Below are 57,671 nucleotides of genomic sequence, written 5' to 3' on the forward strand. Positions count from 1 at the left end.
AATTCGACTATTATTGAAATATGGAAAACCTAAACACATTCAATATGCCGGTCTTGCCCTTGAGTAGCACGGCTGCCATTGCGGCGCTGGCCGCGCTGGCCCAGGAATCGCGGCTGGCCGTTTTCCGCCTGCTGGTGCAGACGGGACCGGAGGGCATGGCGGCCACCAAAATCGCCGAGGCGCTGGGAATTGCGCCCTCGTCGCTGTCGTTTCACCTGAAGGAACTGGCGCATGCGGACCTGGTGACGGCGAGCAAGGCCGGACGCTCCATCATTTACGCCGCCAATTACGCGGGCATGAATGGCTTGCTGGCCTTTTTGACGGAAAACTGCTGCGCAGGCGCGCCGTGCTGCGTCACTGCGCCCACTGAACAATCTTTATCGAAGGAGAATATTTGATGAGCATCACGATTTACCATAATACCGCTTGCGGCACGTCGCGCAACACCCTGGCCCTGATCCGCAACACCGGGGTGGAACCCGTCATCATCGATTACGTCAAGCACCCACCTTCACGCGAAGAACTGGTGGACTTGATTCACCGTGCCGGCCTGACCGTGCGCGCCGTCATGCGCGACAAGGGCAATCTGTACGAAGAACTGGGCCTGGCCAATCCGGATTTGCCTGACTCGGCCCTGCTGGACGCCATGCAAGCCCATCCGATCCTGATCAACCGCCCCATCGTCGTCACGGAACTGGGCGTGCGCCTGTGCCGCCCGTCGGAAAAGGTGCTGGAAATCCTGCCGCTGCCGCAGCAGGGCGCGTTTAACAAGGAAGACGGCCAGGCCGTGGTGGGCGCCGACGGCAAGCCGGTGGCCTGAGATGGACGACTTGGCCAATGAGTTGCCCAATATCAGTGCCGCCCACCTGGACCTGCCCAGCCTGGACAAGCTGGCGCCGGTAACGCACTCCACGCACGCGCCGCGCATTTTGCTCTTGTACGGTTCCCTGCGCGAGCGCTCCTACAGCAAGCTGCTGACCTTGGAAGCGGAACGCATCCTGCGCCATTTCGGTGCCGACACGCGCGTATTCGATCCGGCTGGCTTGCCGATGGTCGACAGCGTGCCGCCCGAGCATCCGAAGGTGCAGGAATTGCGCGAACTGTCGCTGTGGTCGGAAGGGCAGGTATGGTGCAGTCCTGAACGCCATGGCGCGGTGACGGGGGTGTTCAAGTCGCAGATCGACTGGTTACCGCTGGAAACGGGCAGCGTGCGGCCCACGCAGGGACGTACCCTTGCCGTGATGCAAGTATCGGGTGGTTCGCAATCGTTTAACGCCGTCAATGGCTTGCGCGTACTGGGTCGCTGGATGCGCATGGTGACCATTCCGAACCAGTCATCGGTCGCCAAGGCGTACCAAGAATTCGACGATGCGGGCCGCATGAAGCCGTCGCCGTATTATGAGCGGCTGGTGGACGTGATGGAGGAATTGTATAAATTCACCTTACTGGTGCGCGACCGCCGCGAGTATCTGGGCAGCCGCTACAGCGAACGGCTGGAAGCGGAGCCGGCTATCGTGCGTGAGTTGGCGGGCGCGGCCATGGCGCACGAGCGGTCATAAGTCCGCCATAAAAAACGGCGCCATCGGCGCCGTTCTGCTGTGCATGCGGTACGACGCGATCAGTGATTGCGGTCCACGGCAAAGGTGCACAGTTGCAGCAGGGATTGCTTGTAGATGCTGTCAGGCCAGCCGGCGATGGCGTCGGCCGCGCGCTGGGCGGCGATTTCCGCTTCCTTGCGCGTGTAGTCCAGGGCGCCGCTGCTGGTGACGGCCGACAGGATGGCGTCGAAATGCTGCTCGTCGCCTTGCTCGATGCAGCTGCGTACCAGTTCGCGCTGTTCCGGCGTGCCGTTTTCCATCAGCCAGATCAGCGGCAGGGTCGGTTTGCCTTCGCGCAAGTCGTCGCCCACGTTCTTGCCGATCTCGGCGGCGTCGCCTGCATAGTCGAGCACGTCGTCGATCAGCTGGAAGGCGGTGCCCAGCGAGCGGCCGTATTCGGCTGCCGCTTCGATATCGGCTTCGCTGACGCCGGCAATCAGGGCGCCCAGCTGTGCCGATGCTTCAAACAGCTTGGCCGTTTTCGAGCGGATGACTTTCAGGTAACTTTCCTGCGTCACGTCCGGATCGTGCATATTCAGCAATTGCAGCACTTCGCCTTCGGCGATCACGTTGGTCGCGTCCGACAGGATTTGCATGACGCGCATATTGTCCAGCGCCACCATCAGCTGGAACGAGCGCGAATGCAGGAAGTCGCCCACCAGCACCGAGGCGGCGTTGCCGAACAGGGCGTTGGCTGTCTGGCGGCCGCGGCGCATCGACGATTCATCGACCACGTCATCGTGCAGCAGGGTCGCAGTGTGGATGAATTCGACCACGGCAGCCAGTTCGTGGTGCGCCGTGCCGCGATAGGCGTGGGCGTTGGCCACCAACAAGATCAGCACCGGACGGATGCGTTTGCCACCTGCGCTGATGATGTACTCGGCGATCTGATTGATCAGGATCACCTCGGAGTGCAGTTTTTGGCGGATCACCGTGTTGACTGCGTCCATATCGGCGGCAATCGTTTGCACGATGGTGTTTTGGTTAACGTGGTTGTTAGCGTCAGACAAGGCGAACCTGCAATAGATTGTGGGTGCCGCGATTATACGACATGGCTTGCGCCTGCGTGGCGTTTGCCGATAGTTTGGCTATGAGTGTTGAATAATTGATTGTATTGCCCATCACGGTCAGTAATAAGCGGGGAAAAGCAGGCCTGACATCGTGTCCAGGTTGTCGACATACCACGATCATCCGCATTTGTGAATAGTTTTTGACGCAATTTCACAGGCCATGTATAATTGCAGGTTCCCCCTGTTGTGTACGGCTTGCTGAACATCGTAGCGGGACAAATTCTTTCAACATTTGATGAGGTTTCAAATCATGTACGCGGTCATAAAAACCGGTGGCAAACAATACAAAGTTGTCGCTGGCGAAAAACTTAAAGTAGAACAGATACCGGCAGACATTGGTTCCGAAATCACCATCGATCAAGTTCTCGCCGTCGGCGCGGGCGACAGCATCAAATTTGGTGCTCCATTGGTCGAAGGTGCAACGGTACTGGTTACGGTTGTGGCGCATGGTCGCCATGATAAGGTCAAAATTTTCAAGATGCGTCGTCGTAAGCACTACCAAAAGCATCAAGGCCATCGCCAGAATTTTACCGAAATCCAAATCGTTTCGATCAACGGCTAATCGCCGCTGTTTGAATTAAATCAGCTATCAAGGAGTTTTAAATGGCACATAAAAAAGGCGGCGGCACAACGCGAAACGGCCGTGATTCAGAATCAAAACGTCTGGGCGTTAAAGTCTACGGCGGTCAATCGATCAATGCAGGCGGCATCATCATTCGTCAACGCGGCACCCCAGTGCGCGCCGGCGAAGGTGTAGGCACGGGCAAGGACCACACTCTGTTCGCGTTGATCGCTGGCAAAGTGAAGTTCGTTGTCAAAGGTGCTGGCTCGAAGCAATTCGTGACCGTTGTACCAAACGAAGCAGTACCAGCGTAATTCATCGCGGGGCGTTTGCCCTGCCGTGATCGCATGATGTAAGGCGCAAGCCTTCAATCGAAAGGCTCTGCCCAAGGTAGAGCCTTTTTAGTTTTATGGCGGCAAAATTATGAAGTTTATCGACGAAGCAAAAATCGAAGTCATCGCGGGCGATGGCGGCAACGGCTGTGCATCTTTCTGCCGTGAAAAATTCCGGCCTTTCGGCGGTCCCGATGGCGGCGATGGCGGTAAGGGCGGGTCCATCTGGGCCGTGGCCGACCGCAATATCAACACGCTCGTCGACTTCCGTTTTTCCAAAATGCACAAGGCCAAGAATGGCGAGCCTGGCCGCGGCGCTGACTGCTACGGCAAGGGCGCTGACGATATTCACCTGCGCATGCCTGTCGGCACCTTGATCGTCGACAATGCCAGCGGTGAAATCCTGGCCGACCTGACCGAGCACGGCCAGATCGAATTGCTGGCCAAGGGCGGTGAAGGCGGCTGGGGCAATATCCACTTCAAGTCTTCGACCAACCGCGCACCACGCCAAAAAGGCGAGGGCAAGGAAGGCGAACGCCGCGAACTGCGCCTGGAATTGAAAGTGCTGGCCGACGTTGGCCTGCTGGGCATGCCGAATGCCGGCAAGTCCACCTTCATTTCGGCCGTATCGAACGCGCGTCCGAAGATCGCCGACTATCCATTTACCACCCTGCACCCGAACCTGGGTGTGGTGCGCGTGTCGCACGAGAAAAGCTTTGTGATCGCCGATATTCCCGGCTTGATCGAAGGCGCTTCCGAAGGCGCGGGCCTGGGCCATCAATTCCTGCGCCACTTGCAGCGTACCGGTCTGCTGTTGCACATCGTCGACCTGGCGCCGTTTGAAACCAATGTCGATCCGGTCAAGGAAGCCAAGGCGCTGGTCAAGGAACTGAAAAAGTACGACGAGTCGCTGGTCGACAAGCCGCGCTGGCTGGTGTTGAACAAGCTCGACATGGTGCCGGACGAGACCCGCGTGAAAATCGTCAAGGATTTCATCAAGCGTTTCGCCTGGAAAGGTCCTGTATTCGAGATTTCCGCACTGAACCATAACGGTTGCCAGGAACTGGTCAACGCGATTTACCAGCATCTGGAAGAGAAGAAGCACAGCGAAAGCCGTGCCGAAGAAACGCAGATGACCGAAGAAGCACGCGGTATCTCGTCGATCGACCCGGATGACCCGCGTTTCAAAATCCTGGACTAAGCCTGACTGACTGCGGCGGCCTGTGGGCCGTGCGCGGTCCGCCTGCTGCGCATCGCTACGGTAGCAGCAGGCATATATATCTCCTCATTGGCGTCAGCGGCTACCGCCGTTTCGACGCCATCCCCCGGTGTCAGGTAGCGCTATCGCGCTGCCGGCGCTGTTCGCAACACGACTGGGCAAACCGCCCGTCCTTGGCGATATCACTGCAAATTGGTCCTGGCGCAGCCAGCCGGCCGCATACTGGCGGCCGCGAGTTTCGGCTTGCCCCAGGGTTTTGTGTGGTTCATGTGTGCAATCGCGTGGTTGGCAGGCATAATCTTGCTACTACTGTGTACTGCATGCTGACAGATAAAGAGCCCCCATGGATTCCGTGATTCAAAACGCTACCCGTATCATCATCAAAGTCGGCTCCTCGCTGGTCACCAACGATGGCCGCGGCCTCGACCATGCCGCGATTGCGCGCTGGGCGGCGCAAATCGCCGGTTTGCGCGCGCTGGGCAAGCAAGTCGTGCTGGTCAGTTCCGGCGCGATCGCCGAGGGCATGCTGCGCCTCGGTTTCGAGCAGCGCCCTACCGATATCCACGAATTGCAGGCTTGCGCCGCCGTCGGCCAGATGGGGCTGGCGCAAATCTATGAAAGCAGTTTCCGTGCCCACCAGCTGGGGACGGCGCAAGTGCTGCTGACGCACGCCGACCTGGCCGACCGTGAACGCTACCTGAACGCCCGCTCCACCCTGACCACCTTGCTGCGCCTGGGCGTGGTGCCGATCATCAATGAAAACGATACGGTCGTTACCGATGAAATCAAGTTCGGCGACAACGATACCCTGGGTGCGCTGGTGGCCAATTTGATCGAAGCCGATGCGCTGGTGATCCTGACGGACCAGCACGGCCTGTTTTCGGCCGACCCGCGCAAGGACCCGAACGCCTACCTGATTACGCAAGGCATTGCCGGCGACCCGGCGCTCGAAGCGATGGCCGGCGGCGCCGGCAGCAGCCTGGGCCGTGGCGGCATGCTGACCAAGATCCTGGCCGCCAAGCGCGCCGCCAAGTCGGGCGCGCATACGATTATTGCATGGGGCCGCGACAGCGACGTACTGAGCCGCCTGGCCCAGGGCGAAGCGATCGGCACGGAACTGCGTGCGCAAACGGGACAATTGACGGCGCGCAAGCAATGGATGGCCGATCATCTGCATACGGCAGGCGCGGTGGTGCTCGATGCGGGCGCCGTGCAAAAGCTGCGCCAGGAAGGCAAGTCTTTATTGCCGATTGGTGTGACTGCGGTGCAGGGCGAGTTTGGCCGTGGCGCCATCATCACCTGCGTCGATGGTGACGGTACGCCAGTCGCGCGTGGCTTGTGCAACTACACCAGCGGCGAAGCGCGCCGCATCATGCGCAAGCCTTCCGCCGAGATCGAAGCCATCCTCGGCTATATGGAAGGCCACGAGCTGATACACCGCGATAATATGGTCTTGCTGTGATGGCCGCTTGTTATATCTGGCCGTAGCGGAAACCGACGCCCAGGGCGTCGGGTAGCTTTAGCCACAGCATCATCAGCAAGCCGCCATACCACAAGGCCATGATCAGATTGGCCAGTGGTACCGGCAGCCAGCGCAGCAGGAATGTGTACATGTCATTGCCTTTCTTTAAAAGTGCAGGCCGCTCAGGATGGCCAGTTTGCTCATCGCTTCGGCGATGGTCGGACTGGAAGTCAGCGCAAAACTGAGGATCACGAATTGCAGCGTCAAAAACCAGCTGGCCACGCGCCATGCCTTGTATGTGCGCAGCTTTTCCGCCCAGGGCGCGTGTTTCGACCACAAGTGCACCACGCCCAGGCCAGCGCCATGGAACAGGCCCCAGGCCAGGTAGCGCGGTGACAGTTCATGCCACAGGCCCAGCACCATCATGCCGCACAGGCTGGCCGCCAGGTAATTGTGGCTGCGCGCAAACATGGGCCGGAATACAAAATCGCGGCACCATTCCGAGACGGTGATATGCCAGCGGCGCCAAAAGTCCGGCAAGCTGCGGGCCGAAAACGGGAAGTTGAAATTTTCCGGTATCCGCATGCCCAGTAGCAATGCGAAACCGATAGCAATATCGCAATAACCTGAAAATTGCCAATACAAGTCCAGGCCATAGGCCAGCAAGCCCAGGTAAGTATCGAGCCAGATATGGCCTGTCAGGCCGCTCAGGCCTTGCAGTTTATGGGCCAGTAGATAGTTCGCCAGCAAGACGATCTTGCAATAGCCGTACAGGATACGCTCCAGCGCACGCGATGTCGCCAGGCTATCCCAACGCGCGCGCAGCGCCTCCATGCGAAAGGCGTCATAACGCTGTACCGGCCCTACCAGCAAGGTAGGTGGAAACAGCAGATACGACAGCGAACCGGCCATGCGGCCCTGCCGGTAGGCGCCCGTGCCGTGTTCGGCGATCAAATGCCAGGCTTTCAAGATGGCGAAGGCAAAGCCCAGGTAGGGAAGTACCCCCTGCCACGCCTTGGCGTATTGATATGTGGCAAATGCAATCAGCAAGCCAGTCAAACCGATCTTTTGCACCAGTGCATGGCGGCGCCAGCTGGGGCCGCAAATCAAGGCCAGCCAGGCAATTAAGCCAGCCCAGACCAGCACGCTGGCCCAACTATCGTGCGCCACGAGCAGGCATCCGCCAGCCGTCAGCAGCCATGGCCGCCACACTTGCGGTAGCAGCCAGTACAGCACGCACGTGACGACAATGAACAGCATGCCGAAATTTGCCAGCCATACCATGTCAGTGCATCGCTTTCTGAAGTTGCAGCAATTCTGGCGTCCACCATGCCATGAAGCGGCGGCTGCCGGCGGGGCTCAAATGGCTGCCGTCACAATATAGTGTGCCGCTGTCATAAGAGGGGGAAGTCAGATAAGTGAGCCTGGCGCCAGGCGGCAGCAGTTGCCGTAGTTGCGCAAACCAGGCTTGCTTGGCTGCAGCGGTCTGGCGTTCGACCGGTATCGAGCGTTGGATATCGAGAATCACGATGGAGACGCCGCGCTTCGATAGCCGTTGCAAGGCTGAGGATAAGGTGGGATCTACTTGCAAGCTGTTGTAGATGATGTTTAAAAAATGTATATAGTTTTTAAAATCAATGGCATTATTTTGTTTTGGAAGTTGCTCACAGAAAATTTTTTCATCTTGCCGTTGCAATACTTCAAGCATGGGCTCGCTCTGGATCAACGAGGGGATGGCGATAGCGGCGATTTTTTTGAGACCCAGCGCAACATTGCTGCGCAGTCGGCCCATCATCTGATGCTGGGGATCGACCAGCAGTAGATTTTTTTCAATCACCAGGATATCCGGTGGATGTTGCTCGACCTCTGGCAGACTGGGACCAAGGAAATCCATGCCCAGGCCAGGATTGCTCAGGCGGTTCCAGCGCAGATGGGATGCCGTTTGATATGCAGGTGGCGGTGTCGCTGCCACCAATAAGGATGATCCCATGCCTAATACACGTATGTTGCCCGGCACGCGTGGCAGGTCCAGGACTTGCCGGGCATAGGCGGCGGCGCGGCCGGATGGTTCTATTGCTGGTCGCGTGGCGTGATTTACCCATAACAGCATTAGCAAGGCGACGCCGGCCGCCAGCCCGGTACCCAGTGGCCAGACCCATAATGGTGGTACGGGGCGCATCACTGCACCAGGCGTTTAATCAATTGCACCGTCGCATCCATGTTTTCCATGCGCACCACATCGGATGGTTTTAAGCGGATATCGAACATGGTTTCCAGGCCGATTACGAAATTGATGTGCGCCAGCGAATCCCAGCCCGGGGTATTGGCGGGGCCCGAATCGTCCTTCAACTGAGCTGGCGGCAAATTGAATAGCTGTGCTGCCAGCGTGTAGATTTGTTCTTGCAAATTGCCGGTGGCATGGCCGGTCTTGCTGCCCTGCGCCAGTGCGTGCTGCAATTGCGCCGTGATCACCTTGCCCGATGGCGTGCGTGGCAATTGACTGCTGAAGTGTATTTTTTTCGGTAATTCGTGGGTGCCCAGATACTGGCCGCAATGCGCCAGCAATTGCGATACATCGGTGTCCTGATCGGGACGCAACACCACGCAGGCGACGGGAATTTCACCCCAGATATCGTCGGGCATGCTGACCGTGGCTGCTTCCAGCACGGCAGGGTGCTGCATCAGCACGCCATTGATGGCTTCCGGCGACAGATTGTAGCCGCCGCAAATGATCAAGTCCTTGATACGGCCCGTTATCCAGTACACGCCATCGCTGTCGCAGATGGCCTGGTCGCCCGTATGCAGCCAGCCGTCGCGTAGCGCCCTGGCCGTGGCGGCAGGATCGTCCAGGTAGCCGGACATCAGGTTGATGCCTTGCACACACAGTTCGCCTGCTTCGTCATTGCCGGCCAGGCTGCCGTCTTCACGCAGGATTTTCGCGATCATGTCGCGCGGCATGCCAATACTGCCGATTTTGTGGCTGGCCGCGTCGGGGCCGGCATAAAAGCCGCAGGTACCGGTTTCGCTCAAACCATAGGTATTGACGACGGGCACGCCAAAACGGGTGCTGAAGCCGCTCCAGACGGCGCTGCTCAAGGGCGCGCTGCAGGAAATTGCAAAGCGGAAGTTGTCGCTGGCAAAATTTTCCGCCAGGTGGGCGCCGTATTGCTGGATCAGCGCCAGGGTGGTCGGCGCCACGATCAGGTGGCTGACCCGCTCACGGTACAGCGCGATCAGGATGTTTTCGATGGCGACGATGCTGAACGGTGCGGGACGCACCAGGGTCAGGCCGCGCCGGTAGCAGAGCAGCAAACCTTGCACCAGGCCATCCGCATGCGACAGCGGCATCAGATTCATCAGGCGCGCATCGTCTTGCAACTGATATTGCGTGGCGATCGTATCGAGGTGGCTCAGCAGCGCCGGCCAGCTCATCTGTACGCCTTTCGGCCGCGCCGTGCTGCCGGACGTAAACACCACGTAGGCGATGCCCTCCTGCTTGAATGGCGGCAGCGGCGGCGCTTTTGGCCCCGACAGCAAGCCTGGCCAGTTGTCCAGGTCGACCGGCGTGCGGCGTCCCAGCAGCTTGTTCAGCAGCATGCCTTTGGCGGCGGCTGGCTGGACCCGCAATTGCTGCGCCGGCAGGCTCACGCCCTGCGCCAGCCAGTGGTCTAGCGTATCGCCATCGGCGATCACGCCGTCGGCACCGCTGTGCGCCAGGATGTCACGCACCTGCTGCGCCGGCGTGCCCGGATCGAGCAGCATCGGTAGGGCGCCGGCGCGCATGCAGCCCAACAGCAGCGGAGCGTAAGGATGGTCGTCGCGCACCATGAACAGGATGCGCTTGCCGGCCAGCTGGCGCTGTATCAACTGGGCGGCAACTTGCAGTATGGCTTCTTCCAGTTCGGCATAGGACAGGTTTTTAGGGCCAACCAGGAATTGGGCGGCGCTGGCACGAGCTTGAAACATGATGACTCTCTATTGTTCTGGTTTTATTGTGGAATCGACTGCGCCAGCGCCTGGCGATTCAGTTTTCCTGCGGGGGTATACGGCAGTGCGCTCAGTTGACGTAGTTCGCGCGGCACATACTGCCCGGCCAGCTGGCTGCGGCAGAAAGCCACAAAGTCACTGGCAAAATCAGGCAAGTCGCAGCCGTCTTGCGTCACCAGCAAGGCGACCAGGCCTTGCGGCCCTTGCGCGATGGCAGCCTCGCGCACTTGCGGATGGCTGGCCATGACGCGCTCCAGGTGCGATGGATGGACGATCTCGCCGAATTCATTCTTCAACTGATCGTCGCGCCGGCCCAGCAGCTTGATGCGGCCCTCGCCGTCGTGGCTGGCAATGTCGCCTGTGTACAGCCAGCCGCCGCGCTTGACGGTTGCGCTATGCACGGGATTGTTCCAGTAACCGGACATCAGCTGGTTGCTGTGCACGCGCAATTCGCCGGCCACGCCCGCTGCGACGGGCGTCCCGTGTTCATCGCAGATTTGCAACACGGCTCCCACTGGCCGGCCTGGCGCTGGCAGGGCGCCGGCCTGATGCTCGAACACCAGGCACAGGCCCCCGGTTTCGGTCAATCCGTAATAATCGATGATGGCCACTTGCATGCGCGTGGCCAGCGCCGCGTACAGCGCCGATTGCAACGGTGCGCCGGTCGACAGGATTTGCCGCAAGCTGGCCGGGTGCCGGGTCAGGTGCGGCGGCAGCAGCTCCAGCATGGATAGCCAGGCCGGGCCGGTCGCGAGCACGGTGACGCCATGTTCGGCCACCGCCTGCAAGGTCTTGCCGACATTCAGGCGTTCGGCATCGTCGGGAATATAGACCGTGGCGCCGGCGAACAGCGCCGCCACGGCAGGGTTGCGCAAGCCGCTCATGGTGTGGTTGTCGCCCAGCGACAACAAGACATCCTGGCCGTGCCAGCCGAATTCGGTGGCCGCCAGCTGGCCGCTCTGCAAGAGCGCGCGCTGGTCCAGCACCACGCCCTTGGGCTGGCCCGTGCTGCCAGAAGTAAACAGGATCACTGCTGCGTCGTCTGGCGCCACGCTAGTTGTCGCGGCGGCCGGCAAGTCCAGCCATGTGCCCAGCAAGTCGCCCAGCACCGGCCAGCCATCGTCAGCCGGTGCCGCTTCGTCGCCAGCGTCGTCGAGCATGATCACCGGACAGGCCGCCACGCTGGCGGCAGGCGCACGCGGCCGGTCCAGCACCAGCAGCGTGGGCGAAATATGCTGCAGCAGGGTTTCCAGGCTGGCGCCGGCGTCGGCCAGTTCCTTGCGCAGCGGCACCAGTACGCTGCCGTTGCGCCACACTGCCCAGCTCAGCAACATGGCTTCCGGATGGGGGCCGCACAACATCGCGACCCGGTCGCCGGGCTTGACGCCGCTGGCGGTCAAGCCGCGCTGCAAGGCGCCGACCAGCAGTTCCACCTCGTTCCAGCCGAAGGCGCTGCCATCGGTGCCGGACAAGAGCAGAGGCCGTTCGCCGTACAGTGCCGGCAGCAATTGCCACAGGTACTCGAAAGTTTCCTCGCTGGCCAGCGGGCGCACGATCTGGTCGGCATAATACGATTGCAGCCTGACCATGGCGTCGCTGAGCGGCGCCAGTTGCAGCAACTCCTTGTCCACCAGTTGCGCCGCCTCATGTGCCACCGTATCGAATGGCAGCTCCAGTTGCCTTGCCGTTTCCTGCAGGGTGCGTAATTGCCCCAATTGGAAGAGCAACTGTAATTGCAAGGGATTCAAGGTGACCGGTCCCAGCTGCGCCAGCCGCCCGGCATAACAGGGGTGGCGTAGCAGTAATTCTTCCATCAGGCCGCCCAGTGCCGAGGCATCCGGCGCAGCGCTGCCAGCCAGGCTGTCGATGCGCAGCAAGGCATTGGTGGCGGCGCGCGATTGCGGCAGGCAAATGTCCAGGTTGGCGCTGCGCAGCGGCGCGCCTTGCCATTGCGGCGGCAGCAGCGCCACCACGCCGTTGTAATGGGGCGTGTCCGGATCGGTATCCAGGGTTCCCTCGGCATTGAATAGTTGCACTTCGGCCATCACCATCACCGTGCGCTCGCGGCGCGCCTGCGCCCGTTCGAAACGCTGCTGATAGGCGCTGCCATGTACGATGGCGCCGCCGCGCTCGAAAAACGGCTGCGGCTGGCTATTCGACATATGCACATGGGGAAAGACGATCACCGCATCGCCGCGCGCGACGCGCAATACGTCGCCGGCAAAGCTCAGCGGCGCGTAGCGGTGCAGGGAATCGAGGCCATGTATCAGATGAAACTGCTGATCCAGGAAAGGCAGGCCGGCGCCCGCTGCGGCAAACACGATGTCGTGATTGGCAGCGCGCCGCGCGGCCGGCAGCCAATACGCATAACCGGCATACGCGAGTACATCGAAGTTACCTTCCCAGATGGAAATGACATGTTGCTCGGGAAACGCTGCCGCCAGCATTTCGCCGCTCCAGCCAGTGCGTCCCCAGGTATCGAGGATCACGTCCCCCGCTTGCAGCTGGCCGCGTATCAGGTCGAGTAGCGCATAAAAAGCGCGGGTCGATTCATTGAATGGCTGAAATGCGGCATAGCGGTCGGGAATGCGACGGATATGGCGGTGATGCACAAAGGAAATGTAATCGTGCGATGGACTTAATTGCCGGTCCAGCGCGGCCAGTTTTTGCGTCGGGCCGGCATTCTCGGCCGGCGCCGCTTCAGTGAACATCGCAAAACCCTGCACTACCGGCACTTGCACCGCGCATTGGGGGCATTCGAGCCAGCCATGCATGAAATGGTTGTCGTTGTCAGAAGCCCCGTGCGGCTGTAGGCGAATACGACAGGTGGGACAGCCCAGCAGATCCAGTGTTTTTTTCAGCATATTAATTAAAACTTGTTTTGTCGGATCGGCATTGCAGCATTCAATTGGCTGCGCAGGGTTTGATATCGCTTCGTGCGAAAAACGTGATCACAGGTAAATACGTTGACGTACATTACAAAAGCTTACATGCACTACGTTAATATACATTGCCTCAATATAATATATATTTGGCTATATTGTACTTTGGATGAAGAGATAAATTTATACATTGGCCGGCACTGGTGATTTGCTCTTGTAATCGCACAGGTCGGCGATCATGCAATTCCAGCACTGGGGTTTGCGGGCGATGCAGGTGTAGCGGCCGTGCAGAATCAGCCAGTGGTGGGCGTCGTGCAGGAATTCCTTGGGCACGAACTTGAGTAGTTTTTGCTCGACGATATCGACATTCTTGCCTGGCGCGATGCCGGTGCGGTTCGACACGCGGAAGATGTGCGTGTCGACGGCCATGGTCGGTTCGCCGAAGGCCGTGTTCATGACCACGTTGGCCGTCTTGCGGCCCACGCCGGGCAAGGCTTCCAGCGAGGCGCGGTCGCGCGGCACTTCGCCGCCATGCTGCTCGAGCAGGATCTGGCAGGTGGCGATGACGTTCTTCGCCTTGGTGCGGAACAGGCCGATGGTGCGGATGTATTGCGTCAGTTCATCGACGCCCAGCGCCAGGATGCTCGCCGGCGTGTTGGCCACCGGATACAACACCCGCGTGGCCTTGTTGACGGACACGTCGGTTGCCTGTGCCGACAGCAGCACGGCGATCAGCAGTTCGAATGGCGTGGTGTATTCGAGTTCGGTCTTGGGCGAAGGATTGGCAGCGCGGAAGCGCGTGAAAATTTCCAGTCGTTTGGCGGCGTTCATGCGTCTTTTTTCGGTGCTGTTGTGGCGTTAGGGGCTGGCGTGTCGTTCGTGCTGGCGGCTGCGGCAGCCTTGGCGCGCGCGCGCTCCATGGCGGCGGCGATGATGGCGCGCTTGCGTTCTTTTTCGGCGATTTCTTCGGGCGTGACAGTGACTTCCTGCGTCACTTCCTGCAGTTTGGCGACCGCCTTGGCGGCCAGGCGCGCTTCGTTTTCCTCCGCTTCGCGGCGCAAGCGCTGCGTGCGGAAGTCGTGGCGCGCGCGCGCATCGTCGGCCTCGGCCTGGCTCCAGGCGTCCCAGCCGGTGGCCTCGCCGCTGACCGGGTACATGACGATGCAATCGACGGGGCAGGGCGCCACGCACAGGTCGCAGCCCGTGCACAGCTCACTGACCACCGTATGCATCTGCTTGGCCGCGCCAACGATGGCGTCAACCGGGCAAGCCTGGATGCACAGGGTGCAGCCGATGCACAGCGATTCATCGATGTAGGCCAGCGAGCGCGGGCGTTCATAGCCATGCACCGGATTGAGAGGGATGACTTTTTTGCCCAGCAGGCTGGCCAGGCGGACCACGCCATGCGCGCCGCCGGGCGGGCATTGGTTGATCTCGGCGCTGCCTGCGGCGATTGCATCGGCATACGGGCGGCAACCGCTGTATCCGCATTTGGTGCACTGCGTTTGCGGCAGCAAGTCTTCAATCTGGTCGGCAAGTGATGGGGGAGCTGGGTGCGGCACGGTCTTCTTCAATACGCTAAAACGACATTATCAGCCATTCGGGCGATATATATGTAAACACAAGTAAAAAACCTGTTACATGCAGGGGAATACGCCGCCCGCGTTCGCCGCGCAATGATCAGCCAATTATCACCAACTGTTGCGTCTTGCCAAAACGAAATAACCTAATACGAAACCATTCGTTCTTGTTTGTTTGTCCATCCTTTAGTCTGCAGACATTGTCTTGTTGACTATTGAAAAGGATGTTTGTATGCAAGTATTGTCTGATCCCGTGTCTTCCTCCGCACCACGTTTACGGCGGCTGGCGCAGGCGGTGTCAGTGGCCGTGTTGTTGCTGGCACAGCCTGGTATTGCTCTTGCCCAAGTCACTGCCGAGGCCGCTGCCAGCCCGCTCGATGCCGTGATCGTTACCGGCGCCCGTGGTTCGGGCCGCACCGTCGATAACAGCGCCGCGCCCATCGATGTGATCAGCGCGCAGCAACTGGTGGCGACAGGCAAGCTCAACCTGCTCGATGCGCTGGACTCGGCCTTGCCCTCGTTTAATTTGCCGGCCAGGGTACAGCCCGACCTGGGCAGCATCGTGCGCGCCGGCCAGCTGCGCAACCTCGACCCTTCACACACGTTGGTGCTGGTCAACGGCAAGCGCCGGCATACCACGGCCATCGTCAATGAAGACGGTTTTCCCGGTTCGGTGGCCACCGACCTGGCCTTGATCCCGACGGGCGCGATTGCGCGGGTGGAAATCTTGCGCGATGGCGCCTCGGCCATTTACGGCTCCGATGCGATTGCCGGCGTGATCAACATCATCCTGAAATCCGATGACAGTTTCACGGCCAGCACGCAAGCGGGCTCCACCTATGCAGGCGATGGCGCCAACGGCTATGCGCGCGTGGATGGCGGCACGCGTTTGGGCGAGCGGGGCTTTGCCCACTTTGGCGCCGAATACCAGCGCCAGGGTATTGCTGTACGTAATTTCGGCTTGAATCCGGCGTATCTGTCGTATCCCGCCGTGCGCAACAGCGATGGGCAATTAGTGAAGTTGGGACCGAACAACAGCTTGCCGGCCGGCGCCTCGGCGAATCCGGCCGAAGCGAGCCGCAACAGCAACCCGTGGCGCAATACGGGCGTGCCGCAAAGCAGCACCGCCTCGCTCAGCGCCAATCTCGGCTATGACCTGTCGGACGCAGTGCAGCTCTACGGTTTCGGCACCTATGCCCACCGCAATGCCCGCTCGGCGCAGAATTTCCGTCTGCCGAATACCATTTTCAATAACAACCGTGGCTTGCTGTCCGTCTATCCGGACGGTTTTACACCGTATGAAACCACCAGCGAAGACGATTTTTCGCTGACGGGCGGTCTCAAGGGCGAAGTGGCGGGCTGGGCCTGGGATTTCAGCACCACCTATGGCCGCGACGATATCGATGTCGGGGTGGAGAGTTCGGCCAATTACTCGCTGGCCTATCCGGGCGGCCAGACCAGTTTTTATATCGGCAACCAGCGCTATAGCCGCTCGACCAGCAATGTCGACGTGCGCCGTCCGGTGGCCCTGGGTCTGGCCGAGCCTGCCGACCTGAGCATCGGCCTGGAATATTCGCACGAAACGCAGCAGCGCAGCCCTGGCGAACCGGCTTCTTACCAGGGCAGCGGCTCCTCGGCGCTGGCCGGCTATTTGCCGGTCGATGCCTCGGACACGGCGCGCCACAGCTATGCCGCCTATATCGGCCTGGGGGCGAAGATCACGCCGCAATTGCTGGTCGATACCGCCTTGCGCGCAGAAAAATACTCGGACTTTGGCAGCAAGAGCACGGGCCGCCTGTCGGCGCGCTATGACATCGATCCCGCGCTTGCCGTGCGCGGTACGCTCAGCAATGGTTTCCATGCGCCCAGCCTGGTAACGCAATCGTATTCGAATACCTCGGACCATGCGGGCGTGCCGTATACCCTGGCACAACCGAGTTCGGCCGCCGCCAGGGCACTGGGCGCACAGCCGTTAAAACCGGAAAAATCGAGCAATTTTTCAGCTGGCCTGACCTTTAATCCCACCTCGACCCTGCGTTTTGCCGTCGATGCTTACCAGATCAAGGTCAGCGACCGCCTGGGCGTATCGTCCAATATCGGTATCGACCGCAGTTCCGGTCTGGCGCTCGATGGCAGCGGCCGGCCGCTGACGGCGGCGCAGGCGGCTACCATCGAAAACCTGCTGCGTTCGGCGGGCTTGACGGTCGGCAATGGCCTGGTCGCGCATTATTTTACGAATGTGGGCGATACGCGCACGCGCGGCATCGACCTGACGGCGGAAGATGTGCTGCGCCTGGCCGATGGCAAGCTGCGCTGGACGGCGGCCGCCAATTTCAATCATACGAGCCTGGTGAGCAAGGCGGACTTGCCGGCCGTGCTGCAAGGCTTGCCCAATATCGGCACGCTCAGCAAATCGGCCGAATACGACTTGCTGTACCGCGCACCAAGGGACAAGGAAATTGTCACGCTGGCCTATGAAAAGGCGGGCTGGACTTTTAATGTGCGCGAGACGCGCTACGGCAAGCTGAAACGCCTGAATGCGATTACGGGCGGCGACTACCAGCTGAAAGCGGCGTTCGTGACGGACTTGAGCCTGGGCTACGACATCAGCAAGCGCATCAACGTGACCGTGGGTGCCAACAACGTCTTCAACCAGAAGCCGAGCCAGGTGCCGCGTGAAGCGCGCAGCGCCTCGAACCTGGCGCAATACACGGGCGCCTACGACAACTCGGGACCATTGGGCGTGCTGGGCGGCTATTACTACGCCCGCGCCACCGTCCGTTTTTAGGAGTGTTCAAAAAAGTCCATGGCGTCGTTGCATTGCCTCGCCGTACATTCGTACTGCCTTCGGCAACGCGCCTGGCCCTGAACTTTTCCTTGAGCACTCCTTACTACTCACTTGAATAAAGGAAACCACATGTCTGACCATCAAGAACACGACGCCATCGACCTGGAATGGGCCAATCTCTTATCGCCGCAACGCCGCAGCGTGTTGCGCGGCGGCGGCCTGGTGGCGGCCCTGGCTGCGTCCGGCCTGGCGGGCACGGCGCTGGCGCAGGACAGCAAGCCGGCGCGTGTAAAACCGGCGCCCGGCAAGAGCCCGTGGGGCGAACATACGGATACGGCGCCCACGCCGCGCCCCGTCAGCGTGCGCCCCGGCGAAGAAACCTTGCCCACCAAACCGCGCGCGTATACCGATATCGAGAGCTATCACGCACACATTTATTTTGACGAAGACAATTACCAGAAGGCAGCGCTGATACGGAAATGGGCCGCCGAACGTTTTGCGGTCGAACTGGGCGACTGGAATCTGGAGCCACGGGGCCCGCACGTGACGCCGTCGTTTTATTTTGGTTTCACCAATGACTTGCTGCCCGTGATCGTGCCATGGCTGCAATTGAACAGCCTGGGCCTGACCATCCTGATCCATCCGAATACCGATGATCCGCGCGCCGATCACCTGTATTACGCCCTGTGGGTGAACCGTTCGCAACCGGTGAATGGCTATGCGATGAAGAAGCCGGGGCCGGGCGAACCGCGGGTCGAGCAGATCTACGTCAATACGCACCCGACGGTGAAGATCGAAACCTCGCGCGCATAAGATGAGCACAAAAAAACGGCACGCCAGCTAAGCCTGGCGTGCCGTTTTTTATCAGCAATGCTGATCAGGCATGCTTCTGGATGAATTCGCCGATTTTCGGGCAAATGATTTCACGCCAGCGGCGGCCCGAAAAGATGCCGTAGTGGCCGCATTTCGGCGCCACGAAGTCTTGCTGCATGTGCGCCGGAATGCTGCTGCACAGATCATGGGCCGCCTGCGTCTGGCCGGCGCCGGAAATATCGTCCAGCTCGCCTTCGACCGTGAACAGCGCCACGTTGGTGATGTCTTGCGGACGCACCAGCTGGCCGCCCACTTTCCAGGTGCCTTTCGGCAGGCTGAATTCCTGGAACACGGTTTTAATCGTTTCCAGGTAGTACTCGGCCGGCATGTCCAGCACGGCGTTGTACTCATTGTAGAACTGGCGATGGCCTTCCGCAGGCTCGTCGTCGCCCGTCACCAGGTGCATATAGAACTCGCGGTGGCTTTGCGCGTGGCGGCCAGGATTCATGGCGATGAAGCCGGCGTGCTGCAAAAAGCCGGGATAGACCTTGCGGCCAAAGCCCGGGTAATTCGGCGGCACGGCATAGATCACGGTGTTTTCAAACCACGAGAATTTCTTTTCCGTCGCCAGGTTGTTCACTTGCGTGGGCGAGCGGCGTGGATCGATCGGGCCGCCCATCATCGTCATGGTCTTCGGCATGTGCGGATCTTTGGCGGTTGCCATCAGCGAAATGGCGGCCAGCACCGGCACGGTGGGCTGGCAGACAGAGATCACATGCAGGTCGGGCGCCAGCAGGCGGATGAACTCTTGCACATAGTAAATGTAATCGTCCAGGTGGAACGGGCCTTGCGTCAGCGGCACCATGCGCGCATCGGTCCAGTCGGTGATGTAGACATCGTGTTCGGCCAGCAAGCCGCGCACAGTATCGCGCAGCAGGGTCGAGTGGTGACCGGACAGGGGAGCAACCAGCAACACTTTAGGCTGTTGCAAGCCAGCGGCTTCTTTCTTGAAATGGATCAAACGGCAAAACGGCTTGGTCACGACAACGTGTTCGAGGATGTCGACGCTCTCGCCCTTGACGAGCACGGATTTTATGTCAAATTGCGGTTTTTCATAGTCTTTGCCAAGGCGGTACATCAGCTCGTAACCGGCTGCGATGCGTTGCGAAAACGGGGTGTGGGCCAGAGGGGAAACCGGGTTGGTAAATAACTTGGAGGACATGTCTGCCCATTGCATCACCGGAGTGAGGAAGGAGCGTTGCAGTTCGTGCAGTTGGTAAAGCATATAGAGTCCTTGTTTAATTCCAAGCGCCAATATCGGCTCAAATATCATAATCCAATTTTATGACATTTGTAGAGGACAAAATGTGCTTTACCGCGCACAGCGCCACACTTTGCGCGCGAGTGTGCTGATGCGCCACACTTGTGTGAAAAGATCATTAATTGTGTCTTTAAAGCAAAAAAGCAGCGTTTCCGCTGCTTTTTTCATGGTGTTGCACCGATGCGTCTTAGCGTACCAGCATGTCCAACTTGTCCTTGACGTCCTTGTATTGCTCGGCTTCCGGCAAGGCAGGCTTGGTCTTGGTAATCGACGGCCAGTTACGGGCCAGGTCGACGTTAATCTTGATGAAGGCTTGCTGGTCGCCAGGTACGTCTTCTTCCGCGAAAATCGCGTTCACCGGGCACTCTGCCACGCAGACTGCGCAATCAATACATTCGTCCGGATCGATCGCCAGGAAATTGGGGCCTTCCCGGAAACAATCTACCGGGCAGACATCGACGCAGTCGGTGTAACGACAAGCGATGCAGGATTCGGTGACAACGTGGGTCATAACAGTCCTATCAATATTGGGAGGTGCTGTAGCGCCTGAAGGAATCCGGCGGCGCATACTAAAGCAAAGCCTCGTATTTTAAGGCAATTCGCTATTTCTCACAAATCCGGCTTAGATACAATACGCATAAGTAAATTCTTTTTTGGCAGCGCCACGGCTATACAGTGACGCGGCTCAGTTGGCGGCGCGGATTTGCGCCACCAGGTCTTGCCAGCGGGTGTTTTCAGCGCTGCCATCTTCGGCAAAGCTGATCGTGCGGCGTGCGTGGGGGGCGTCGACGGTGATGCGCCAATGCACCAGATCGGCGCCTACGGCGCCTTGGCCGCCCTGGCTGCCATTGAAAAAGCCGCTGCTGGCCAGCGCCGCTTCGAGCGAGTGGCCGGCAGGGTGGGTTTGCGTATCGATTTCATAGTGCTCATGCAGGCCGGCAAAGCCGCCGCTGCTGCTGGCTGAGATTTTCATGGCGCTCCCTGTGATGGATGGGTTTATTCGGGTCTGCAGGCATAGTCGCGGCACCAGGCGGCCAGCGCGGCCCGTTCCGCATCGAGTTCCTGGTCGGATGTGCTGTATTCGGCATGGTTCATGGTGCCGCAGCAGGCGCGCCGGTCTTGCACGGCGTTTGCATCATCGACGATGCCGGGAGCATGGCTTGCCTGCCCGCCGCCCATGTCCACCCCTGCACTGAGCGTGGTACCGAGCACCTCGCGCCGGATAAAACTGTTGCGGATGAAATCGAGATAGCCGGCTTTGCCGTCAGCGCCGGCGATGGCCAGCATATGGTTGGCCACGTCGGCATAGCTGGCGGCCTGGTTGGGGGACGCCAGCAGGGCGCGCAATACCAGGCCGCGCAGGTAGTCGCCGCAGCGGTGCAGCACGGCGGCGTCGTCTTCCACCTGCGGCTGGCGTTCGTAGGAAAAAATGTCGGCCAGGATGTCGTAGATGGCGCCCGTAAAGACTTGCGAAATCGCATGCACCTCCGTGCCCGCTTCGGACAGCTTGATGTCATTGTCGGCGTTGCGCAAGCCATTCGGCCGGCCCAGCGCCAGGCCGAACTGTTCGGCCAGGTCGGCCAGGAAGGTTTTGTCGTGCAAGTCGGACTTGGTCTGGGCGATCACCGCTTCCACCTGGTCCAGCTGCGACAGGGCCAGGAAGATGGCCGTCAGGTCGCCGAACGATTCGTGCAAGCCGCCCGTCTGCGGCGGGTTGTTGCTAAGCAGCCACTGTGGTTTCAATCCGTCGAGCACGGCATGCCCTGTTTCATGCGAGACGATGTCGAGCGAACGGCAAGTGTAGACGCGTTCGGTGGCGCCGCTGGGGATGAAGTCACCGAACTTGAGCGCCTTGTCGCTGCGGCTGTAGTACGCGTTCATGACATTGGGCAAACCGTGCGGATACACGGACAAGGGCGCGGTATTGCTGGCGCTATTCCATTGCCAGGGCAGCGGCGACGGTGTGCCGATGCTGGCCAGTGCGCGCTGGTACATGGTGAGGGTCATGCGCACGATGGCAAAGGTGTGCACGGCGTCGAACTGGTCGGTGTTGGGCGAGACGATGAAGTCGCCGAAGGCATTGGGGCTGACTTGGGCGATGCCCGGTTCGCCAAAGGTGATGCGCGCATCGCGCGGGCCTTGCAGTATCAGCCCCGGCACGAAGGCCTTGCGCGTGCCCAGCTCGCTCACGGACGGGTCTTGCTTCCAGATCAGCATGCGCGAACCCACGGGCACGGCTGCCAGCGGGCGCCCGCTGTCATCGTTCAGGCGCGGCCGACCGGGCTGCAAGGTCAGCTGCGCATGCTTGCGGTGCTGTCGGTAGGGGGCGGACGGGGTGGGGACGTAGCCCACAGGCAAGGAAACGCATTGGGTCAGTACGGCTTCGACCGGCACGATGACTTTCTGGTCCATGGCGACTCTCCACGACAACACGACAAGCGGCAGCTGGAAGTGAAATGATCTGCCCGCACGGCCCTGGCAGGTTTGATGCGGCGCAAGCGGATGTCGGAAGGGCGGCTTTCTGGCTGTTATCATGCTGGCCGTGTCGTACCCGTTTTTAATAAAAGGATAGTTTGATGGCGGATATCAATATAGTTCAGCAGCATCAGCTGACAGCGGAAAAGGCCCGTGCAGCGGCGCAGCAAGTGGCTGACAAGCTGGCCCGGGAGTTTGACCTGGCGTGCGCCTGGGATGGCGATGTGCTGCGCTTCGAGCGCAGTGGCGTCGACGGTGCGCTGACCCTGGGCAAGGAGCAGGCCCAGCTCACAATCAAGCTCGGCTTCATGCTCAGCGCCTTTGCTTCCACGATCGAAGGCAAGATCGCTGAAAAGATGCGCAAGGTGTTTACAGAGCAGGCTTGATGCTGGTCTGGGCGCCTTGTTCGATGCCATTTCTGCATGGACACGACAGGGCGCCGTGCGCTGCTGCTGGCGCTGTTTTTACGGTTGACTGTGCGTTGCCGCACATTACTACCATGTTTCAATTTAGAAAGCCATTGGACTTTGATGGCTTTTTGCGTTATACTTGACGCATATTTACAACAGCTTCAACGCATCATCTTCTGCTTCGCAGTACTTTTCCAGTGACTTTTATTGTCACGGTTAATATTTCTTCGGGTTATAACACCCGCATCCGCTTAATCGTTTTTGACCGATTTTTTTCGGTTAGATACATTTGGTGCCATGTAGTTTTTTGGCGCCAGCGTCGCTAAAAGTCCTGAACCACAGCCTCTTTTAGCACGCACTGGGCACCCCGGCATGGCTTATCCATCTGCCGGTCACACGCGTGTCATCCCTGCTATCTGTCGCTCCCGTGCGCATTGCGCCGTGGCGTAGCCGACGCAGCAGGGTTTGCTGATACCCGCCGCAAGCTCGCATGCTTGCAGGGTGTCATTCCATTCGTCAAATCGAGGGAGAACCACAACGTGGCAAAACAAATCATTATCGACCATGTGTTCAAGGTGTTCGGCGACCAGCCCGATACTGCGCTGGAACTCGTCCACCAGGGCGCCAATAAACAGGACATCCTGGCCCGGACCGGTTGCACCATCGGCGTGTTCGACGCCAGCTTTACGATAGAAGCGGGCGAGATTTTCGTCATCATGGGCCTGTCCGGTTCCGGCAAATCCACCCTGGTGCGCATGCTGAACCGGCTGATCGAACCGACGGCGGGCAAGATCCTGATCGACGGCAACGACATCAATACCTTGCCCGATTCCCAGTTGCGCGCGCTGCGCCGCAAGGACATCAGCATGGTGTTCCAGTCGTTTGCGCTGCTCCCGCAAATTACCGTCCTCGACAATACCGCCTTCGGCATGGAACTGGCTGGCATGCCCAAGGCCGAGCGCCACGCGCTGGCCCAGCAAGCGCTGGAGCAGGTGGGCCTGGCCGGCTACGGCGCCAGTTATCCCGATGAGTTGTCGGGTGGCATGCAGCAGCGTGTGGGCCTGGCCCGCGCGCTGGCCTGCGATCCATCGATCTTGCTGATGGATGAAGCGTTTTCTGCACTCGATCCGATTATCCGTACGGAAATGCAATCGGAACTGCTGCGTCTGCAACAGATCAAGCGCCGCACCATCGTCTTCATTTCGCATGACCTCGATGAAGCGATGCGCATCGGTGATCGTGTCGCCATCATGAAAGATGGCCATGTGGTGCAGGTGGGCACGCCCGAAGAAATCCTGCGCAAGCCGGCCAACGATTACGTGCGCAATTTCGTGCGCGGCGTCGATGCGGCGGCCGTCTTCAAGGCCAGCGATATTGCCCGCAAGAGCCAGGTGGTTGTGTCGGAATCGCCGACCCGCGGCTCGCGCGCCGCGCTGACCATGCTGGAAGACCAGGACCGTGCCTATGCCTATGTGGTGTGCCCGCAGCGCAAATTCCTCGGCGTGGTCTCGGCCGATTCGCTGCGCAATGCGCTCGATGGCCATGTGGGGCCGCTCGGCCTGGAACATGCCTACCTGCCCGAAGTACAGACGATTAATGCCGATGAGCCGGTGGCCGGCCTGTTCGGCCAGGTGGCGCAGCTGCCGTACGCCGTGCCGGTGGTGGCCAATGATGGCAGTTTCCGTGGCGCCATCAGCAAGACAACCTTGCTGAAGTTCCTCGACCGCGATACGCCAGCCATTGCCGAGCCACAATTACAGAAAGGACAAGCATGAATCCAGAGAACGTTAGCACTATCGAACCGGTTGTCGAACAAGCCGCCACTGCCGTCGTCCACGCACCGCAAATCAATCCCTGGGCCATGACGCCGCCACCGGATGGCAGCACCGCCTGGCTCGATGCGGCGACGCCTGCCGTGTCGCCAGAGCATGCTTCGGGTGTGCACCTGTCGCAGATTTTTGATGGCTCGCTGCCGCTGGAAAGCTGGATCAATCAGGGCCTGGGCTGGGTGGTCACCCATTTCCGTCCGTTTTTCCAGGCCGTGCGCGCACCGATCGACAGCACCCTGAATGGCGTGCAGGATGTGCTGATGGCGGTCCCATCGCTGAGCCTGATTGCCATCATCGGCCTGCTGGCCTGGCAATTTACCAGCCGCACCCTGGCCATCGGCACCGTGCTGGCGCTGCTGGTGGTGTCGATGCTGGGCATCTGGCCGGAAGCCATGGTGACCTTGTCGCTGGTGCTGACCTCGCTGGCCTTCTGTCTGGCGATCGGTTTGCCCTTGGGTATTTTTCTTGCCAGCAGCGACCGCGCGCAAAATTTCCTGCGCCCCGTGCTGGACGCCATGCAAACCACGCCTGCTTTCGTGTATCTGGTGCCGGTAGTGATGCTGTTTGGTATCGGTAATGCGCCGGGCGTGATCGTCACCATCATTTTTGCCTTGCCGCCACTGGTGCGTTTGACCAACCTGGGTATCCGCCAGGTGCGTCCCGACCTGATCGAAGCGGCCCGCGCCTATGGCGCCTCGCCGTGGCAATTGCTGAGCCGCGTGCAATTTCCGCTGGCCATGCCATCGATCATGGCCGGTATCAACCAGTCGCTGATGCTCTCCTTGTCGATGGTGGTGATCGCTTCGATGATCGCTGTCGGTGGCCTGGGTCAAATGGTCTTGCGCGGCATTGGCCGCCTGGACATGGGCCTGGCAACGGTGGGTGGCCTGGGTATCGTGCTGCTGGCCATTACGCTGGACCGCCTGACGCAAGCCATGGGCCAGCCGCGCCGTGGCGTGCGCCACTGGTATCAGACGGGGCCTGCCGGTTTTGTGCTGCGCCTGGTGCGCGGCAATGCCGAGCGCCGTGAAGAACAGACTCCGCAGCAAGCGACGCTTGCCAACGCACAATAAGAAAGAGAAAGGATACACATGCAACAAAGCAAACATTTCAAGGAAACGCAAAAATCGCAACGCCGCTTCAAATGGATCTCGGCCCTGGTGATCGCCGCGCTGGCCCTGAGCACCAGCCTGGCCATGGCGCAAACGCCGGCTGACGCCAGCTTGCCCGGCGCCGGCATCAAGGTGCAGCCGCTGCAAAGCTCGATCGCGGAAGAAACTTTCCAGACCATGCTGGTCGACCGTGCGCTGGAAAAGCTCGGTTACGATGTGCAGCCGATCAAGGAAGTGGAATATCCGACCGCGCATATCGCGATCGCCAATGGCGACGCCACTTTCATGGCCGTGCACTGGGACCCGATGCACAAGGATTTTTATAACAATGCGGGCGGCGACGCCAAGCTGTCGCGCACCGGCCAGTACGCTGGCCCGGCCGCGCAAGGTTATCTGATCGACAAGGCCACCTCGGAAAAATACAATATCACCAATATCGACCAGTTGCGCGACCCTAACCTGGCCAAGCTGTTCGACCATGACGGCGACGGCAAGGCCGATCTGACCGGTTGCAACCCTGGCTGGGGCTGCGAAGCGCTGATCGAGCACCATATGGACGCCTATAAATTGCGCGACACGGTCAAGCATGTGCAGGGCAGTTATGCGGCCCTGATCGCCGACACGCTGGGCCGCTACAAGCGTGGCGAACCGATTCTGTATTACACGTGGACGCCGTACTGGGTCAGCGGCGTGCTGGTGCCGGGGCGCGACGTGGTGTGGCTCAAGGTGCCGTTTTCAGCCAATCCGGACCATGTGAATACCCGCCTCGACGATGGCAGCGATTACGGTTTTGCCGTCAATACGGCGCGTATCGTGGCCAATAAGGCGTGGGTAGAGAAAAACCCGGCGGCAGCCAAGCTGTTTGAAGTGATGCAATTGCCGGTGGCCGATATCAATGCGCAAAACGAGCGCATGCGCAGCGGTGAAAACACGCAGCAGGATATCGCGCGGCACACGGATGGCTGGATCAAGTTTCACCAGCAAACGTTTGACGGCTGGATCGCGCAGGCCTTGGCAGCGGCGAAGAAGTAAGCAGTAAAAGCGCAGTTGCATCAGCACAGAGTGGCTACCGGTTCGGTAGCCACTTTTGCGTCTACAAGCTGTTTTGGTGGTTTTTGGTGATCTTTTTGCTGTTTTCAGCCTGTTTTTAGCCGTTTTCAGCCTGGAAAGTGAAAAAACAGTGCTGGCAGGGCTGATGGAGTGCCTACTTTTTTAGTAGCCACGATGGCGGGTTTTTAGCTTTTCTGGTGATTTTTGGTGATTTTTTAGCCGTTTTTGGCCAATTTCAGGTGCAAAATGGGGAAAGGCTTGCCAAATGGGTCCAATTCGGAGCGATTTTCCAGGATAAAGCCCAGATGGAGATAAAAACCATGGCCTAAACCGTTGTGTTCGTTCACATCGACGGCGTTTGCCCCCAAGGAATCGATGGCAAACGTCACCAGGCGGCGTCCGGCGCCATTGCCGCGTTGCTCGGGATGCACGAACAGCATCTCGATTTTGTGCATGTCGACGCATAAAAAGGCGTAAACGTCACCGCTGGCGTCGCGCAATACATGCAGCAACTGTTCGCGCACGACGCGCTCGAGTTCGATGCGCACAAAGGGACTGAGGAAGTCGATATCGGCGGAGCTGAGGAAATCGTGGGTGACGACGACGGCAGAATGCCAGACATCGAACAGCCTTGGCAGGTCGGCGGCGCGGGCGAGGGTGATGGTGTGCTGGTGCATACGGCAAGGTAAAAAACCTGCCCGGGCGGGGCCTGGGCAGGTAAAACTGAGATCAGTCTTTCAAATCTTCGATCAGATCAATGTATTGCTGCTGCGCATCTTCTTTCGAAGTGCCAGCCAGCGCGGCCCACGCATCAAACTTGGCGCGGTTGACGAAATCGGTCATGCCAGGGCGTTCGCCGGTGGCGTCGCCGCTCGACGCTTGCTTGAACAGCGCGTAGATTTTCAGCAAGGTCATATTGTCCGGACGTTCGGACAGGGTCTTGGAATCGAGCTGCGCTTGTTCGAATTGCTCTTGTAAGGTCATGGTATCTCCTGTGGGCTGGATGAATCGCGGTGATGTATCGTCGTGACGTATGGCTGCGCAGGCCCGGCGGAGTGGCCACCGTGCGTGCCGCATGGTTTGACATCATAGTGAAAAAAACGTGCCCTGCATTAGAGGGGATACTCAAAACGACTGTAGCATGAAAAACGCCGCCTGATGGCGGCGTGTAGCGCAGTTGAGGCTAAGACTTAAACGCCCAGCAGTTCGACGTCAAAAATCAGGGTAGCGTTTGGTGGAATCACGCCGCCGGCGCCGCGCGAGCCATAACCCAGTGCCGATGGAATGATCAGCTGGCGGGTGCCGCCCACTTTCATGCCTTGCACGCCTTCGTCCCAGCCCTGGATGACGCGGCCTGCGCCCAGCGGGAATTCGAATGGGTCGTTGCGGTCCTTGCTCGAATCGAATTTCGAACCGGCGCTGCCATCGTCGTTTTGCAGCCAGCCCGTGTAATGCACGACAACATTGTTGCCGGCCTTGGCTTCAGCGCCTTCGCCGATGACGGTGTCGATGTATTGCAGGCCGGAGGCCGTGGTGATGGTGGACATAGTATTCCTTATGGTTCGGATAAAAGCTTCAGATTGTAGTGCAAGCGCCGCCAAAGCGCCAAGACAGGCCCTGGCGCGGTAAAAAACACGGACGACCGTACCGCCCGGCCATGATTCGCACAGCAGGGGAATTTATTCAAAAAAAACAGTGTTTCCACGTAAAATAGCTGTTTTGTAATGAACAGTGACTTCCCATGCTCCGTCGCCTCTGCCGCCTGTCTGTCTTGTGCCTGCTTTGCTTTCTGTCCACGGCGCAAGCCGAAGTGGTAGTCGTGCTCAATTCCCGTGACGCCACGGTGCAGCTACTGGATCAAAAGACGTATGCCTCGCTATCGACCTTTTCGGTTGGCAAGGAACCGCATCACCTGATGGAGACGCCGGACGGCAAGTCGCTGATCGTTGCCAGTGCCGTCGGCAATGAACTGATCTTCCTCGACCCCGTGTCGGGCCAGATCCAGCGCCGCATCCCGAATATCCTCGATCCGTATCAAATCGGTTTTTCGCCGGACCAGAAGTGGTTTATTTCCAATTCCCTGCGCCTGGACCGCGTCGACCTGTATCGTTATGACGGCAGCAACCTGACCCTGGCCAAGCGCATTGCGCTGCCAAAAATGCCCAGCCATATGGCCTTCACGGAAGACAGCAGCATGGCCTTTATTACGCAACAGGGCAGCAACCAGGTCAGCGCCATCGACCTGGCCACGCAAACGGTGAAATGGACCATGCCCGTCGGCCCCGCGCCGGCCGGCATTACGGTGACGCCCGATGGCAAGTACTTGCTGGTGGGTATCATGGGCAGCGATTATGTGGAAGTGATCGATTGGCGCGCGCAAAAAAGCATCAAGCGCATCAAGGCCGGCGCCGGCGCGCATAATTTCCGTGCACTGGGTGACCGGCGCATGACGTTCGTGTCGAACCGGGTGTCGAACACCATCAACATCATCGACCAGACGACCCTGGAAAACGTGGGCACCATCAATGTGCCGGGCGGCCCCGATTGCATGGAAATCACGCCGGACGGCAAGACCATGTGGGTGACTTTGCGCTGGATCAAGAAAGTAGCCGTGATCGATATTCCCAGCCGCAAGGTGATCAAGCTGATTCCCGTGGGCCGCTCGCCGCACGGCGTGTATTTCTCGCGCCATTCGCCGCGCATGTAAGCATGCGCTCGCTTTTCCCTTTCTTGCTGGCGCTGGGCTATCTCAGCATGCCAGCGCAAGCGGCCGCGCCGGTCTGCAAGGGCACGATCTACCTGACCTTCGACACGGGCAGCCAGTCGCAAGCCCAGTTGATCGCCGATGTGCTCAACCAGCATCATATAAAAGCCACGTTTTTCCTGGCCAATGAAAAGACCACGCGCGGCGATTACTCGTTGGACCCCAGCTGGGCAGCGTACTGGAAAGCGCGTGTGGCCGAAGGCCATGCGTTCGGCACGCATACGTTTGACCATGTGTACTGGAAAAAGGATCTGGCCAATGGTCTGATCCAGGTCAAACCCCAGTTCGGCAAGGAGGGCGGCAAGCTGGCATCCATCACGCCAGAGCAGTTTTGTACAGAATTGCGCCGCGTCGACCAGCGTTTCCAGGAATTGACCGGGCATAGTCTCGATCCGTTCTGGCGCGCGCCCGGCGGTTATACTTCGCCGCGCACCCTGGCGGCAGGCAGCGCTTGCGGTTATCGCCACGCAGGCTGGGCGCCGGCCGGGTATTCGGGCGATGAGCTGCCCAGCGACAAGTATCCGAACGCCATGTTGCTGAAAAAAGCCTTGGCCAACTTGCGCAGCGGCGATATTTTTATTGCCCACATGGGCATCTGGTCGCGCAAGGATGCCTGGGCGCCTGCCAACCTCGATGCCTTGATCACGGGTTTGCAAGACAAGGGCTTTTGCTTCGCCACCCTGCGTGAACACCCTGATTACCAGCCAAAGAAAGGCCAGCCATGATCGATAGCGTCGTCAACACCATCGTCGATACCTTTGGCCTGGCGCAAGGCTGGCTATTCCAGAATATCGTCAATCCCCTTGTGTACCACCTGGGTTTTGGCGAATTTACCGAGGAAGCGTTTGAAGGCACGGAGTGGCTGTTGATCGGCATCTGCGAGCTGGTGCTGCTGTTCCTGGTGCTGCGTCCGATGGAAGCCTTGATCCCCGCGCAAAAAATCACCGATCCGCGTGCGCGCTGGAACGATTTTATCTACACGGTACTGCACCGTATCGGCCTGTTTTCCGTACTGATTTTTTTCACGCTCGACCCGCTGATGGATAGCCTGGCCGGCGCCTTGCGTTTCGACAATGTGCGTCCGCTGCACCTGGAAACGCTGCTGCCGGGCATCAGTCCGCTGGTCAGTTTCCTGATTTATTTTGTAGTGCTGGACTTTGTCGATTATTGCTATCACCGCGCTTCCCACCATTTCAGCTGGTGGTGGGGCTTGCACAGCTTGCACCACAGCCAGCAAAACCTGAATCTGTGGAGCGATAACCGCAACCATGTGCTCGACGACTTGCTGCGCGACGTGGTGATGGCCGTGATCGCGCTGGGCATCGGCGTGCCGCCTGGCCAATATATTTTGCTGGTATCGATTTCGCGCATTTTGCAAAGCTTGCAGCACGCCAATGTGAGGATACACTTCGGCCGTATCGGCGAGCGGCTCTTGGTGTCGCCCCGTTTTCACCGCACCCACCATGCGATTGGCATAGGGCATGAATCGAAGGGCAAAGGCAGTATGGGCGGCTGCAACTTTGGCGTTGTCCTGCCAATTTGGGATATGCTGCTGGGCACCGCCAATTTTTCCACCGATTATGCCCGCACGGGGGTGCGCGACCAGCTGGCCCGCATCGACCGCCATGGCATCGGCCGGCCGGGGCGCAACTATGGTCGTGGCTTCTGGCAACAACAATGGCTGGGCCTGCGTCGCATGGTGGAATTTGCAAGAAAAAAAGGACGTTCTTGATGCGCAATGTATTTAATTCCTATGGCCGCGCTTTTCTGTCTCAGCTGCACGGCAAGATGCTGCTGTTGAGCGTGTTGCCATTTTTGCTGTCGCTGGTGCTGTGGGGCGCGTTGCTGTGGGTGGGCTTGCAACCGCTGATCGACAGCTTGCACGCCTTGTTTACGGACCATGATTTTTTCCATGCCAGCGGCCAGATACTGGCCATGGTGGGCCTGGGCATGCTGAAAACCGTAGTCGTGCCCCTGATCGCCATGTTTTTACTGTTGCCGCTGATGATATTGACGGCGCTGATCTTCATGGGCCTGTTCGCCATGCCCGTCATTTCGCGCCATGTCGGCGGCCGGCATTTTCCGCAACTGGAAAAAAAACATGGCGGCAGCCTGCTGGGCAGCGTGGGCACGGCCCTGGCCACGTTCGTGATCTTTATTTTGGCGTGGCTGGTCTTGCTGCCCTTGTACGTCTTTCCGCCGGCAGCCCTGGCGGCGCAGGCAGTGCTGTGGGGCTGGCTCACTTACCGCGTGATGGCGTATGACGCGCTGGCCGATTACGCGACTGCCGAAGAGCGGCAGGCCGTCACGCGCGCGCGGCGCTGGCCGCTGCTGGCGATCGGCATGGTCTCGGGCGCAGCCGGTTCCGTGCCGGGCTTGTTATGGATGGGCGGCGTGATGTCGGTGGTGTTTTTCCCCTTCATCGCCGCGTTCGCGATCTGGCTGTATGTGCTGATCTTTATTTTTACGGGGCTGTGGTTTCAGTATTACTGCCTGGAAGCACTGTCGGCCCTGCGCGGTGTGCGCGGCATGCGGGACGTGGCGCCAGCCGACCTCTGAACTTAATTTACAGAACTTGGTGTACAAAACTTAAGGAAGTTTCATGGCTATCGGACTGATCATCATCGGCGACGAAATCCTGTCGGGCAAGCGGACGGACCAGCATTTCCCGAAAGTGGTGAGCATGCTCAAGGCGCGCGGCTTGCAGCTGAGCTGGGCGGAATACGTGGGTGACGAGCCCGAGCGCATCGTGGCCTTGCTGAAACGCACGTTTGCCAGCGGCGATATCGTGTTTTCCTTTGGCGGCATCGGCGCCACGCCGGACGACCATACGCGCCAGGCAGCGGCCGACGCGCTGGGCTTGCCGCTGGTGCTGCATCCGCAAGGCAAAATCAACATCCAGCAGCGCATCACGGAAATGGGCCAGGAAGCGGGTGTGCCGGCCGACCTGAATTCGCCGGAAAACCTGCATCGCCTGAAGATGGCCGAATTCGTGCAGGGCGCGGACCTGATTCCGAATCCCTACAACAAGATCGCCGGTTTTGCCGTGCGCGAGCATTATTTCGTGCCGGGCTTTCCCGTCATGTCCTGGCCGATGATCGAATGGGTGCTCGATACCCATTACGCGCATTTGTTCAACCAGGTGCCGCACGCGGAACACGCCTTGCTCGTGTATGAAACGGCGGAATCCCTGCTGACGCCGCTGATGGTGCGGCTGGAAGCGCAATATCCGCTGATCAAGGTATTCAGCCTGCCCAGCGTGGGCGACGCCGTCACCCGCCGGCATATCGAACTGGGCGTGAAAGGCGAGCCGCAGCAGGCCGCTGCCGCCTTTGCCGAGATGTGTACCGAGCTCGACAGCATTCGCGCCGAATACGTCAGGATCTGACTTTTCGCCAGCCCCGCGCCGGCAGTTTTCTGCCCGGCGCGCAGCCCGCTTTATGCGTCGCCAGCGCTGCTGGACAAGGCGCGCGCCCCCAGACGTTGTTTTTTTGCGAAAATCTGCACAGAAGCATGATTTTTGTACGCGCTCGACCGTCGTTTTCACGCCGTTGTGGTGGAATGGTGAGCAGGGCTTCTTGAAAGAAAAATCAGCTTTGCCCTGTAGCGATCGTGTCTGTTGCAGCGTGCTTGAGCCTGAAAAATAGTTAATTTGAATTACCGGTCTGGACATTATGTTGAGCAAGTTTAGTTTCCTCCGGCCCCATTCGGCCGCCGCACCTTGCACCGCCCCCGCCGCTGCTATTGCCGAGGGCATAGCGGACGCCGTCCACACCCCACTTTTCCCGTGCATCCCATGAAAGACACTGGCGTACACCTGGCCCATGCCCAAGCACGGCCGACTCCTGAACCTGAGCCCGATGCGCCGCCGCCTGCCGCTCCGCCAAAGCGGCGCCGCTCGAGGATCTGGCCGATCTTCCTGATCCTGCTGCTGGCGCTGATCGGCGCCCTGGTCTGGTTCGTGCTGCGCGAAGTGCGCACCTCGGCCCTGCAGGCGGAGTTTTTCAATCGCCTCAGCCGTCAACTGACGTACCAGGTTGAAGCGGGCCCCGCGCCTGCCGGCGCCGTGCGCTATCCGCAGCATGGCCCCTACGATGAGCGCCTCGGTTACGCCAGCCTGCCCGACTATATCGGCAAGCTCAATGCGCGCGATTACGCCGTGACGGCGCAGGCGCGCATGTCGCCGAAGATGGTGCAACTGGCCGATATGGGCGTTTTTGCCACCTACCACGAGAAAAACCGCGCTGGCCTGACCATCCTCGATTGCCGCGCCCAGCCGCTGTTTGCCGCCAGCTATCCGGAGCGCATGTTCAATGGTTTTGACGAAGCGCCACCGGCTCTGGTGCAAAGCCTGCTGTTCATTGAAAACCGCGAATTGCTCGATCCGGGCACGCCGCAACGCAATCCCGCCGTCGAATGGGACCGCCTGAGCAAGGCTATCCTCGACAAGGCGCTGAACCTGTTCGGCGGCCATCGCGGTGGCGGCGGCAGTACCCTGGCCACGCAGATCGAGAAATACCGCCATTCCGAAGATGGCCGCACCAGCTCGATGAAGGACAAGCTGTTCCAGATGATGTCGGCCAGCCTGCGCTCTTACCAGGATGGCGAGAATACGGTGGCGGCGCGGCGCAAGATCGTCGTCAACTACCTCAATACGGTGCCGCTGTCGGCAAAAAGCGGTTTTGGTGAAGTCAACGGCATTGGCGACGGCATGTGGGTCTGGTATGGCCGCCCGTTCGAGGAAGTCAAAACTTTGCTTAACGGCAAGCTGGATCAGCCGGGTAGTGCGCTCGCTTACAAGGAAGCGCTGAGCTTGCTGATCGCCCAGCGCCGTCCGTCGCATTACCTGGTGGCCGGTGGCGCCGACCTGGAAGCGCTGACGAATAGCCATTTGCGCCTGCTGGCGCAAGCGGGCGTGATTACGCCGCAATTGCGTGACGCCGCCATCGCCCAGCCGCTGCATCCGTCGATGGCGAGCGGCGTGCAGTCCGAAGCGGCTACCTCGTTCGTCACGCGCAAGGCCTCGAACGCCGTGCGCAATCACCTGGCCAGCATGCTGGGCGATCCGCGTTTGTATAACCTGGACCGCCTGGACTTGAACGTGGTCAGCACGCTTGATGCGCAGGCGCAAAATGCCGTCACCAAGGTGCTGCGCGAATTGCGCGACCCGGAAGTGGCGAAAGCGGCCGGCCTGACGGGCAAGGGCATGCTGGGCAATGGCGATCCGGCCAATGTGGTCTACAGTTTTACCCTGCTACAAAAAGGCGACAAGGCCAATTTGCTGCGCGTGCAGACCGATAACTACGACCAGCCGCTCGACATCAACGAAGGCGCCAAGCTGGACCTCGGTTCCACCGCCAAGCTGCGCACCCTGGTCACGTACCTGGACATCATGGACCAGTTGCAGCAGCGCTACAGCGGCATGAGCGCGGCCGAGCTGAACAAGGTGGCCGTCGATCCGAAAGACTTGCTGTCGCAATGGGCGATTGCCTACTTCAAACCCTTGCCGCTGGGCGAGGCGCGCAACTTGCCGGCCATGCTGGCGGCCGCCATGGAGCGCAAGTATTCGGGCAGCCCCAACGAAGGCTTTTTCACGGGCGGCGGCTTGCACCATTTCGGCAATTTCTCCAAGCTCGACGACAGCCGTATCCTGACGGTGCAGCAAGCCTTGCGCCAGTCGACCAACCTGGTGTTCGTGCGCCTGATGCGCGACGTGGCCCGCTATTACATGTTTTCGCGCCCCGATTCCTCGGCCTCCTTGCTGGCGGACGCGGATGATCCGCGCCGCGCCCAGTACCTGAGCCGTTTTGCCGACAAGGAAGGGCGCGAATTCCTGCACCGCTTCTATCAGAAATACCGTGGCAAGAGTGTCGATGAGCAAGAGAAAGTCTTGCTTGCCAGCATACGTCCGACGCCGGTGCGGCTGGCCAATATTTACCGCACGATCAATCCACAAGGCACGCTGGAAGAGTTTGGCGATTTCCTCAGTGCCAACCTGCCATCGCAAAACGAAGTGCCGCCCGAGCGGGTGGCCAAGATGTACCAGCAATATGCGATGGAAAACTGGTCGCTGGCCGACCGCGGCTACCTGGCCAATGTGCATCCGCTGGAACTGTGGATGGTGGCGTATTTGCGCCGGCACGAAGGGTCCACCCTGGCGCAGATGGTGGCGGCCAGCGAGAAGGAACGCCAGCAAGTCTACAAATGGCTGTTCAATACGCACCGCAAGCATGCGCAGGACCGGCGCATCGCCAATTTGCTGGAAGTCGAAGGTTTCCTGGAAATCCACCGCCAGTGGAAAAAGATGGGGTATCCATTCGATTCGCTGGTGCCATCGTACGCGACCACCCTGGGCGCCTCGGCCGACCGGCCGGCTGCATTGGCCGAGTTGATGGGCATCATCATCAACGATGGCGTGCGCAAACCGAGCGTGCGCATCGATTCCATGCATTTCGCCGCCGATACGCCGTACGACACCCTGGTCAAGCGCGACGCCAAGGCAAAAGCAGAGCAAGTGCTGTCGCCCGACGTGGCGCGCGCCGTGGCCAAGGCGATCCGCGAAGTGGTGTCGGACGGCACGGCCAAGCGGGCGAAAACTGCCTTTATCGGCGCCGATGGCCAGCCGATCCCGATGGGCGGCAAGACGGGTACCGGTGACCAGCGTTTCGACGTGTATGGCGCGGGCGGCCGGCTGATCGAATCGCGCTATGTAAATCGTTCGGCGACGTTTGTATTTAATATCGGCGAGCGGTTTTATGGCAGCATGACGGCGTATGTGCGGGGACCGGAATCGAAGAACTACGATTTCACCAGCGCCTTGCCGGTGCAATTGCTGGTCTCGCTGGCGCCCAGCCTGATGCCGCTGATCGAGCCGCCGGCCCAGAAGGACGGCGTGCTCAGGCAGTGTGGCAATTGATTAACCTGCAAACGCGGCTGTCCTGTCGGCCAGTCGCGCGCCGTAGGCGGCAACTGCCGGATAGTCGGGGCGCTGCATCGGTGCGTGCAGCCAGCGCTTGACGGACAGGCCCAGCACGACGTCGGCCAGCGTGAAATGCTCGCCGCACACATGGGCCCCCGTTTTCTGCAACTGCTGTTCCAGGACCCCCATCATCTTGTTCCAGCCGGCGATGCCGGCCGCCAGTTGTGCGGGATCCTGGTGCGCCGGGCTGCTGCGTACCAGCGACATGAAGGCGTAGCGCCAGCTGTTGTTCAGGTCGCCCATTTGCCAATCCATCCATTTTTCCACCTCTGCGCGGGCGCGGGGATTGCTGGGTAGCAAGTCGTCGCGGCCGGTTTTGGCGCACAGATAGCGGCAGATGGTGTTCGACTCCCACAGCACCAGATCCTCATCGATCAGCACGGGCACCATGGCGTTGGGATTGAGGCGCAGGAAAGCCGGGTCGTCGGTGGTCCGAAAGCCCGCGCCCCAGTCTTCGCGCTCGAATGGCAGATCGAGTTCGTCGCAGGTCAGGATCACTTTATGGACATTGATCGAGGCGGCTTTTCCAAGAATTTTCAGCATGGGTGGCTCCGTAACAGGTGGTTTTTTATGCCACTGTAGCGCAAGCAGGGACGCCGTGCATGCGAAAGTGCCTTGCATAGTTGAGTTTTTCTTGGCATCGTAGCCGCCATGAAACCTATGCGCGACCAGATGTCCAAAATCTTTTCATTCAGCCGTTTTTCCATCCGCGATTTCCTCGCCACGGCTGGCCCCACCCTGCTGCTGATCGCTGCCGTGTGCGCGCTGGCGTATTGGCTGGTCGATCCGGCACCGCCGCGCCAGGTGACCTTGTCGACGGGACAGGAAAACAGCGCCTATGAGGAGTTCGGCAAGAAATATGCAGCCGCGCTGGCGAAACACGGCATCAAGGTCACGCTGAAGCCATCGCTGGGTTCGCAGGAAAACCTGCAGCGCTTGAATAGCGGCACGACGGACATCGCCTTCGTGCAAAGCGGCTCGACTGAACACGCCGAGGCGGAACGGCATGGCCTGATTTCGCTGGGCAGCCTGTTTACGGAACCCGTATGGCTGTTCATGCGCGAAGACAAGGCCGTCACGGAACTGACGCAATTGAAGGGCTTGAAGATCAACCTGGGGCCGGAAGGCACGGGCGTGCCCAGCCTGTTTCGCCAGTTGCTGTCGGTCAATGGTGTCGAAGCCAATGAACTGACCGTCAGCGCCTTGCAAAACACGCCGGCCACGGTCGAGCTGCTGGAAGGGCGTATCGATGGCCTGGTATTCAGTTCGGCGCCGGAAGCGCCGCTGATCCAGATGCTGCTGCAAACGCCGGGCATCAAGCTGTTTGATTTTTCGCAAGCCGAAGCGTACACGCGGCGCTTGCCTTTCCTGACCCATGTGGTGCTGCCGCGTGGCATCGTCGACCTGGGGCGCGACTTGCCGCCGCAGGATTATCAGTTGATTGCGCCGACGGCGACCCTGGTGGCGCGCGAAGATTTGCATCCGGCCCTGGTCGACCTGTTCGTGCAGGCGGCGGCCAGCATCCATGGCGGCACGGGCTGGTTCCAGCAGCAGGGGCAATTTCCCTCGGCCCGCTACACGGAAATTCCCGTGGCGCCGGAAGCCTTGAAATTCTACAAGGATGGCGCCCCGGTGCTGCAGCGCTACATGAGCTTTTGGCTGGCCAATTTCTTTGACCGCATGTGGGTGCTGGTGGTGGCGTTGGGCGCCTTGATCCTGCCGCTGTCCCGCGTGGTGCCGCCGCTGTATGTGTGGCGTATCCGTTCGCGCGTGTACCGCTGGTATGGCCAACTGCGCACGGTGGAGCAGGCGCTGGAAGATGTGCCGGAAAACAAGCGCGCACAAGTGTATGCGGAGCAATTGAAGCGGCTGGACCAGATCGAGGACATGGTCAACCAGATTTCGATTCCCCTGTCCTTTGCCGATGGCTTGTATGGCTTGCGCAGCCACATCAATTTCGTGCGCAAGCGTATTTTGACCTTGATGGGCGAATCGCCTGTGAGCGAGCTGGACGCCCTGGCCTGATTTTCACACCAGGGTAATCGACAGCTTGCGTCCTACCAGCGCGGCGGCCCGTTCCAGCGTGGACAGGGTCACGTCGCTGTGGGGATCGAGCAGGCGGTCGAGCTGGGAGCGGCTCGTTTGCAGCATGGCGGCCATGCGTGTCTTTGACAGCGATTGCGCTGCCATGGCCTGTGTCAGTTGCCAGGCGATCATTTCCTTGACGGCCTGGGTTTGGGTTTGCTCGAAGATGCCTTCTTCTTTCAGGAAGTCGTCGAGACTGCTGCCGATATGGGCGCTGATGCAGTTGTTCGTGGTTTCCATCACAGTTCCTTTAAACGTTGCCGGGCCAGTGCCAGATCGTCGTCTGGGGTAGTGCGGGTTTTCTTGATAAAGCCGTGTAGCGCCACCAGGCAAGCGCCATGCTGGCAAATCAGCACACGGGCAATGCGCTTGCCGGGCAGGTTGCTGCGTATTTCCAGCAAACCCTGCCCCATGTGGCGGCATAGCGGCATGCCCACGGGCCAGCGCCATTGTGCGTGCATCAAATCCTGGCCGATGACGTGGCGTTCTTCGATAGATAGCGACCTGAGCCAGTCCCACACGGGTTCGCCGCCATTGCCGTTGGCGTAAAACAGCAGGTTAATTTGCCGTAAGTTCTGCCGTAAGTCGAAAGCATCCATGGCGCACCTCTACGGTGTACTATATAAGGTACTTGCTCGCAAGGAGAATCTGCACCGCTAATGAAAAAAGCGGCCATGGATTGTTGTAAACGATGTTGGGCGGGCGTGTGGTCCGCCAGATCAAATACTGTGCAGTTAAATGTCAGCTCAGGCACCCAGCCATGGCAAGCCGGCCTTGCACCAGCCGCCCACTTGCTTGCGGTGGCCATCGGCATCCTTGTCACCCTCAAAACCTTCGAGGATGTCGTAGCAATTGGCGTAGCCGTTTTCTGTTGCCAGCTTGGCGGCGTGGCGCGAGCGCACGCCGGAGCGGCACAGGAACAGCAGTACCTCATCCTTGCCAGTCTGGCTGGCCAGCTGTGCCAGGAAGTCGGGATTGGGCACGCCACCCGGATAAGTGGCCCATTGCACTGCGGCATGCTGGGTATCGGCCAGGTCGGCCCGTCCCACCCAGTCGCGCTCGGCATTGGTGCGCACGTCGACCAGCTTGACGCTGGCGTCCAGTTGCAGCAATGCATACGCTTCCTCGGGCGTGACGGCGCCCGCGTAAGGCGTCCCTTCGTTGGCACGGCTGCGGGCAGTGTGCAGGATATCGGCGGCGGTAGTCATGGCGTCCTCGATGAAAGTGGAATGGTGTGAACGATTATAGTGCGCCGCCGATGGCATGCAACGGTGAAAAGTGTACGCACCAGAATGGCGCATAACGGAGATTTTCCAATGAAATGCACGATAATGGTGCGTTATTTGGTTTTCGCACTTGCATAGTGCATTTTCGATGTTACGCAGAGGCGACGCAAAAAAATCGCAGGAGGAACAATTCCACTGTGATTTCAGGACTTTGCTGCTGCCGGCCGGGGCCCTTCAGAAGCTGGCATGGAATCTGCTATGATCCTTGTTGAGTTTTGGTGGCACGCAATGTTTGCTTCGCTTCATCAGCCCAGACGCACTTGGTCGGCTCACCCCACATTCATTTAGGAGATACGCATGGCAATGACAGCCGCAGAAGTCTTGAAGATGGTAGAAGAAAACGAAGTCAAATTCGTTGATTTCCGCTTTGCCGACACCCGTGGTAAAGAGCAGCACGTGACGGTTCCCGTGTCGCACTTCGATATGGACAAATTCGAATCGGGCCATGCCTTCGACGGTTCCTCGATCGCTGGCTGGAAGGGTATTGAAGCATCCGACATGATTTTGCTGCCGGATCCAAACACCGCCAATATCGACCCATTCATGGAAGAAACGACGCTGTTCATGCAGTGCGACGTGATTGAGCCGTCGGATGGCAAGGGCTACGACCGCGACCCGCGCTCGATCGCGAAACGCGCCGAAGCCTACCTGAAATCGTCGGGCATGGGCGACACCGCCTACTTCGGCCCTGAGCCAGAATTCTTTATCTTCGACAACGTACGCTGGAAAATCGACATGTCGGGCTGCTTCGTCAAGATCGGTTCGGACGAAGGTTCCTGGTCGACCGGCAAGGACATCGAAGGCGGCAACAGCGGCCACCGTCCGACCGTCAAGGGCGGCTACTTCCCGGTGCCACCAGTGGACAGCTTCCAGGACATGCGTTCGGAAATGTGCCTGATCCTGGAATCGCTGGGCATTCCAGTCGAAGTGCACCACCATGAAGTCGCTGGCGCCGGCCAGAATGAAATCGGCACCAAGTTCTCGACCCTGGTCGAGCGCGCCGACTGGACGCAAAACCTGAAATACGTGGTCTGGAACGTGGCGCACAGCTATGGCAAGACCGCTACCTTCATGCCGAAACCTATCGTTGGCGACAACGGTTCGGGCATGCACGTGCATCAATCCGTATGGAAAGATGGCAAAAACCTGTTCGCTGGCGACGGCTATGCCGGCCTGTCCGATTTCGCCCTGTACTACATCGGCGGCATCATCAAGCACGCCAAGGCACTGAACGCCATCACCAACCCAGGCACCAACTCGTACAAGCGTCTGGTACCCGGCTACGAAGCCCCGGTGAAACTGGCTTACTCGGCGAAAAACCGTTCCGCTTCGATCCGTATTCCGCACGTTGCCAATCCAAAAGGCCGCCGCGTGGAAGCACGTTTCCCGGATCCACTGGCCAACCCATACCTGTGCTTCGCAGCACTGCTGATGGCCGGTCTGGATGGCGTTGCCAACAAGATCCATCCAGGCGAAGCCGCTTCGAAAGATCTGTACCATCTGCCGCCTGAGGAAGATGCACTGATCCCTACCGTCTGCGCCTCGCTGGAAGAAGCCCTTGATGCGCTGGACAAGGACCGCGAGTTCCTGACCCGTGGCGGCGTATTCAGCGATTCCATGATCGATGCTTACCTGGAACTGAAAATGCAGGACGTGCAGCGCATGCGCATGACCACGCATCCAGCCGAGTTCGACATGTACTACTCGCTGTAATGGCGCCTTGCCGGCAAGATACCGGTATTGCATAAAGAAACGCGGGTGAGGCGATGGGTCTTGCCCGCGTTTTTTTTGATCGGCGCGTCGGTGCGATGTTGTATAGTCGGCTCAGGATCGATGAACCGGGCAATAAGAGCTGACAGGAGTAAAGATTGACGAAGCAACGCAGAATGGCGTTGGCAGCAGGTTTGCTGTGCATGACCTTGCAAGCCCAGGCGCAGATTTTCATGTGCACCGATGCACAAGGCCACAAGGAATTGACGGACGTGCGGCGCAACCCTGCGTGCAAGCTGCTCGATTTGCCCGGCGCGATTACCGAACCGCCACGCAAGACAGGGCCGCTGGCCGGTTCGGCCAAGCCTGCTGCGCAAGCGGCTGGCAGCGTGGCGCCCGCGCCCGGCGCGTTTCCCCGCGTCGATGGCGCCGAACAGCGCGCGCGCGACCTGGACCGGCGCCAGATCCTGCAGGATGAATTGCGCAGTGAAGAGCAAAAACTGGCGGCGCAGCGCCAGGAATTGAATGAAGGCCAGCCCGAACGCCAGGGCAATGAGCGCAACTACGCCAGGTATCAGGAACGGGTGGCGCAGTTGAAAGACAATATCAACCGGACGCAGCAGAACGTCGAAGCGCTGAAACGCGAGATCGCCAATATCCGATGACGACAGAACCTCTCCCCAGCCGTCCCGCGCACCTGGCCGGCCTCGATTTGCTGGCGTCGGCCGTAATCGTGCTCGACGCCGATGGCCGCATCAGCTACGCCAACGCGGCGGCGGAAAACCTGCTGGAAAGCTCCTTGAAAGCGCTGTCGCGGCAAAAGCTGACGGCGCTGTTCCTCAATCCGGACGAATTGACCGGCATCTGCGCGCAGGCGCTCGAACATAAATTTTCCGACTTGCGCCAGGACCTGAACCTGGAGCGCCTGGGCCGCGAACCGTTGCGCGTGCACAGCATCATCAGCGCGCTCGACGGCCCATCCGACAATATCCTGATTGAATTGCGCGAAAACGTGCAGCAACTCAAACTCGATCGCGAGGAGCGCATCCTCGACCAGAGCCAGGTCAACAAGGAGCTGATCCGCAACCTGGCGCATGAAATCAAGAATCCGCTGGGCGGCATCCGCGGCGCGGCGCAGCTGCTGGAACTGGAATTGCCGGCGCTGCACCTGAGCGAGTTGCGTGAATACACCCAGGTCATCATCAAGGAAGCGGACCGCCTGCAAACCCTGGTCGACCGCCTGCTGGCGCCGCACCGCCGGCCGCACATCGTCGGCGACGTGAATATCCACGAAGTGTGCGAGCGCGTGCGCAGCCTGATCCTGGCCGAGTTTCCCAGCGGCCTGACCATCTTGCGCGATTACGACGCCTCGATTCCGGAGTTTCGTGGCGACAAGGAACAATTGATACAGACCGTGCTCAACATTGCCCATAACGCGGCGCAAGCCTTGTCCGAACGCATCGACGCGGGCGATGCGGAGCTGATTTTCAAGACCCGGGTGGCGCGCCAGGTGACCTTGGCCAAGGTCCGCTACAACCTGGCATTAGACTTGCATATCATTGACAATGGACCGGGCATCGCGCCCCAGATCCGTGACCGCATTTTCTACCCGCTGGTGTCGGGACGGGAAGGCGGCAGCGGCCTGGGGCTGACTTTGGCGCAAACCTTCGTGCAACAGCACCTGGGCGTGATCGAGTGCGAAAGCCGGCCTGGATACACCGATTTCAGGATCGTTTTACCTTTGCCATAAGCGAGGGAGTATCCCACCCATGAAATCCATTGCGGGACGCACACACTAATGAAGCCAATCTGGATAGTCGACGACGACGAATCAATCCGCTGGGTACTGGAAAAAGCCCTGGCGCGGGAAAACCTCGCCACCAAGAGTTTTGCCAATGCGCGCGACGCCATCACGGCGCTGGAGTTTGACACGCCGCAAGTGCTGGTGTCCGATATCCGCATGCCGGGCGCGTCCGGGCTGGAATTGTTACAGACGGTCAAGGCACGCTTTCCGGGCTTGCCGGTGATCATCATCACGGCCTTTTCCGACCTCGATTCGGCCGTCGCGGCCTTCCAGGGCGGCGCGTTTGAATACCTGGCCAAGCCTTTTGACATCGACAAGGCGGTGGAACTGATACGCCGCGCGCTCGATGAAAGCCTGCGCGAGACCAGCGTCGAGTCCAGTCCGTCGGAAACGCCGGAAATCCTGGGCCAGGCGCCCGCCATGCAGGAAGTGTTTCGCGCCATCGGCCGCTTGTCGCAATCGAATGTGACGGTGCTGATCACGGGCGAATCGGGTTCCGGCAAGGAATTGGTGGCGCGCGCGCTGCACAAGCACAGTCCCCGCGCCGCACAACCGTTTATTGCCCTCAACACGGCGGCGATTCCGAAGGATTTGCTGGAATCGGAACTGTTCGGCCACGAACGGGGCGCTTTTACGGGCGCGCAAACCACCCGCCGGGGCCGCTTCGAACAGGCTGAAAACGGCACTTTGTTTTTGGATGAAATCGGCGACATGCCGTTTGACTTGCAGACGCGGCTGTTGCGCGTGCTGTCCGATGGGCATTTTTACCGCGTGGGCGGACATCAGCCCATGAAGGCCAATGTGCGCGTGATTACGGCCACCCATCAAAACCTGGAACAGCGCGTGCGTGACGGCCTGTTCCGCGAAGACTTGTATCACCGCCTCAACGTGATCCGTCTGCGCCTGCCCAGTTTGAGGGAGCGGCGCGAAGATATCCCCATTTTGGTGCGTCATTTCCTGGTGCAGAGCGCGCGCCAGCTGGGCGTGGAAGCGAAGCGCATGAGCGAGTCCACCATGCAATTTCTCAGCGGTCTGGATTTGCCGGGCAATGTGCGCCAGCTGGAAAACCTGTGCAACTGGATCACCGTGATGGCGCCGGGCCAGACGGTGGAAATCAAGGACTTGCCGCTGGAATTGACGCAAGGCAAGGGCGACGGTGCGGCGCCGGCCATCACGGGCGAGCCGGCCACAGCGCCTGGGCCGGGACACACCCAGGGCGGCCAGGTGTTCGATGCCGCGACGCCGGCCAACGGCGCGCCGCCCGGCTGGATCGGTTTGCTGGAATTGCAGGCGGCCGGCATGCTGGGGGCAGGGCAGCAGGAAGTCATGGCCGTGCTGGGGCGCCAGTTCGAATCGGCGCTGATCAAGACGGCGCTCAAGCATACGCATGGACGCAAGAACGACGCCGCCGTGCGCCTGGGCATCGGCCGCAACACCATCACCCGCAAGATCTCGGAACTGGGCATCGACGGCGCCAAGGACGATTGATGCCGTATGCGGACGGGGCGCCCGCGCCGTCCGTTTCTCTGCCGATGGCACGCTACAAGGCACAACAATTTCCCACGATAAGGTAAGCTGGCGCTTGCCGGACTGTTTCGTCCGGCGTGCCCTTACTCATGAATTGTGAAACTGTATGCTGATTAACTGTGTAGCCTACCAGGATGGCAAAAAACTGGCGGATTTGCCGATTGCGGACATCAGCGATTACGTGGAACGGCCCGACTGCTTCGTCTGGGTCGCCCTGCGCGACGCCACGCCCGATGAACTGGGCGAGATGCGCCACGAATTCAACCTGCACGAACTGGCCGTGGAAGATGCGCAGCGGGGCCACCAGCGTCCCAAGATCGAGGAATATGGCGATTCGCTGTTTGCGGTGGTCAAAACCGTGGAAATGGTCGATGACGAACTGGTGCTGGGCGAAGTCGATATTTTTGTCGGCGCCAATTACGTGCTGTCCGTGCGCAGCAATAGCTCGCAAGGTTTCCTGGGCGTCCGCGCGCGCGCCGAGCGCGAACCGCATTTGTTGCGCCAGGGCTCGGCTTTTGTACTGTATGCGTTGATGGACGCCGTCGTCGACCGTTATTTTCCCGTGCTCGACGCGCTCGAATCGGAACTGGAATTGATCGAAGACCGCATCTTCGACCGTGGCAGCGAGCGCGACAATATCGAGCGGCTGTATCAATTGAAGCGCAAGGTGATGGTCTTGCGCCATGTGGTGTCGCCCCTGATGGAAGCGGTGGGCAAGTTGCATGGCGGCCGGGTGCCGCCGCTGTGCCACGATACCCAGGAGTATTTCCGTGATGTCCACGACCACCTGGCCCGCATCAATGGCACGCTCGACACCATCCGCGACACCATCAGCACGGCGATCCAGGTCAATTTGTCGATGGTGGCCATCGATGAAAGCGAAGTCAACAAGCAATTGGCAGCCTGGGCGGCTATTTTTGCCGTATTTACCGCCTTTGCCGGCGTCTGGGGCATGAACTTCAAGGTGATGCCGGAACTGGACTGGAAATATGGTTATCCGGTGGCGGTAGCCGTCATGTCCTGCGTTTGTGGTTATATGTACACCAAGTTCAAACGTGCTGGCTGGCTATAAAAATTTCACATGAATCTGTATTATTAAGCAATATCCGGGGGTACAATCGCGGCAGGCTCGCTATCGTGGGCCATTGATGAGGATCGCCGCGCCGGCAGTGTTGCTTGCGCTCGCCATGTTGCGCAGGAGCATTCATGAGTATTCCGCTATTCGATGTGAATTCGCAAGAGCCCCTGTTCGACCCCGAACAGCGGCGCACCTTGGCGGAAGCGGCCCTGCGTTCCATCACGGCATCGACGGCGCGTGCGCGTGGTGATGATTTCCTGCACATACTCGTCAGGGAACTGGCCGAGGCGCTCGATGTGCACTATGTGCTCGCCGGACGCCTGGTGCGGCTGGACGATGGCAGCGATGGCGTGCGCACCCTGGCCCTGTGGGGCGGCGGCGCGTACCAGCCGAATCTGGAATACAGCTTGCGGCACACGCCTTGCGAGGATGTGACCCAGCAGAGCATGTGTTTTCACGGCAGCGATATCCAGCTGCGTTTTCCCCTCGATACGATGCTGGTCGACATGCGCGCGCAAAGTTATGTCGGCATGCCGCTGGTCGATACCGACGGCAAGATACTGGGCATCCTTTCGGCCATCGATACGCGCCCCATCGATGAAAACAAGCGTTTGCTGGCGCTGTTGCTGCTGTCGATCTTTTCGGCGCGCGGCGCGGCGGAACTGCAGCACCAGGAGCAGACCCGGCAACTGGAAGACATCGTACGCCAGCGGACGGAGTCCTTGCTGGCGGCGCAGGCCAACCTGATCGAGCAGGAACAGATGGCCGCGCTCGGCTCCCTGGTGGCTGGCGTATCGCATGAAGTCAATACGCCGGTCGGGGTGGCGCTGACGGCGGCCTCGAGCATGGGCAGCTATGCCGACCAGATGGTGCAGCTGCTGGGGGGCGCCAAGGTCAGCCGCGCCGAACTGATCGATCTTGCCGAAGCCCTCAAGGGCGCGGCTGCATTGGTCGAGCGCAACCTGGCGCGGGCCGCCGAACTGATCGGCAACTTCAAGCAGCTGGCGGTGGACCAGGTCAGCGAATACGTGGCCGACCTGGCGCTGCATGAATATGTGCACGGCCTGGTATCGGCGCATAGTCCGGAACTGCGCAAGGCGGCCTTGCGCGTGCAGCTCGAGATCGCCCCTGATTGCCGCGTGCGCCTGGCGGCCGGCAAGCTGTCGCAAATCCTGTCGAACCTGCTGATGAACAGCGCCCGCCACGCTTATCCGCATGGCGGGCCGGGACAGATCACGATACGCGCGCAAATCGAGGTGGAAGAAAGTGATGCCCGGCAATGGCTGTCGCTGGAATTCGCCGACGACGGCATCGGCCTGGCGCCTGCCGTGCGCGAGCACATGTTCGAACCCTTCTTCACCACCAAGCGGGGCCAGGGCGGCTCCGGCCTGGGCATGCATATCGTTTACACGATCGTGCAGCAGCTGGGCGGCCAGATACGCGCCACCGACGGCGCACCTGGTTGTCATATTCACATCAGGCTGCCGCTATCCTGAAGCCCGTGAGGTGCGGCTGGCGCCGTATTCCGGCTTCTGCAGACAATCACTGCCTCGCCCCAAAAACGGCGCTTCACTGGCACGTATCGTCGGGCCAGTCATATCCGAGCATCGTCCTATCTTAAGCCATCAAGGCATTATTTTCTGTACATCCACAGACTTATTTGCAAAAAATACCCAGCTGTTGTTTCTATGTATGATTTGGCAATTCAATTATTGACACTCAATATGTCATCATGTTTTGATGAAATTTCTCGGGCGATGACTGAGTATTGGTATGCAGCGTTTTGACCGCAAGGCCAAGCGTGACAACGATGCCCCTGGCGATCCGGCATAACTCTACATGGTCCGATAAAGGTATTTACATGTGACATGTTTTGACCATCATCCATCAGATGACGGTTTTCTTAATTTGCTTTATTCCCAAGGATAGAACAATGTTGACAGAAACCGTATTATCGCGCTCCTTACGCCTGATGTTTTCAGGCGTAGCCTTGGGCCTGCTGGCCCAACCCGTCCTGGCGCAAGAAGCCACACCAGCCGCTCCTGCTGTCCAGCGTGTGGAAATCACCGGATCGAACATTCGCCGTGCGGAGGCTGAAGGTGTTTCTCCGGTTCAAACTCTGAGCCGTGCCGACATTGAAAAAGCCGGCAAGTCGACAGTGGCGGAGTTACTGCAGACACTGGCGGTTGATAACCAGGGTTCGGTACCTACCAGTTTCGGCAATGGCTTTGCGGCCGGTGCATCGGGTATTTCCCTGCGGGGCTTGGGTACCGCTTCGACGCTGGTGCTGCTCAACGGCCGGCGCATCGCGCCTTATGGCCTGGCCGATGATGGTCAAAAAGTCTTCTCTGACTTGAATATCATTCCGGCCGATGCCGTGGAACGTGTCGAGATTTTGAAAGATGGCGCGTCAGCCATCTATGGTTCCGATGCGATTGCCGGCGTGGTCAATATTATTCTGCGCAGCGACTTCCAGGGAACCACCTTGAAAGCCACGTATGGACAAAGCGGCTACCAGGATGGACAGGATGTGCGCGTCGCTTGGACGCATGGTTTCGGCGATATCGTCAATGATAAGTACAACGTGATCCTGAGCGCCGAATACGGCAAAAAAAATGCCGTCTGGAACCGTGACCGCTCTGATCGTGGCTATATCGGTGCGTCCGACTTGCGTAATTATGGCTTTGATGCGCAGCAGGCGCTCGGCGGTACCGGCGCCATTACCGGCAATAACGCGGCTGGCAGTGCGATCAATGGCAACGTGCGCAACCCGACTACCCTGGATTACTACAACCGCGGTAATTTGAATGGGGTGGGCTTTACGCGTACCTTCCCGGGCGCGGCTTGCTCCAACTTTACCAACCATCCGCAGGGCGACCCCGGTGGCGGCTGCCTGATCGATGCTCCGCAACTGTATAGCCAGATGCAGCCGAGCCAGGAAACCGGCAATATTTTCCTGCGTGGCACCTTCCAGCTGAACTCGGATGTGCAGGCCTATACGGAAGCGAACTACTTCACCAGCCATTCCTCGTCCTCCACAACGCCATCGGGCATCAGTGGCAGCGTCGGCTATCCTGGCGGCCCGGTCAGCAATGCCGCCGTGGCCCTCGGCGCCAGCCATCCTGACAATCCATATTTTGGTACCGCGGCGCGTTTCCGTTACCTGGCGGCCGATGTTGGCCCGCGCGTGAGCAATATCGATTCGACGTTTACCCGTTTCGTTGCCGGTTTGAAAGGCTCGGCAGCCGGATGGGATTTCGATACGGCATTGCTTTATTCGGAAAACAAGGTCTCCAATGATCGCTCCGGCTATCTGCAACGCAACGTCATGTTTGCATTGCTCAACCCGACGGCGGCCAACGTGGCGGCGGCCCAAAGCAACCCGGCGTATGCAGCGTTGCCGGCAGGTAGTTACTGGCGGATCGGCGAAAATGCCGGCTTGAATTCAGCCGCGCTGTACGCAGCTTTGGCGCCGAAGATTTCCAATGATGCGACCACTAAAATGTCGCAGATCGACTTCAAGGCGTCGCGCGAATTGACACAGTTGCCGGGTGGGGCACTGGGCATCGCCGTGGGCGCGGAATACCGTCACGAATCGACGGAACTGCAGCCGACCGCCGGTACGGATACGGGCAATATTGTCGGCCTCGGCTATTCGGCGTATCAAGGTAGCCGCAACGTGACGGCGGCCTATACGGAGCTGTTGGCGCCGGTCTGGAAAGGCGTCGAACTGTCGGGCGCGTTACGGGCTGACCATTTTTCCGATGTCGGTAATGCTTACACGCCCAAGATCGGCCTGAAGTGGACCCCGGTCAAGGAGTTTGCCCTGCGTGGCTCGTTTGCCAAAGGCTTCCGTGCACCAAGCGCGGCGGAAAATGGCAAGGGTGGCCTGGCCGCATTCTCGTCTGCCAGCGATCCCCTGCGTTGCAGCCTGGGCGTCACCAGTGCCTGCTCGGCGGCCTCGATCGCCATCATTACCTCACCGAATCCGAACTTGTCGCCTGAAAGGTCGAAGAGCTCGAACATCGGTTTTGTCTGGGATCCATTGCCTAGGACCAATCTGACTGTTGATTTCTGGCAAATCAAACGCACCAATGAAATCAACCAGGAGCAAACGGATGCGGCGATTGCCGCTGGTCATGTGGCACGCGATCCATCGACTGCGCAGGCCGGCATTCCTGGTGATCCAGGCGCCATCACGGCGGTACTGGCCAACTACGTGAACTCGGCCCAAACCAAGGTGCGCGGTGTCGATGTGGACTTCCGCCAGGGTTTTGATCTGGGCGCCGGTTATGGCAAGCTGACTTTTGATGCCAAATGGACGCATCTGTTCACCTTCACACGGACCGAGCAAGACGGTACCTCGCGTGACTTTGCCGGTACCCACGGCAACTGCGACGTGAGTAACTGCATGGGCACGCCGGACAATCGGGTCAATCTGGGCTTGACCTGGGAGCTCGATAAATTCCGTGCGACAGCCAATGCCAACTATCGCGGCGCCTTGAAAGACACACTGTTCAAGAACGATCCGGACGGTTGTGCCTTCCACTACGCCAATGGCAACGATGCACCTGCAGGCTGCGAACTGGCGTCGTTCACGAGTATCGACCTGAACGTGCGCTACAAGTTCAACAGCAAGCTGGAGCTGTATGCAACGGTGCAAAACCTGTTTGACAAACGTGCCCCGCTTGATCCGCTGACCTATGGCGCAGTGTCGTACAATCCGCTGGACTACGCTGGCGCCGTTGGCCGCTACTTCACGGGAGGCCTGAAGTACACCTTCTAAAATGCACGATGGCGCCGTTCTGCGGCGCCATGCGAGGGATGTGATGCTGGCCGGACCTGTTACAGGGTCCGGCCTTTTTGCTTTTTCTAGCCGCGCGCAGCGATCGACAGCGCCACCGCTTCGGCCACCTTGATGCCATCGACGGCGGCCGACAGAATGCCGCCCGCGTAGCCGGCGCCTTCGCCTGCCGGGAACAGGCCGCGCGTGTTCAGGCTTTGCAGGGTATCGTCATGGCGCTTGATGCGGATCGGCGACGAGGTGCGCGTTTCCACGCCCGTCAGTACGGCGTCGGCCTTGTAGTACCCCTTGATCTGCTTGTTGAAGGCCGGGAAGGCTTCGCGCAAGGCCGTGATCGCGTACTCGGGCAGCGAAGGCGCCAGGTCCGTCAGGTGCACGGCCGGCTTGTACGAAGGCACCACGCCGCCAAATTCGGTCGAGGCGCGGCCAGCGACAAAATCGCCGACGAGTTGCCCTGGTGCATCGTAGTTGCCGCCACCCAAGGCAAACGCGCGTTCTTCCAGTTCGCGCTGCAGGGCGATGCCGGCCAGCGGACCGCCCGGGTAATCGGCTGGCGTGATGCCGACCACGATGGCGCTGTTGGCATTGCGTTCATTGCGCGAATACTGGCTCATGCCGTTGGTTACCAGGCGGCCTGGTTCCGACGCCGCCGCTACCACGGTGCCGCCCGGACACATGCAGAAGCTGTACACGGAACGGCCATTGCTGGCGTGGTGCACCAGCTTGTAGTCGGCCGCGCCCAGGATCGGGTGGCCGGCGCTGGGGCCGAAACGGCAGCTGTCGATCAGCGATTGCGGGTGTTCCACTCGGAAACCGATCGAGAAGGGTTTCGCCTCGATGTACACGCCGCGCTGGTGCAGCATTTCGAAGGTGTCGCGCGCGCTATGGCCGATCGCCAGCACCACGTGGTTGCTGGCGATGGTTTCGCCGCTGGCCAGCACCACGCCGCGTACCTGGCCGCCATCGCCGCCGGGCTCGATATGGATATCGACCACTTTGCTCTCAAAACGGTATTCGCCGCCCAGTTGTTCGATATTGGCGCGCATCTCTTCCACCATCTTGACCAGGCGGAAGGTGCCGATGTGCGGCTTGCTCACATACATGATTTCTTCTGGCGCGCCAGCCTTGACGAATTCCGTCAGGACTTTGCGCCCATAGTGTTTCGGGTCCTTGATCTGACTGTACAGCTTGCCGTCCGAGAAGGTGCCCGCGCCACCCTCACCGAACTGCACGTTCGACTCAGGGTTCAGTTCGCGCTTGCGCCAGAAGCCGAAGGTGTCGACCGTGCGTTCGCGCACTTGCTTGCCGCGTTCCAGGATGATGGGGCGCAAGCCCATCTGGGCCAGGATCAGCGCCACGAACAGGCCGCACGGCCCCGTGCCGATGACGATGGGACGCGGCTGACTGCTGTGGCCTGCCAATTGTTCACCGCCGGCAACGAATTTGTAATCGGTATCGGGGGCAGGCATCAGATGGATATCGTGCTGCAGGCGCGCCAGCACGGCCGCTTCATTCTTGACTTCAACGTGCAGCGAGTAAATCAACACCACGGCGCTGCGCTTGCGTGCGTCATAACTACGTTTGAAGACCGTGTAGCCGAGCAGATCGCCAGCGGCAATGCCGAGGCGCGCAAGGATGGCAGCGGGCAGGGCCGCATCGTCGTGTTCGAGGGGGAGTTTTACTTCGTTGAGTCGCAACATGGTGTGTCTTTGTAAAGATATTGGGCTCCGTATCTAGCGGAGAGTCTGTGAAGCGCATTGCGCGCATCAGGGCGCTATTTTACCTGCAAGGCGTCGTCGTCCGGACAAGCCCGGAGCAGATATTCCATGCAACGCCCGGCACGCGCCTGCATGTGCGTTTTTTGGCCTGCTGCAATATGTCAATATGTAACAAATCATGTCCTTATGTTGAATTGCGATGATGTCAAAATAGCCATAAAAATGCTTTCATTTGGATAGTCACCTTGATCATTGCTGAAAATTCGGTGCATGGGCGGTATCGCTGCTGCTCTGAGCGGTCCGGAAACGCCGGGGACTACCGCTCTTGTTCCCTGTAAAACGCGTGTATGCCGCATTATTTAACATTTCCAGAGTGAAGGAATCCCGCAGCCAAGCTCGCAGGACACATAATATGATGGCACTTCAAGTACATTTTTTAGCTATTCATATGCGTATTTTGTGTATTTAAAAACATCATTTTCGAACAGTTTTATATTAAAAAACAACAAAAAAAGTATATTTTTAAATATTTTCCGCAATCTACTCCATATTGATAATTGTCAATTGACAATATTTTTTCCGTTACAGATACTTACATTTATCAGGATTCCTGATACACAAAAAGGTGCCACGTGAGCCGCTGTGATCCAGTCGCTTGGTGTTCATTAAAAAATTACAAGTTGAGATTGCTATAACATGATGCTAAGTAAACCAAAATTAAGCCCTATCAGTAAGGCGGTGTTTTTTGCTTTAAGCGCCATTGCTGCCTCCGCCCAAGCACAAAATACGACGAAGGCTGAAGAGCCGGTTGTTCACCGTGTTGAAGTAACGGGTTCGAACATCAAACGTGTCGACAGCGAAACTGCCTCGCCTGTCACCGTGCTCCGCCGTGACGAAATCAAGGCAACGGGCGCCAATACCGTGCGTCAGATTCTCGATACCCTGACCTCGTTTGACACGGGCACCTTGCGCGATGACGGTTCGTCGAACAGCTTTGCACGCGGTGCTTCGGGCGCCTCCATGCGTGGCCTGGGCAAGGGCGCCACGCTGGTGCTGGTGAATGGCCGACGCGTATCGAACTATGCGTTTGCCGATGGCGGTAAAGATACTTTCGTTAACGTCGACTCGATTCCCGCCGATGCGATTGAACGTGTGGAAGTGCTGAAAGATGGGGCATCGGCCGTCTATGGTTCCGATGCCATGGCAGGTGTGATCAACATCATCACCCGCACCAGCTACCAGGGCGTCAGTGTCAGCGCGAACTACCAGCAAGGCCTGGAGCCGGCGATCGGCAAACAGCAGACCGCGAGCTTGCTGGCCGGTTATGGCGATCTGGAAAAAGACCGTTATAACGTCTTCGTCAACGTGGAAGGCTACAAACGCCTGGGCTATAAACTGGCTGACGTGATCGACAAGTATCCAGCCTGGCACAAACAAGTCGTCAGTACGGCTTTCGGCGATCCTAGCCTGACTTCCTACCCCGGTAACTTGAACCAGGCTGCCGGCGGCGGCAACCCTGCCGTGCGCCAGGCGGTCAAAGGCTGCCCGGTGATTAATGCCACCGGCCTGTGCACCAGCGATCTGAATGGCATCAATCCATGGTCCGACGGCGCCGAACGCGTCAATCTGTACAGTGCCTTGCATTTCATTCTCAATGAAAAGACCCGCGGCTTTGCCGAAGTGATGTACTCGCAAACCCGTACCAACTATCATCCGCTGCCATTCGGCATGGCTGCTGGTTCGCCATGGAACTGGTTTGATGGTAATAAAAAGCAATCGCAAAGCGTACAGAAGCCTAGACTGCCCGCCAACTCGCCCTACAATCCCTACAATTTCCCGGTAGGCCTGGACTATCGTTTCATGGATAGCAACCTGGATTGGTCTTCACCGTCGAAGGCGTCGCAATACCGCGTCATGGCGGGCCTGGTCGGCGACATTGGCGCCTATGAGTGGGAAGCCACGGTCGGCCGTACCGGTGGTGACGGCACTTCGCGCAACCATGGCGCGCACCGTGACCGCATGCCGGCAGCGATCGTCAGCGGCGAGTACAAGCTGGGCGGCAGCAATAGCGATGCCTTGTTGGCCAGCATGTTCCCGGAGATCGGCACGGATGCGAATCTGTCGACCAACTTCATCGAAGCCAAGTTGCGCGGCGAGCTGTTGCAGCTGCCAGCGGGTCCGTTGAGCTTTGCTGTCGGCACCGAGTTGCGTCAGGAAAAGATGTACATCAAGTCGCTCGATAATGTGATGAAGGCTGAAATCATCGGCCAGGGTTCCCTGTGGATCGAAGGCCAGCGTAATCTGAGTGCCGCTTACCTGGAACTGGATGCACCGGTGACGAAAGATCTGTTGCTAAACGGCGCATTGCGGCTGGATAAAGCGCCTGGCTTTGCCGCACACGTCTCGCCTAAACTGGGTGCAACGTGGAAAGTCGTACCGAAGTTGATGTTGCGCGGTACGGTAGCCGGCGGTTTCCGTGCACCCAATATCCCGGAAACCCTGGGGAAAGTGGGCTTGACCGGCTTCTTCAACAATTCGCTGGATCCAAAGCGTTGCGATACGGCTACTGCCATTCGCGATATCTTGAAAAAAGGCAATGCCAGCGATGTCGCCGATTCCACCACGGCTTACAACTCCGGTTGCCTGACGTCGATCCCGGCCATGATTTCGTCGAACGCAGACCTGAAGCCAGAAACCTCGCGCAGCATTACGCTGGGCTTCGTGGCCGAACCGGTCAAGAACTTCAGCATTGCCGTCGATTACTTCAAGATCGAACGCAAGGACGAGATCGCCTACCGCGACGTGCCATACGTCCTGGCACGTGAAGACAAGCCTGGCTACTCGGACAAACTGGTGCGTAATGACATCAGCGACACCGACCGCCGCCTGGCCGCACGCGCCAATCAACTGTCGCCAGGCGCGAACATCAGCTGGGGCGCCGGTACCATCCAGTCCCTGTTGCTGAACTATGAAAACTTCGGCAAGACCGATTCGCAAGGTGTGGATATCGATTTGACCGGCCGCGTTTCGGCGGGCGAATACGGCAGCGTGACCCTGGGCCTGGCGACTACTGTTGCGCTGAAGTTGCGCGCCTGGGATATCGACGAGAACGCATACCGTCCAAACACGGTTGGTAACCTGGGTGTGCCACGCGTGGTATCGGTACTGAGCGCCGCATGGCGTTATGGTGCGCTCACCAGCGGTGTGCGCTTGAACTACCGCTCGAGCCAATCGCTGAACAACGATGAAACCGACCAAGCGCGCTGGGGTGAAGAAGGTTGCCGCAAAGCATTGAAGGGTGCGGATCTGCCATGCTACGTGGCCAGCGACCTGCGTACCGACTTGAACTTCTCGTACTCGGGCATCAAAAACCTGCGCGTGTTCTCGAACATCAACAACGTGTTTGGTCGCGAGCGTCCAATCAACGTGCGCGACGGTTACTCGCTGCGTCCACGCACCCTGAAGGTAGGCGCCGAGTACACCTTCTAATTAGTCATGCGCAACGGCGCCGGTACGGGCCGTTTGCTGACCTGGCGCAGTGCGGGTGACCGCACTGCGTTTTTTTATTCTGACATCCCACCCCACAGCGCGCCCAAGGTGGCCAGCGCCGTCAGGCCCGCCGTTTCCGTGCGCAGGATGCGCGGTCCCATCGACAAGCCGATGGCGCCGGCGGCCAGCGCGGCTTTTTCTTCCGCGTCCGAAAAACCGCCTTCCGGTCCCACCATCAGGGTGATGGCTTGTGGCGGCTGGTGACGCGCCCAGTCGGCCAGCGACTGCTCCGCGCGCGGCGTCAGGATGATGCGCTTATGTAAATCCTGCTGGCTGCTCCAGCTATTGAAATCCTGCAGCGGCGCCAGCTGGGCCAGGCGGTTGCGGCCGCTTTGTTCCGAGGCCGAGACGATGATGCCTTGCCAATGAGCAAGTTTCTTTTCTGCCCGCTCGGCGGACAGGCGCACCACGCAGCGCTGCGCCGCCAGCGGCACGATGCCGGCCGCGCCCAGTTCGATGGCTTTTTCGATGATCCAGTCCATTTTCGAGGCTTCCGGCAAGGCTTGCGCCAGGGTCACGGCGTAGGGCAGTTCCGCTTCGCGCGCCACATGGACCTGCACTTCGGCCGTCACGCTGCGCTTGGCCACCGTGACCAGGCTGGCCTGCACTTCACCGCCTTCGCCATTGAACAGGGTAATGATGTCACCGGGAACCAGGCGCACCACTTGTATATGGTGGGCGACGGCTTCGGGCAGGGCGACGGTGGTGCCGGCGACGAGCGGCTGGGGGCAGAAAAAACGCGGCATGCAAATCCTCGACAGCGGTAAAGTGGGATAAAAGACGTGAAAGTATAGCCAGTTGGCGGGCCAGTACGCCGCAATTCTAATTTGCAGCCCCCCAGTCTGGTAAAATAGTTGACTACAGAAAGCAGCCGGCTTCCTTGTCTGCGCTGCTGCAAACGAATTCCAAACTCGCGACTGACCCACATCATCATGACAACTACGCTCCCGACTACCAAAATGGCCAATGCGATCCGCGCACTGGCAATGGACGCTGTACAAAAGGCCAATTCCGGCCATCCTGGCATGCCGATGGGCATGGCCGAGATCGCAGTTGCCCTGTGGAGTGGTCATTATCGCCACAATCCCGCCAATCCAAAATGGCAGAACCGCGACCGCTTCCTGTTGTCGAACGGTCATGGTTCGATGCTGCACTATGCGCTGCTGCACCTGACCGGCTACGACCTGTCGATGGACGACATCAAGGCTTTCCGCCAGATGCATTCGAAAACCCCGGGCCACCCGGAAGTCGATATCACGCCAGGCGTGGAAACGACCACCGGCCCGCTGGGCCAAGGTATCGCCAACGCCGTCGGCATGGCGCTGTCGGAACAATTGCTGGCCGCTGAATTCAACCGGCCTGGCCACGACATCGTCGACCACTACACCTATGCTTTCCTGGGCGACGGTTGCCTGATGGAAGGTATTTCGCACGAAGTGTGCGCACTGGCCGGCACCCTGGGCTTGAACAAGCTGATCGCCCTGTATGATGACAACGGCATTTCCATCGACGGTAAAGTTGAAGGCTGGTTCACCGACGACACCCCGGCCCGTTTCGAAGCCTACGGCTGGAACGTGATCCGCGCCGTCGATGGCCATGACGTTGCTGCCATCTCGGCCGCCATTGCCGCTGCGAAAACCGCATCGAAGCCAACCCTGATCTGCTGCAAGACCATCATCGGCAAGGGTTCGCCAAACCTGCAAGGCGGCGACAAGGTGCACGGCGCCGCGCTGGGCGACAAGGAAATCGCTGCCGTACGCGAATACATCGGCTGGGACGCCGCCCCATTTGAAATCCCGGCCGACGTGTATGGCGCCTGGGATGCCAAGGAGCAAGGCGCGCTGCTGGAAAAAGACTGGAACGACCGTTTTGCCGCC

The 57,671-nt window shown here is 59.5% G+C and carries 50 protein-coding genes (1 of these 50 only partly in view); 29 read left to right on the forward strand and 21 right to left on the reverse strand.

Going from position 1 to position 57,671, the window contains the following annotated elements; all coding sequences use genetic code 11:
* Nucleotides 1–20 precede the first annotated feature (20 nt).
* The 3 genes from ACL9RI_RS14820 to arsH are packed head-to-tail and all read left to right on the forward strand — an operon-like array spanning nt 21 to nt 1,559.
* Nucleotides 21–398, forward strand: a complete 378-nt coding sequence (locus tag ACL9RI_RS14820; RefSeq protein WP_422727292.1) for an ArsR/SmtB family transcription factor — start codon at nt 21–23, stop codon at nt 396–398.
* Nucleotides 398–820: an arsenate reductase (glutaredoxin) gene (gene arsC, locus ACL9RI_RS14825; RefSeq protein ID WP_422727293.1), complete on the forward strand. Its 423-nt coding sequence runs from the start codon at nt 398–400 to the stop codon at nt 818–820. Before ACL9RI_RS14820 ends, arsC begins: the two co-directional genes overlap by 1 nt.
* A gap of 10 nt (nt 821–830) precedes the next feature.
* The gene (gene arsH / locus ACL9RI_RS14830; RefSeq protein ID WP_422727557.1) at nt 831–1,559 is read left to right on the forward strand and encodes an arsenical resistance protein ArsH; all 729 of its coding nucleotides are present in this window, start codon (nt 831–833) and stop codon (nt 1,557–1,559) included.
* Between the two features lie 59 nt (nt 1,560–1,618).
* On the opposite strand, the gene ispB is transcribed toward arsH, so the two are convergent.
* Complete coding sequence (gene ispB / locus ACL9RI_RS14835) at nt 1,619–2,608, reverse strand: octaprenyl diphosphate synthase (protein ID WP_422727294.1); 990 nt, start codon at nt 2,606–2,608, stop codon at nt 1,619–1,621.
* A gap of 310 nt (nt 2,609–2,918) precedes the next feature.
* Between ispB and rplU the strand changes: the two genes are divergently transcribed.
* From rplU to proB, 4 genes are all read left to right on the forward strand, one after another.
* Entirely contained in the window at nt 2,919–3,230 is a 312-nt protein-coding gene (gene rplU, locus ACL9RI_RS14840) for a 50S ribosomal protein L21 (RefSeq protein WP_034754730.1), read from the forward strand.
* Between the two features lie 41 nt (nt 3,231–3,271).
* Nucleotides 3,272–3,544: a 50S ribosomal protein L27 gene (gene rpmA, locus ACL9RI_RS14845; RefSeq protein WP_183680993.1), complete on the forward strand. Its 273-nt coding sequence runs from the start codon at nt 3,272–3,274 to the stop codon at nt 3,542–3,544.
* Nucleotides 3,545–3,653: 109 nt separating this feature from the next.
* Complete coding sequence (obgE, locus tag ACL9RI_RS14850; RefSeq protein ID WP_422727295.1) at nt 3,654–4,763, forward strand: GTPase ObgE; 1,110 nt, start codon at nt 3,654–3,656, stop codon at nt 4,761–4,763.
* Between the two features lie 361 nt (nt 4,764–5,124).
* Nucleotides 5,125–6,243 (forward strand): glutamate 5-kinase, encoded by a 1,119-nt coding sequence (proB, locus tag ACL9RI_RS14855; protein ID WP_422727296.1) that lies wholly within the window; start codon nt 5,125–5,127, stop codon nt 6,241–6,243.
* Between the two features lie 10 nt (nt 6,244–6,253).
* On the opposite strand, the gene ACL9RI_RS14860 is transcribed toward proB, so the two are convergent.
* The 7 genes from ACL9RI_RS14860 to rsxB form a co-directional block, all read right to left on the reverse strand.
* Nucleotides 6,254–6,394: a hypothetical protein gene (locus tag ACL9RI_RS14860; RefSeq protein WP_422727297.1), complete on the reverse strand. Its 141-nt coding sequence runs from the start codon at nt 6,392–6,394 to the stop codon at nt 6,254–6,256.
* 14 nt (nt 6,395–6,408) lie between these two features.
* Nucleotides 6,409–7,527: an MBOAT family O-acyltransferase gene (locus tag ACL9RI_RS14865; protein ID WP_422727298.1), complete on the reverse strand. Its 1,119-nt coding sequence runs from the start codon at nt 7,525–7,527 to the stop codon at nt 6,409–6,411.
* 1 nt (nt 7,528) lies between these two features.
* Nucleotides 7,529–8,422, reverse strand: a complete 894-nt coding sequence (locus ACL9RI_RS14870) for a hypothetical protein (protein WP_422727299.1) — start codon at nt 8,420–8,422, stop codon at nt 7,529–7,531.
* The gene (locus ACL9RI_RS14875; protein ID WP_422727300.1) at nt 8,422–10,209 is read right to left on the reverse strand and encodes an AMP-binding protein; all 1,788 of its coding nucleotides are present in this window, start codon (nt 10,207–10,209) and stop codon (nt 8,422–8,424) included. Before ACL9RI_RS14875 ends, ACL9RI_RS14870 begins: the two co-directional genes overlap by 1 nt.
* 23 nt (nt 10,210–10,232) lie before the next feature.
* Nucleotides 10,233–12,941 carry a class I adenylate-forming enzyme family protein gene (locus ACL9RI_RS14880; protein ID WP_422727301.1) on the reverse strand — a complete coding sequence of 903 codons (2,709 nt, stop codon included), beginning with the start codon at nt 12,939–12,941 and terminating at the stop codon, nt 10,233–10,235.
* Nucleotides 12,942–13,295: 354 nt separating this feature from the next.
* Entirely contained in the window at nt 13,296–13,943 is a 648-nt protein-coding gene (gene nth, locus ACL9RI_RS14885) for an endonuclease III (protein ID WP_422727302.1), read from the reverse strand.
* Nucleotides 13,940–14,674 carry an electron transport complex subunit RsxB gene (gene rsxB / locus ACL9RI_RS14890; protein ID WP_422727303.1) on the reverse strand — a complete coding sequence of 245 codons (735 nt, stop codon included), beginning with the start codon at nt 14,672–14,674 and terminating at the stop codon, nt 13,940–13,942. Before rsxB ends, nth begins: the two co-directional genes overlap by 4 nt.
* 250 nt (nt 14,675–14,924) lie before the next feature.
* On the opposite strand from rsxB, the gene ACL9RI_RS14895 reads away from it, so the two are divergent.
* Entirely contained in the window at nt 14,925–17,480 is a 2,556-nt protein-coding gene (locus ACL9RI_RS14895) for a TonB-dependent receptor plug domain-containing protein (protein WP_422727304.1), read from the forward strand.
* Nucleotides 17,481–17,609: 129 nt separating this feature from the next.
* Nucleotides 17,610–18,293: a DOPA 4,5-dioxygenase family protein gene (locus tag ACL9RI_RS14900; protein WP_422727305.1), complete on the forward strand. Its 684-nt coding sequence runs from the start codon at nt 17,610–17,612 to the stop codon at nt 18,291–18,293.
* A 64-nt stretch (nt 18,294–18,357) separates the two neighbouring features.
* On the opposite strand, the gene ACL9RI_RS14905 is transcribed toward ACL9RI_RS14900, so the two are convergent.
* From ACL9RI_RS14905 to ACL9RI_RS14920, 4 genes are all read right to left on the reverse strand, one after another.
* A complete protein-coding gene (locus tag ACL9RI_RS14905; protein ID WP_422727306.1) occupies nt 18,358–19,578 on the reverse strand; it encodes a polyhydroxyalkanoate depolymerase in 1,221 nt (406 codons plus the stop codon).
* Between the two features lie 223 nt (nt 19,579–19,801).
* Nucleotides 19,802–20,125 (reverse strand): ferredoxin FdxA, encoded by a 324-nt coding sequence (gene fdxA / locus ACL9RI_RS14910; RefSeq protein ID WP_131374221.1) that lies wholly within the window; start codon nt 20,123–20,125, stop codon nt 19,802–19,804.
* Between the two features lie 174 nt (nt 20,126–20,299).
* A complete protein-coding gene (locus ACL9RI_RS14915; protein WP_422727307.1) occupies nt 20,300–20,587 on the reverse strand; it encodes a protealysin inhibitor emfourin in 288 nt (95 codons plus the stop codon).
* Between the two features lie 23 nt (nt 20,588–20,610).
* Nucleotides 20,611–22,026, reverse strand: a complete 1,416-nt coding sequence (locus ACL9RI_RS14920) for a hypothetical protein (protein WP_422727308.1) — start codon at nt 22,024–22,026, stop codon at nt 20,611–20,613.
* Between the two features lie 164 nt (nt 22,027–22,190).
* Here ACL9RI_RS14920 and ACL9RI_RS14925 point away from each other — a divergent pair, with 164 nt between their 5' ends.
* The 4 genes from ACL9RI_RS14925 (at nt 22,191) to proX (ending at nt 26,472) form a co-directional block, all read left to right on the forward strand.
* Nucleotides 22,191–22,475: a polyhydroxyalkanoic acid system family protein gene (locus tag ACL9RI_RS14925; RefSeq protein WP_183680964.1), complete on the forward strand. Its 285-nt coding sequence runs from the start codon at nt 22,191–22,193 to the stop codon at nt 22,473–22,475.
* A 563-nt stretch (nt 22,476–23,038) separates the two neighbouring features.
* Nucleotides 23,039–24,274 (forward strand): glycine betaine/L-proline ABC transporter ATP-binding protein ProV, encoded by a 1,236-nt coding sequence (gene proV / locus ACL9RI_RS14930; protein ID WP_422727309.1) that lies wholly within the window; start codon nt 23,039–23,041, stop codon nt 24,272–24,274.
* Complete coding sequence (gene proW, locus ACL9RI_RS14935) at nt 24,271–25,401, forward strand: glycine betaine/L-proline ABC transporter permease ProW (RefSeq protein WP_422727310.1); 1,131 nt, start codon at nt 24,271–24,273, stop codon at nt 25,399–25,401. The genes proV and proW overlap by 4 nt, the downstream gene beginning before the upstream one ends.
* A gap of 18 nt (nt 25,402–25,419) precedes the next feature.
* A complete protein-coding gene (gene proX / locus ACL9RI_RS14940; protein WP_422727311.1) occupies nt 25,420–26,472 on the forward strand; it encodes a glycine betaine/L-proline ABC transporter substrate-binding protein ProX in 1,053 nt (350 codons plus the stop codon).
* Between the two features lie 233 nt (nt 26,473–26,705).
* On the opposite strand, the gene ACL9RI_RS14945 is transcribed toward proX, so the two are convergent.
* The 3 genes from ACL9RI_RS14945 to ACL9RI_RS14955 form a co-directional block, all read right to left on the reverse strand.
* Nucleotides 26,706–27,167 carry a GNAT family N-acetyltransferase gene (locus ACL9RI_RS14945; RefSeq protein WP_422727312.1) on the reverse strand — a complete coding sequence of 154 codons (462 nt, stop codon included), beginning with the start codon at nt 27,165–27,167 and terminating at the stop codon, nt 26,706–26,708.
* 52 nt (nt 27,168–27,219) lie between these two features.
* Nucleotides 27,220–27,474, reverse strand: coding sequence for an acyl-CoA-binding protein (locus ACL9RI_RS14950; protein WP_422727313.1), 255 nt, complete (start codon nt 27,472–27,474; stop codon nt 27,220–27,222).
* A gap of 206 nt (nt 27,475–27,680) precedes the next feature.
* A complete protein-coding gene (locus ACL9RI_RS14955; RefSeq protein WP_422727314.1) occupies nt 27,681–28,037 on the reverse strand; it encodes an FKBP-type peptidyl-prolyl cis-trans isomerase in 357 nt (118 codons plus the stop codon).
* Between the two features lie 194 nt (nt 28,038–28,231).
* Here ACL9RI_RS14955 and ACL9RI_RS14960 point away from each other — a divergent pair, with 194 nt between their 5' ends.
* The 6 genes from ACL9RI_RS14960 to ACL9RI_RS14985 all read left to right on the forward strand — a co-directional run bounded on the left by ACL9RI_RS14960 (nt 28,232) and on the right by ACL9RI_RS14985 (nt 36,170).
* Nucleotides 28,232–29,197, forward strand: coding sequence for a cytochrome D1 domain-containing protein (locus ACL9RI_RS14960; RefSeq protein WP_422727315.1), 966 nt, complete (start codon nt 28,232–28,234; stop codon nt 29,195–29,197).
* Between the two features lie 2 nt (nt 29,198–29,199).
* Nucleotides 29,200–29,979: a polysaccharide deacetylase family protein gene (locus ACL9RI_RS14965; protein ID WP_422727316.1), complete on the forward strand. Its 780-nt coding sequence runs from the start codon at nt 29,200–29,202 to the stop codon at nt 29,977–29,979.
* Nucleotides 29,976–30,986, forward strand: a complete 1,011-nt coding sequence (locus ACL9RI_RS14970; RefSeq protein WP_422727317.1) for a sterol desaturase family protein — start codon at nt 29,976–29,978, stop codon at nt 30,984–30,986. Before ACL9RI_RS14965 ends, ACL9RI_RS14970 begins: the two co-directional genes overlap by 4 nt.
* Complete coding sequence (locus tag ACL9RI_RS14975; protein WP_422727318.1) at nt 30,986–31,813, forward strand: EI24 domain-containing protein; 828 nt, start codon at nt 30,986–30,988, stop codon at nt 31,811–31,813. The genes ACL9RI_RS14970 and ACL9RI_RS14975 overlap by 1 nt, the downstream gene beginning before the upstream one ends.
* A gap of 43 nt (nt 31,814–31,856) precedes the next feature.
* Nucleotides 31,857–32,642 (forward strand): competence/damage-inducible protein A, encoded by a 786-nt coding sequence (locus ACL9RI_RS14980; protein ID WP_422727319.1) that lies wholly within the window; start codon nt 31,857–31,859, stop codon nt 32,640–32,642.
* A gap of 408 nt (nt 32,643–33,050) precedes the next feature.
* Nucleotides 33,051–36,170, forward strand: a complete 3,120-nt coding sequence (locus ACL9RI_RS14985) for a transglycosylase domain-containing protein (protein WP_422727320.1) — start codon at nt 33,051–33,053, stop codon at nt 36,168–36,170.
* Here ACL9RI_RS14985 and ACL9RI_RS14990 read toward each other — a convergent pair whose 3' ends face one another.
* Nucleotides 36,171–36,776, reverse strand: a complete 606-nt coding sequence (locus tag ACL9RI_RS14990; protein ID WP_422727321.1) for a glutathione S-transferase family protein — start codon at nt 36,774–36,776, stop codon at nt 36,171–36,173.
* A 129-nt stretch (nt 36,777–36,905) separates the two neighbouring features.
* Here ACL9RI_RS14990 and ACL9RI_RS14995 point away from each other — a divergent pair, with 129 nt between their 5' ends.
* Nucleotides 36,906–38,258 carry a TAXI family TRAP transporter solute-binding subunit gene (locus tag ACL9RI_RS14995; protein WP_422727322.1) on the forward strand — a complete coding sequence of 451 codons (1,353 nt, stop codon included), beginning with the start codon at nt 36,906–36,908 and terminating at the stop codon, nt 38,256–38,258.
* Nucleotides 38,259–38,261: 3 nt separating this feature from the next.
* Here ACL9RI_RS14995 and ACL9RI_RS15000 read toward each other — a convergent pair whose 3' ends face one another.
* From ACL9RI_RS15000 to ACL9RI_RS15010, 3 genes are all read right to left on the reverse strand, one after another.
* On the reverse strand, nt 38,262–38,558 hold the full coding sequence (locus ACL9RI_RS15000) for a Fis family transcriptional regulator (protein ID WP_422727323.1): 297 nt from the start codon (nt 38,556–38,558) through the stop codon (nt 38,262–38,264).
* Nucleotides 38,558–38,917, reverse strand: a complete 360-nt coding sequence (locus ACL9RI_RS15005) for a type II toxin-antitoxin system RelE/ParE family toxin (RefSeq protein WP_422727324.1) — start codon at nt 38,915–38,917, stop codon at nt 38,558–38,560. The genes ACL9RI_RS15000 and ACL9RI_RS15005 overlap by 1 nt, the downstream gene beginning before the upstream one ends.
* Before the next feature lie 147 nt (nt 38,918–39,064).
* Entirely contained in the window at nt 39,065–39,526 is a 462-nt protein-coding gene (locus tag ACL9RI_RS15010; protein WP_422727325.1) for a rhodanese-like domain-containing protein, read from the reverse strand.
* A gap of 375 nt (nt 39,527–39,901) precedes the next feature.
* Here ACL9RI_RS15010 and glnA point away from each other — a divergent pair, with 375 nt between their 5' ends.
* The 7 genes from glnA (at nt 39,902) to ACL9RI_RS15045 (ending at nt 50,509) form a co-directional block, all read left to right on the forward strand.
* Nucleotides 39,902–41,317: a type I glutamate--ammonia ligase gene (glnA, locus tag ACL9RI_RS15015; RefSeq protein WP_092715945.1), complete on the forward strand. Its 1,416-nt coding sequence runs from the start codon at nt 39,902–39,904 to the stop codon at nt 41,315–41,317.
* Nucleotides 41,318–41,490: 173 nt separating this feature from the next.
* The gene (locus ACL9RI_RS15020; protein ID WP_422727326.1) at nt 41,491–41,979 is read left to right on the forward strand and encodes a DUF4124 domain-containing protein; all 489 of its coding nucleotides are present in this window, start codon (nt 41,491–41,493) and stop codon (nt 41,977–41,979) included.
* Entirely contained in the window at nt 41,976–43,064 is a 1,089-nt protein-coding gene (glnL, locus tag ACL9RI_RS15025; RefSeq protein WP_422727327.1) for a nitrogen regulation protein NR(II), read from the forward strand. Before ACL9RI_RS15020 ends, glnL begins: the two co-directional genes overlap by 4 nt.
* A gap of 48 nt (nt 43,065–43,112) precedes the next feature.
* Entirely contained in the window at nt 43,113–44,606 is a 1,494-nt protein-coding gene (gene ntrC / locus ACL9RI_RS15030; RefSeq protein WP_422727328.1) for a nitrogen regulation protein NR(I), read from the forward strand.
* A gap of 145 nt (nt 44,607–44,751) precedes the next feature.
* Nucleotides 44,752–45,717: a magnesium/cobalt transporter CorA gene (corA, locus tag ACL9RI_RS15035; RefSeq protein WP_183680921.1), complete on the forward strand. Its 966-nt coding sequence runs from the start codon at nt 44,752–44,754 to the stop codon at nt 45,715–45,717.
* 134 nt (nt 45,718–45,851) lie between these two features.
* Nucleotides 45,852–47,219: an ATP-binding protein gene (locus ACL9RI_RS15040; RefSeq protein ID WP_422727329.1), complete on the forward strand. Its 1,368-nt coding sequence runs from the start codon at nt 45,852–45,854 to the stop codon at nt 47,217–47,219.
* Nucleotides 47,220–47,656: 437 nt separating this feature from the next.
* On the forward strand, nt 47,657–50,509 hold the full coding sequence (locus ACL9RI_RS15045; protein WP_422727330.1) for a TonB-dependent receptor: 2,853 nt from the start codon (nt 47,657–47,659) through the stop codon (nt 50,507–50,509).
* Nucleotides 50,510–50,595: 86 nt separating this feature from the next.
* On the opposite strand, the gene ACL9RI_RS15050 is transcribed toward ACL9RI_RS15045, so the two are convergent.
* Nucleotides 50,596–52,227 carry an NAD(P)/FAD-dependent oxidoreductase gene (locus ACL9RI_RS15050; RefSeq protein WP_422727331.1) on the reverse strand — a complete coding sequence of 544 codons (1,632 nt, stop codon included), beginning with the start codon at nt 52,225–52,227 and terminating at the stop codon, nt 50,596–50,598.
* Nucleotides 52,228–52,944: 717 nt separating this feature from the next.
* Here ACL9RI_RS15050 and ACL9RI_RS15055 point away from each other — a divergent pair.
* Nucleotides 52,945–55,734: a TonB-dependent receptor plug domain-containing protein gene (locus ACL9RI_RS15055; RefSeq protein WP_422727558.1), complete on the forward strand. Its 2,790-nt coding sequence runs from the start codon at nt 52,945–52,947 to the stop codon at nt 55,732–55,734.
* Between the two features lie 74 nt (nt 55,735–55,808).
* Here the strand turns inward: ACL9RI_RS15055 and ACL9RI_RS15060 are convergent, their stop codons facing one another.
* Nucleotides 55,809–56,540 carry a 16S rRNA (uracil(1498)-N(3))-methyltransferase gene (locus ACL9RI_RS15060; protein WP_422727332.1) on the reverse strand — a complete coding sequence of 244 codons (732 nt, stop codon included), beginning with the start codon at nt 56,538–56,540 and terminating at the stop codon, nt 55,809–55,811.
* Between the two features lie 186 nt (nt 56,541–56,726).
* On the opposite strand from ACL9RI_RS15060, the gene tkt reads away from it, so the two are divergent.
* Nucleotides 56,727–57,671, forward strand: the start of a protein-coding gene (tkt, locus tag ACL9RI_RS15065) for a transketolase (protein ID WP_422727333.1). Its footprint extends 1,053 nt past the window's final position; only the first 945 of its 1,998 coding nucleotides appear in the window; it begins with the start codon at nt 56,727–56,729; its stop codon lies beyond the right edge, outside the window.

This window comes from Janthinobacterium sp. Mn2066 (assembly GCF_049319705.1).
Classification (GTDB): Bacteria; Pseudomonadota; Gammaproteobacteria; order Burkholderiales; family Burkholderiaceae_D; genus Janthinobacterium.

Bases quoted from the DNA above. Each gene is read 5' to 3' on its own strand.
- ACL9RI_RS14820 (WP_422727292.1), top strand. From the start codon at position 21: ATGGAAAACCTAAACACATTCAATATGCCGGTCTTGCCCTTGAGTAGC.
- arsC (WP_422727293.1), top strand. From the start codon at position 398: ATGAGCATCACGATTTACCATAATACCGCTTGCGGCACGTCGCGCAAC.
- rplU (WP_034754730.1), top strand. From the start codon at position 2,919: ATGTACGCGGTCATAAAAACCGGTGGCAAACAATACAAAGTTGTCGCT.
- rpmA (WP_183680993.1), top strand. From the start codon at position 3,272: ATGGCACATAAAAAAGGCGGCGGCACAACGCGAAACGGCCGTGATTCA.
- obgE (WP_422727295.1), top strand. From the start codon at position 3,654: ATGAAGTTTATCGACGAAGCAAAAATCGAAGTCATCGCGGGCGATGGC.
- proB (WP_422727296.1), top strand. From the start codon at position 5,125: ATGGATTCCGTGATTCAAAACGCTACCCGTATCATCATCAAAGTCGGC.
- ACL9RI_RS14860 (WP_422727297.1), bottom strand. From the start codon at position 6,394: ATGTACACATTCCTGCTGCGCTGGCTGCCGGTACCACTGGCCAATCTG.
- ACL9RI_RS14865 (WP_422727298.1), bottom strand. From the start codon at position 7,527: ATGGTATGGCTGGCAAATTTCGGCATGCTGTTCATTGTCGTCACGTGC.
- ACL9RI_RS14870 (WP_422727299.1), bottom strand. From the start codon at position 8,422: ATGCGCCCCGTACCACCATTATGGGTCTGGCCACTGGGTACCGGGCTG.
- ACL9RI_RS14875 (WP_422727300.1), bottom strand. From the start codon at position 10,209: ATGTTTCAAGCTCGTGCCAGCGCCGCCCAATTCCTGGTTGGCCCTAAA.
- ACL9RI_RS14880 (WP_422727301.1), bottom strand. From the start codon at position 12,941: ATGTTCACTGAAGCGGCGCCGGCCGAGAATGCCGGCCCGACGCAAAAA.
- nth (WP_422727302.1), bottom strand. From the start codon at position 13,943: ATGAACGCCGCCAAACGACTGGAAATTTTCACGCGCTTCCGCGCTGCC.
- ACL9RI_RS14895 (WP_422727304.1), top strand. From the start codon at position 14,925: ATGCAAGTATTGTCTGATCCCGTGTCTTCCTCCGCACCACGTTTACGG.
- ACL9RI_RS14900 (WP_422727305.1), top strand. From the start codon at position 17,610: ATGTCTGACCATCAAGAACACGACGCCATCGACCTGGAATGGGCCAAT.
- ACL9RI_RS14905 (WP_422727306.1), bottom strand. From the start codon at position 19,578: ATGCTTTACCAACTGCACGAACTGCAACGCTCCTTCCTCACTCCGGTG.
- fdxA (WP_131374221.1), bottom strand. From the start codon at position 20,125: ATGACCCACGTTGTCACCGAATCCTGCATCGCTTGTCGTTACACCGAC.
- ACL9RI_RS14915 (WP_422727307.1), bottom strand. From the start codon at position 20,587: ATGAAAATCTCAGCCAGCAGCAGCGGCGGCTTTGCCGGCCTGCATGAG.
- ACL9RI_RS14920 (WP_422727308.1), bottom strand. From the start codon at position 22,026: ATGGACCAGAAAGTCATCGTGCCGGTCGAAGCCGTACTGACCCAATGC.
- ACL9RI_RS14925 (WP_183680964.1), top strand. From the start codon at position 22,191: ATGGCGGATATCAATATAGTTCAGCAGCATCAGCTGACAGCGGAAAAG.
- proW (WP_422727310.1), top strand. From the start codon at position 24,271: ATGAATCCAGAGAACGTTAGCACTATCGAACCGGTTGTCGAACAAGCC.
- proX (WP_422727311.1), top strand. From the start codon at position 25,420: ATGCAACAAAGCAAACATTTCAAGGAAACGCAAAAATCGCAACGCCGC.
- ACL9RI_RS14945 (WP_422727312.1), bottom strand. From the start codon at position 27,167: ATGCACCAGCACACCATCACCCTCGCCCGCGCCGCCGACCTGCCAAGG.
- ACL9RI_RS14950 (WP_422727313.1), bottom strand. From the start codon at position 27,474: ATGACCTTACAAGAGCAATTCGAACAAGCGCAGCTCGATTCCAAGACC.
- ACL9RI_RS14955 (WP_422727314.1), bottom strand. From the start codon at position 28,037: ATGTCCACCATCACCACGGCCTCCGGCCTGCAATACATCGACACCGTC.
- ACL9RI_RS14960 (WP_422727315.1), top strand. From the start codon at position 28,232: ATGCTCCGTCGCCTCTGCCGCCTGTCTGTCTTGTGCCTGCTTTGCTTT.
- ACL9RI_RS14965 (WP_422727316.1), top strand. From the start codon at position 29,200: ATGCGCTCGCTTTTCCCTTTCTTGCTGGCGCTGGGCTATCTCAGCATG.
- ACL9RI_RS14970 (WP_422727317.1), top strand. From the start codon at position 29,976: ATGATCGATAGCGTCGTCAACACCATCGTCGATACCTTTGGCCTGGCG.
- ACL9RI_RS14975 (WP_422727318.1), top strand. From the start codon at position 30,986: ATGCGCAATGTATTTAATTCCTATGGCCGCGCTTTTCTGTCTCAGCTG.
- ACL9RI_RS14980 (WP_422727319.1), top strand. From the start codon at position 31,857: ATGGCTATCGGACTGATCATCATCGGCGACGAAATCCTGTCGGGCAAG.
- ACL9RI_RS14985 (WP_422727320.1), top strand. From the start codon at position 33,051: ATGAAAGACACTGGCGTACACCTGGCCCATGCCCAAGCACGGCCGACT.
- ACL9RI_RS14990 (WP_422727321.1), bottom strand. From the start codon at position 36,776: ATGCTGAAAATTCTTGGAAAAGCCGCCTCGATCAATGTCCATAAAGTG.
- ACL9RI_RS14995 (WP_422727322.1), top strand. From the start codon at position 36,906: ATGTCCAAAATCTTTTCATTCAGCCGTTTTTCCATCCGCGATTTCCTC.
- ACL9RI_RS15000 (WP_422727323.1), bottom strand. From the start codon at position 38,558: ATGGAAACCACGAACAACTGCATCAGCGCCCATATCGGCAGCAGTCTC.
- ACL9RI_RS15005 (WP_422727324.1), bottom strand. From the start codon at position 38,917: ATGGATGCTTTCGACTTACGGCAGAACTTACGGCAAATTAACCTGCTG.
- ACL9RI_RS15010 (WP_422727325.1), bottom strand. From the start codon at position 39,526: ATGACTACCGCCGCCGATATCCTGCACACTGCCCGCAGCCGTGCCAAC.
- glnA (WP_092715945.1), top strand. From the start codon at position 39,902: ATGGCAATGACAGCCGCAGAAGTCTTGAAGATGGTAGAAGAAAACGAA.
- ACL9RI_RS15020 (WP_422727326.1), top strand. From the start codon at position 41,491: ATGGCGTTGGCAGCAGGTTTGCTGTGCATGACCTTGCAAGCCCAGGCG.
- glnL (WP_422727327.1), top strand. From the start codon at position 41,976: ATGACGACAGAACCTCTCCCCAGCCGTCCCGCGCACCTGGCCGGCCTC.
- ntrC (WP_422727328.1), top strand. From the start codon at position 43,113: ATGAAGCCAATCTGGATAGTCGACGACGACGAATCAATCCGCTGGGTA.
- corA (WP_183680921.1), top strand. From the start codon at position 44,752: ATGCTGATTAACTGTGTAGCCTACCAGGATGGCAAAAAACTGGCGGAT.
- ACL9RI_RS15040 (WP_422727329.1), top strand. From the start codon at position 45,852: ATGAGTATTCCGCTATTCGATGTGAATTCGCAAGAGCCCCTGTTCGAC.
- ACL9RI_RS15045 (WP_422727330.1), top strand. From the start codon at position 47,657: ATGTTGACAGAAACCGTATTATCGCGCTCCTTACGCCTGATGTTTTCA.
- ACL9RI_RS15050 (WP_422727331.1), bottom strand. From the start codon at position 52,227: ATGTTGCGACTCAACGAAGTAAAACTCCCCCTCGAACACGACGATGCG.
- ACL9RI_RS15055 (WP_422727558.1), top strand. From the start codon at position 52,945: ATGCTAAGTAAACCAAAATTAAGCCCTATCAGTAAGGCGGTGTTTTTT.
- ACL9RI_RS15060 (WP_422727332.1), bottom strand. From the start codon at position 56,540: ATGCCGCGTTTTTTCTGCCCCCAGCCGCTCGTCGCCGGCACCACCGTC.